The 55,703-nt window shown below is 67.2% G+C and carries 54 protein-coding genes and 1 riboswitch (1 of these 55 running past the window's edge); of the genes, 23 read left to right on the top strand and 31 right to left on the bottom strand.

Translation table 11 applies throughout. The annotated features are described in order from the left end of the window. On the bottom strand, positions 1-503 hold the 5' portion of the coding sequence (locus NJ1_RS09230) for an AraC family transcriptional regulator (RefSeq protein WP_067690357.1). Its footprint begins 295 nt before the window's first position; the window shows 503 of its 798 coding nt (coding positions 1-503); the start codon lies at positions 501-503; its stop codon lies beyond the left edge, outside the window. Positions 504-825: 322 nt separating this feature from the next. Between NJ1_RS09230 and NJ1_RS09225 the strand changes: the two genes are divergently transcribed. Then, positions 826-1,923, top strand: coding sequence for a fatty acid desaturase family protein (locus tag NJ1_RS09225; protein WP_067690354.1), 1,098 nt, complete (start codon positions 826-828; stop codon positions 1,921-1,923). 13 nt (positions 1,924-1,936) lie between these two features. Here NJ1_RS09225 and NJ1_RS09220 read toward each other — a convergent pair whose 3' ends face one another. Next, the gene (locus NJ1_RS09220) at positions 1,937-3,988 is read right to left on the bottom strand and encodes an AMP-binding protein (RefSeq protein WP_067690351.1); all 2,052 of its coding nucleotides are present in this window, start codon (positions 3,986-3,988) and stop codon (positions 1,937-1,939) included. A 235-nt stretch (positions 3,989-4,223) separates the two neighbouring features. Here NJ1_RS09220 and NJ1_RS09215 point away from each other — a divergent pair, with 235 nt between their 5' ends. After that, positions 4,224-5,279: an alpha/beta hydrolase gene (locus NJ1_RS09215; protein ID WP_245717297.1), complete on the top strand. Its 1,056-nt coding sequence runs from the start codon at positions 4,224-4,226 to the stop codon at positions 5,277-5,279. A 73-nt stretch (positions 5,280-5,352) separates the two neighbouring features. Here the strand turns inward: NJ1_RS09215 and NJ1_RS09210 are convergent, their stop codons facing one another. Beyond that, entirely contained in the window at positions 5,353-6,909 is a 1,557-nt protein-coding gene (locus NJ1_RS09210) for a glycosyltransferase family 39 protein (RefSeq protein WP_067690344.1), read from the bottom strand. Continuing rightward, positions 6,906-7,043 (bottom strand): hypothetical protein, encoded by a 138-nt coding sequence (locus NJ1_RS39690; protein WP_169813113.1) that lies wholly within the window; start codon positions 7,041-7,043, stop codon positions 6,906-6,908. Before NJ1_RS39690 ends, NJ1_RS09210 begins: the two co-directional genes overlap by 4 nt. 563 nt (positions 7,044-7,606) lie before the next feature. Between NJ1_RS39690 and NJ1_RS09205 the strand changes: the two genes are divergently transcribed. Beyond that, complete coding sequence (locus NJ1_RS09205; RefSeq protein WP_245717296.1) at positions 7,607-8,779, top strand: PucR family transcriptional regulator; 1,173 nt, start codon at positions 7,607-7,609, stop codon at positions 8,777-8,779. Positions 8,780-8,837: 58 nt separating this feature from the next. Here NJ1_RS09205 and NJ1_RS09200 read toward each other — a convergent pair whose 3' ends face one another. After that, positions 8,838-9,344 carry a YdcF family protein gene (locus NJ1_RS09200; protein ID WP_067690338.1) on the bottom strand — a complete coding sequence of 169 codons (507 nt, stop codon included), beginning with the start codon at positions 9,342-9,344 and terminating at the stop codon, positions 8,838-8,840. A gap of 390 nt (positions 9,345-9,734) precedes the next feature. Between NJ1_RS09200 and NJ1_RS09195 the strand changes: the two genes are divergently transcribed. Further along, positions 9,735-10,943, top strand: a complete 1,209-nt coding sequence (locus NJ1_RS09195; RefSeq protein WP_067690335.1) for an esterase/lipase family protein — start codon at positions 9,735-9,737, stop codon at positions 10,941-10,943. A gap of 171 nt (positions 10,944-11,114) precedes the next feature. Here NJ1_RS09195 and NJ1_RS09190 read toward each other — a convergent pair whose 3' ends face one another. Next, positions 11,115-11,792 (bottom strand): TetR/AcrR family transcriptional regulator, encoded by a 678-nt coding sequence (locus NJ1_RS09190; protein WP_067690332.1) that lies wholly within the window; start codon positions 11,790-11,792, stop codon positions 11,115-11,117. Positions 11,793-11,936: 144 nt separating this feature from the next. Between NJ1_RS09190 and NJ1_RS09185 the strand changes: the two genes are divergently transcribed. Beyond that, on the top strand, positions 11,937-13,331 hold the full coding sequence (locus NJ1_RS09185) for an ABC1 kinase family protein (RefSeq protein WP_067690878.1): 1,395 nt from the start codon (positions 11,937-11,939) through the stop codon (positions 13,329-13,331). 165 nt (positions 13,332-13,496) lie between these two features. Here the strand turns inward: NJ1_RS09185 and NJ1_RS09180 are convergent, their stop codons facing one another. After that, complete coding sequence (locus tag NJ1_RS09180; protein ID WP_067690329.1) at positions 13,497-13,829, bottom strand: hypothetical protein; 333 nt, start codon at positions 13,827-13,829, stop codon at positions 13,497-13,499. Positions 13,830-14,007: 178 nt separating this feature from the next. Here NJ1_RS09180 and NJ1_RS09175 point away from each other — a divergent pair, with 178 nt between their 5' ends. After that, positions 14,008-15,246, top strand: a complete 1,239-nt coding sequence (locus NJ1_RS09175) for a helix-turn-helix domain-containing protein (protein ID WP_067690326.1) — start codon at positions 14,008-14,010, stop codon at positions 15,244-15,246. 52 nt (positions 15,247-15,298) lie between these two features. Here NJ1_RS09175 and NJ1_RS09170 read toward each other — a convergent pair whose 3' ends face one another. Next, positions 15,299-15,865 carry a flavoprotein gene (locus NJ1_RS09170; RefSeq protein ID WP_067690323.1) on the bottom strand — a complete coding sequence of 189 codons (567 nt, stop codon included), beginning with the start codon at positions 15,863-15,865 and terminating at the stop codon, positions 15,299-15,301. A 140-nt stretch (positions 15,866-16,005) separates the two neighbouring features. Next, positions 16,006-17,043: an alpha/beta fold hydrolase gene (locus NJ1_RS09165; protein WP_067690320.1), complete on the bottom strand. Its 1,038-nt coding sequence runs from the start codon at positions 17,041-17,043 to the stop codon at positions 16,006-16,008. A gap of 145 nt (positions 17,044-17,188) precedes the next feature. Between NJ1_RS09165 and NJ1_RS09160 the strand changes: the two genes are divergently transcribed. The 4 genes from NJ1_RS09160 (at position 17,189) to NJ1_RS09145 (ending at position 20,907) form a co-directional block, all read left to right on the top strand. Continuing rightward, positions 17,189-17,818, top strand: a complete 630-nt coding sequence (locus tag NJ1_RS09160) for a class I SAM-dependent methyltransferase (protein ID WP_067690875.1) — start codon at positions 17,189-17,191, stop codon at positions 17,816-17,818. Positions 17,819-17,854: 36 nt separating this feature from the next. Next, a riboswitch (cobalamin riboswitch) is annotated at positions 17,855-18,001 on the top strand. A 43-nt stretch (positions 18,002-18,044) separates the two neighbouring features. Next, on the top strand, positions 18,045-19,130 hold the full coding sequence (locus NJ1_RS09155) for an ABC transporter substrate-binding protein (protein WP_157573857.1): 1,086 nt from the start codon (positions 18,045-18,047) through the stop codon (positions 19,128-19,130). Beyond that, complete coding sequence (locus NJ1_RS09150) at positions 19,127-20,149, top strand: FecCD family ABC transporter permease (protein ID WP_067690317.1); 1,023 nt, start codon at positions 19,127-19,129, stop codon at positions 20,147-20,149. Before NJ1_RS09155 ends, NJ1_RS09150 begins: the two co-directional genes overlap by 4 nt. Beyond that, on the top strand, positions 20,146-20,907 hold the full coding sequence (locus NJ1_RS09145; protein ID WP_067690314.1) for an ABC transporter ATP-binding protein: 762 nt from the start codon (positions 20,146-20,148) through the stop codon (positions 20,905-20,907). Before NJ1_RS09150 ends, NJ1_RS09145 begins: the two co-directional genes overlap by 4 nt. Before the next feature lie 6 nt (positions 20,908-20,913). On the opposite strand, the gene NJ1_RS09140 is transcribed toward NJ1_RS09145, so the two are convergent. The 5 genes from NJ1_RS09140 to NJ1_RS09120 form a co-directional block, all read right to left on the bottom strand. Further along, complete coding sequence (locus NJ1_RS09140) at positions 20,914-21,429, bottom strand: nuclear transport factor 2 family protein (protein ID WP_067690311.1); 516 nt, start codon at positions 21,427-21,429, stop codon at positions 20,914-20,916. Positions 21,430-21,606: 177 nt separating this feature from the next. Next, a complete protein-coding gene (locus NJ1_RS09135; protein WP_067690308.1) occupies positions 21,607-21,816 on the bottom strand; it encodes a hypothetical protein in 210 nt (69 codons plus the stop codon). Between the two features lie 249 nt (positions 21,817-22,065). Continuing rightward, complete coding sequence (locus tag NJ1_RS09130; RefSeq protein ID WP_067690306.1) at positions 22,066-22,350, bottom strand: hypothetical protein; 285 nt, start codon at positions 22,348-22,350, stop codon at positions 22,066-22,068. A gap of 190 nt (positions 22,351-22,540) precedes the next feature. Beyond that, a complete protein-coding gene (locus NJ1_RS09125; RefSeq protein WP_067690869.1) occupies positions 22,541-23,155 on the bottom strand; it encodes a TetR/AcrR family transcriptional regulator in 615 nt (204 codons plus the stop codon). Positions 23,156-23,240: 85 nt separating this feature from the next. Further along, the gene (locus tag NJ1_RS09120) at positions 23,241-24,647 is read right to left on the bottom strand and encodes a lipase family protein (protein WP_067690303.1); all 1,407 of its coding nucleotides are present in this window, start codon (positions 24,645-24,647) and stop codon (positions 23,241-23,243) included. A 260-nt stretch (positions 24,648-24,907) separates the two neighbouring features. Here NJ1_RS09120 and NJ1_RS09115 point away from each other — a divergent pair, with 260 nt between their 5' ends. After that, complete coding sequence (locus tag NJ1_RS09115; protein WP_067690300.1) at positions 24,908-26,014, top strand: NADH:flavin oxidoreductase; 1,107 nt, start codon at positions 24,908-24,910, stop codon at positions 26,012-26,014. A gap of 112 nt (positions 26,015-26,126) precedes the next feature. Further along, positions 26,127-26,525, top strand: a complete 399-nt coding sequence (locus NJ1_RS09110) for a cupredoxin domain-containing protein (protein ID WP_157573856.1) — start codon at positions 26,127-26,129, stop codon at positions 26,523-26,525. On the opposite strand, the gene NJ1_RS09105 is transcribed toward NJ1_RS09110, so the two are convergent. The 3 genes from NJ1_RS09105 to NJ1_RS09095 all read right to left on the bottom strand — a co-directional run bounded on the left by NJ1_RS09105 (position 26,509) and on the right by NJ1_RS09095 (position 30,033). Continuing rightward, complete coding sequence (locus NJ1_RS09105) at positions 26,509-28,002, bottom strand: SDR family oxidoreductase (RefSeq protein WP_067690294.1); 1,494 nt, start codon at positions 28,000-28,002, stop codon at positions 26,509-26,511. The two genes, NJ1_RS09110 and NJ1_RS09105, sit on opposite strands and share 17 nt — an antisense overlap. Positions 28,003-28,303: 301 nt before the next feature. Beyond that, on the bottom strand, positions 28,304-28,693 hold the full coding sequence (locus tag NJ1_RS09100; protein WP_067690291.1) for a hypothetical protein: 390 nt from the start codon (positions 28,691-28,693) through the stop codon (positions 28,304-28,306). A 137-nt stretch (positions 28,694-28,830) separates the two neighbouring features. Continuing rightward, a complete protein-coding gene (locus NJ1_RS09095) occupies positions 28,831-30,033 on the bottom strand; it encodes an AI-2E family transporter (protein WP_084477912.1) in 1,203 nt (400 codons plus the stop codon). Positions 30,034-30,342: 309 nt separating this feature from the next. Here NJ1_RS09095 and NJ1_RS37890 point away from each other — a divergent pair, with 309 nt between their 5' ends. The 3 genes from NJ1_RS37890 (at position 30,343) to NJ1_RS09080 (ending at position 38,478) form a co-directional block, all read left to right on the top strand. Further along, entirely contained in the window at positions 30,343-31,320 is a 978-nt protein-coding gene (locus NJ1_RS37890; protein ID WP_084477911.1) for an MEDS domain-containing protein, read from the top strand. A 223-nt stretch (positions 31,321-31,543) separates the two neighbouring features. Then, complete coding sequence (locus NJ1_RS09085; RefSeq protein ID WP_157573855.1) at positions 31,544-36,076, top strand: hybrid sensor histidine kinase/response regulator; 4,533 nt, start codon at positions 31,544-31,546, stop codon at positions 36,074-36,076. Further along, positions 36,073-38,478 (top strand): SpoIIE family protein phosphatase, encoded by a 2,406-nt coding sequence (locus NJ1_RS09080; protein WP_067690288.1) that lies wholly within the window; start codon positions 36,073-36,075, stop codon positions 38,476-38,478. Before NJ1_RS09085 ends, NJ1_RS09080 begins: the two co-directional genes overlap by 4 nt. 24 nt (positions 38,479-38,502) lie before the next feature. Here NJ1_RS09080 and NJ1_RS38870 read toward each other — a convergent pair whose 3' ends face one another. From NJ1_RS38870 to NJ1_RS40815, 4 genes are all read right to left on the bottom strand, one after another. Beyond that, positions 38,503-38,652 carry a hypothetical protein gene (locus NJ1_RS38870; protein ID WP_157573854.1) on the bottom strand — a complete coding sequence of 50 codons (150 nt, stop codon included), beginning with the start codon at positions 38,650-38,652 and terminating at the stop codon, positions 38,503-38,505. 67 nt (positions 38,653-38,719) lie between these two features. Next, positions 38,720-39,037 (bottom strand): transcriptional regulator, encoded by a 318-nt coding sequence (locus tag NJ1_RS09075; RefSeq protein WP_067690285.1) that lies wholly within the window; start codon positions 39,035-39,037, stop codon positions 38,720-38,722. Continuing rightward, positions 39,034-39,498 (bottom strand): hypothetical protein, encoded by a 465-nt coding sequence (locus tag NJ1_RS09070; RefSeq protein ID WP_067690283.1) that lies wholly within the window; start codon positions 39,496-39,498, stop codon positions 39,034-39,036. Before NJ1_RS09070 ends, NJ1_RS09075 begins: the two co-directional genes overlap by 4 nt. A 170-nt stretch (positions 39,499-39,668) precedes the next feature. Further along, entirely contained in the window at positions 39,669-39,800 is a 132-nt protein-coding gene (locus tag NJ1_RS40815; RefSeq protein WP_281202097.1) for a hypothetical protein, read from the bottom strand. 290 nt (positions 39,801-40,090) lie between these two features. On the opposite strand from NJ1_RS40815, the gene NJ1_RS09065 reads away from it, so the two are divergent. The 5 genes from NJ1_RS09065 (at position 40,091) to NJ1_RS09045 (ending at position 43,889) form a co-directional block, all read left to right on the top strand. Next, a complete protein-coding gene (locus tag NJ1_RS09065) occupies positions 40,091-40,912 on the top strand; it encodes an SDR family oxidoreductase (RefSeq protein ID WP_067690280.1) in 822 nt (273 codons plus the stop codon). A gap of 266 nt (positions 40,913-41,178) precedes the next feature. Then, positions 41,179-41,481, top strand: coding sequence for a three-helix bundle dimerization domain-containing protein (locus tag NJ1_RS09060; protein WP_067690278.1), 303 nt, complete (start codon positions 41,179-41,181; stop codon positions 41,479-41,481). A 64-nt stretch (positions 41,482-41,545) separates the two neighbouring features. Then, positions 41,546-42,727 (top strand): ion transporter, encoded by a 1,182-nt coding sequence (locus NJ1_RS09055; protein ID WP_339380956.1) that lies wholly within the window; start codon positions 41,546-41,548, stop codon positions 42,725-42,727. 140 nt (positions 42,728-42,867) lie between these two features. Next, on the top strand, positions 42,868-43,182 hold the full coding sequence (locus NJ1_RS09050; RefSeq protein WP_174557062.1) for a DNA topoisomerase IB-related protein: 315 nt from the start codon (positions 42,868-42,870) through the stop codon (positions 43,180-43,182). A gap of 20 nt (positions 43,183-43,202) precedes the next feature. Continuing rightward, positions 43,203-43,889: a phosphodiesterase gene (locus NJ1_RS09045; RefSeq protein ID WP_157573853.1), complete on the top strand. Its 687-nt coding sequence runs from the start codon at positions 43,203-43,205 to the stop codon at positions 43,887-43,889. Between the two features lie 7 nt (positions 43,890-43,896). Here NJ1_RS09045 and NJ1_RS09040 read toward each other — a convergent pair whose 3' ends face one another. The 4 genes from NJ1_RS09040 to NJ1_RS09025 all read right to left on the bottom strand — a co-directional run bounded on the left by NJ1_RS09040 (position 43,897) and on the right by NJ1_RS09025 (position 46,651). Continuing rightward, positions 43,897-44,835, bottom strand: a complete 939-nt coding sequence (locus NJ1_RS09040; RefSeq protein ID WP_067690265.1) for a metallophosphoesterase family protein — start codon at positions 44,833-44,835, stop codon at positions 43,897-43,899. Next, positions 44,832-45,317 carry a plastocyanin/azurin family copper-binding protein gene (locus NJ1_RS09035; RefSeq protein WP_422615747.1) on the bottom strand — a complete coding sequence of 162 codons (486 nt, stop codon included), beginning with the start codon at positions 45,315-45,317 and terminating at the stop codon, positions 44,832-44,834. Before NJ1_RS09035 ends, NJ1_RS09040 begins: the two co-directional genes overlap by 4 nt. Positions 45,318-45,398: 81 nt before the next feature. Continuing rightward, complete coding sequence (locus NJ1_RS09030; RefSeq protein WP_067690262.1) at positions 45,399-46,079, bottom strand: Rieske (2Fe-2S) protein; 681 nt, start codon at positions 46,077-46,079, stop codon at positions 45,399-45,401. After that, entirely contained in the window at positions 46,076-46,651 is a 576-nt protein-coding gene (locus NJ1_RS09025; protein WP_067690259.1) for an RNA polymerase sigma factor, read from the bottom strand. The genes NJ1_RS09030 and NJ1_RS09025 overlap by 4 nt, the downstream gene beginning before the upstream one ends. A gap of 193 nt (positions 46,652-46,844) precedes the next feature. Between NJ1_RS09025 and NJ1_RS09020 the strand changes: the two genes are divergently transcribed. Next, a complete protein-coding gene (locus NJ1_RS09020) occupies positions 46,845-47,306 on the top strand; it encodes a DUF2231 domain-containing protein (protein WP_067690256.1) in 462 nt (153 codons plus the stop codon). A gap of 61 nt (positions 47,307-47,367) precedes the next feature. Here the strand turns inward: NJ1_RS09020 and NJ1_RS09015 are convergent, their stop codons facing one another. The 3 genes from NJ1_RS09015 to NJ1_RS09005 all read right to left on the bottom strand — a co-directional run bounded on the left by NJ1_RS09015 (position 47,368) and on the right by NJ1_RS09005 (position 50,909). Then, entirely contained in the window at positions 47,368-48,900 is a 1,533-nt protein-coding gene (locus NJ1_RS09015; protein ID WP_067690253.1) for an AMP-binding protein, read from the bottom strand. Positions 48,901-48,972: 72 nt separating this feature from the next. Next, positions 48,973-50,100 carry a DUF5938 domain-containing protein gene (locus NJ1_RS09010; RefSeq protein WP_067690853.1) on the bottom strand — a complete coding sequence of 376 codons (1,128 nt, stop codon included), beginning with the start codon at positions 50,098-50,100 and terminating at the stop codon, positions 48,973-48,975. A gap of 5 nt (positions 50,101-50,105) precedes the next feature. Further along, on the bottom strand, positions 50,106-50,909 hold the full coding sequence (locus NJ1_RS09005; protein ID WP_067690250.1) for an SDR family NAD(P)-dependent oxidoreductase: 804 nt from the start codon (positions 50,907-50,909) through the stop codon (positions 50,106-50,108). 252 nt (positions 50,910-51,161) lie between these two features. On the opposite strand from NJ1_RS09005, the gene NJ1_RS09000 reads away from it, so the two are divergent. After that, complete coding sequence (locus NJ1_RS09000) at positions 51,162-51,800, top strand: TetR/AcrR family transcriptional regulator (RefSeq protein WP_067690247.1); 639 nt, start codon at positions 51,162-51,164, stop codon at positions 51,798-51,800. A 65-nt stretch (positions 51,801-51,865) separates the two neighbouring features. Here the strand turns inward: NJ1_RS09000 and NJ1_RS08995 are convergent, their stop codons facing one another. Both NJ1_RS08995 and NJ1_RS08990 read right to left on the bottom strand, forming a co-directional pair. Then, positions 51,866-53,170: a family 1 glycosylhydrolase gene (locus tag NJ1_RS08995; protein WP_067690244.1), complete on the bottom strand. Its 1,305-nt coding sequence runs from the start codon at positions 53,168-53,170 to the stop codon at positions 51,866-51,868. A gap of 79 nt (positions 53,171-53,249) precedes the next feature. Continuing rightward, entirely contained in the window at positions 53,250-53,642 is a 393-nt protein-coding gene (locus tag NJ1_RS08990; RefSeq protein WP_067690241.1) for an Rv0313 family protein, read from the bottom strand. A 299-nt stretch (positions 53,643-53,941) separates the two neighbouring features. On the opposite strand from NJ1_RS08990, the gene NJ1_RS08985 reads away from it, so the two are divergent. Continuing rightward, a complete protein-coding gene (locus NJ1_RS08985; RefSeq protein ID WP_067690238.1) occupies positions 53,942-54,733 on the top strand; it encodes an SAM-dependent methyltransferase in 792 nt (263 codons plus the stop codon). A 61-nt stretch (positions 54,734-54,794) separates the two neighbouring features. Here NJ1_RS08985 and NJ1_RS08980 read toward each other — a convergent pair. Continuing rightward, positions 54,795-55,703 (bottom strand): dihydroxy-acid dehydratase domain-containing protein (locus NJ1_RS08980; RefSeq protein ID WP_174557061.1); only part of this gene is annotated, 909 nt, incomplete at its 5' end.

Below are 55,703 nucleotides of genomic sequence, written 5' to 3'. Positions count from 1 at the left end.
AGGTCCTGCGCCAGGTGGCGCTGCACCTTCCGCACGAGCAGCGGTGGTGGTGCGGGGATGGCGCGACGGGTGTGGCGGATGAGGAGTTCGGTCAACACCAGTTCGAATTGTCCTTGTGTGGCAAGGGTTTCGAGTTCGAGACTGCGATGGAGCCGGATCAGCCGAGCGGCCAGCCCCGGATCATGCGGGGTCGGCACCGGGAACGAGGGACGGTAACCCGCGAGTTCCCGCAGTACCTCCGGCGGGATGTAGAACACCCGATAGTCCCACCCCTGGGCGGCTCCCGGCCGGCCCGCGTGCATGGTCTCGGCATCGAGCAGCAGCAGACTTCCGACCGGTGCGTGCTCGGTGGCGCCGCGATACCGCACCGCCTCCACCCCGCGCTCGACCACCGCGACGGCATATTCGCTGTGTGCGTGGGGCACGAAGGTGTGCGTCCGGAACGACGCGGTCACCAGCCGAATGTCGTTCGCCCCATGGCGATGTTCGACGATGTCCCGCATCGCTGCCACCTGCTCCCATCCGGTACCGCGCCCACGGCGGTGATCGTTCTCCGCACGGCGAGCCGTCGGCCGGGACCGGGCATTCCCACACGATACGCGGGAGACGGTCGACGAGTGACGGTGAGAGGGCTGCCTTATCACCCCGGAGTCCTATTCCCTGCCATACCAGGGGATTACACGGGGTGAGAATTCCGCGGATAGCTTCGGTGAATCGAACTGTCACGACGTCTCGGACGTACCGTGCGACGGCCGCTGGTTCCGATGCCCGATCGGCATCGACGACCCACGGGTGACATCACCGACTCGGCTCTCAGGAAGATCTATGACGACATCGGCTTTGGGCTCCCCGTCATCTCCACGGTCATCGCGGCGCGGCGGCGACGGCGGTGATTACGCGCGACTGTTGCGCCGGATCTCCGAGGCGGGACTGCTGGATCGGCGTCCCGTCTACTACGCGGTCCGGCTCAGCCTGGTCGGTGGTGCGTTCGCCGCGGGGTGGGCGGCGTTCGTCCTGGTCGGCGACTCCTGGTGGACGCTGCTGGTCGCCGCCTTCATGGCCGTGACGTTCGCACAGGTCGCGCTCGTCATGCACGATGTCGCGCACCGCCAGGTCTTCCGGTTGCGCAGGCCGACCGAGATCGTGGGCCGAGTGGTCGGCTCGGCCGGTATCGGGCTGGGGTACGGGTGGTGGCAGGACAAGCACACTCGCCATCACGCCAATCCGAACCACGAGGAACTCGATCCCGATGTGGCGCCGGACATTCTGGTCTGGTCGCAGCGGCAGGCGCGGGCCAGTCGCGGTCTGCCCCGGCTCATCGGGAGGGCGCAGGCGTTCCTGTTCTTCCCCCTGCTGCTGCTCGAGGGCGTGAACCTGCACATCGCCGGGGTGCGTGCGCTGAGCAATCGCGCGATCAAACACCGTGCGCTGGAGGGCGCACTGCTCGTCGGCCACTTCGCCGCCTATCTGGGCGCGGTGTTCGCGGTCCTGCCGGCCGACAAGGCGTTCGCGTTCCTCGCGGTCCACCAGGCGTTGTTCGGGCTGTACATGGGCTGCATCTTCGCCCCGAACCACAAGGGCATGCCGACCCTCACCGGCGACGACCGCCCCGACTTCCTGCGCCGGCAGGTGCTGACCTCACGCAACGTACGAGGTGGCGCGGTGATCGACCTGGCCCTCGGCGGACTCAACTATCAGATCGAACACCATCTGTTCCCGAGTATGCCGACCCCGAATCTGCGTCGCGCACAACCGATCGTCCGCGACTACTGCGCCGACATCGGCGTGCCGTACCACGAGACCGGACTGATCCGCTCGTATGGCGAAGCGCTGCGGCACATGCACCGCGTCGGTGCGCCCCTGCGCACCGGCGACCGCCACTCGCCCGCGGAACACGAGGATGTCGTGCATTCGACGCGGTGACTCGCGGATCGAGTCAGTGGGCCGGGGAGGCGGGGGTGAGCAGTCGTTTGAGGACCTTTCCGGTCTCGCCGCGCGGCAGGGTGGGGAGGAAGAATATGTCGCGGGGAACACTGAAGCGGCTCAGGCGATGGCGGATGTAGGTGCGGATCATGTGGGGGTCCAGATCCGAGCCCTCACGCTGAACGATGTAGGCGGCCAAGCGTTGTCCGAAATCGGGATCGGGGACGCCCACCACGGCGACCTCGCTGATCTGGGGGAGGTGGGAGAGTGCCTCCTCCACCGGACGGGGAAAGACGTTCTCGCCGCCGGAGATGATCATCTCGTCGTCCCGCCCCGCGATGAACAGACGGCCGGTGACATCGAGGTAGCCGAGGTCGCCGGTATCGAGCAGCCCGTGGGATTCATCGGGCGGCGGGCAGTTGACGTAACCGTCGAAGAGCATGTGGTTGCCTACGTAGATCCGACCGACCGCGCCGATGGCGACAGGGCGACGGGCCTTGTCCAGCACGGCGATTCGGGTCCCCAGCGGCGGGCGACCGGCGGTGGTGGGGGAGATGCGCAGGTCCTCGGGGGTGGCGATGGTCGCCCACGAGACCTCGGTGGAGCCATAGGTGTTGTACAGGACGTCACCGAAGGCGTCCATGAAACGCAGGACGGTGATACCTGCCAGTGGCGCACCACAACTGGCCACGATGCGCAGGCTCGAGGTGTCGTATCGGTTGCGCACCTCCAAGGGGAGATCGAGGATGCGCTGCACCATGGTGGGCACGACGATCAGGGTGCTCGCGCGATGCTCGGCGATCTGGCGCAGGCAGTCTTCGGCGTCGAATCGGCTCGACAGCACGACGGTCGCTCGCAGCGCCGTGCTCAGCTGCAGCGCCGCCAGTCCCCAGGTGTGGAACAGCGGGGCGGGGATGAGCATGGTTTCGTTCATGCGCAACGGGATTCTGGAGAGCAGGGCCGCGACGGTGGCGAAACCGCGCGGGTGCGGGCGGCGCGCGCCCTTCGGGGTGCCGCTGGTGCCGGAGGTGAGCACGATCAGACGTCCGCGACGGGAGGAAGCCCGGAAACTGTTGTGCTCCTGGGCGATCAGCGAGCCTGTCGTCATCTCCCCATCCGACGAATCGGTCCGATAGCGGTCGATGTCGGTGTGCAGGTGCTGCACCAGTGGCTCGAGCTCCTCATCGACGAACAGCGAGGTGAGCCGATGCCGCTGCACGATGTCCTCGATGACGCGACCGGACAGTCCGGCATTGAGCAGGAAGACATCGACGCCGAGTTTGCCCGCGGCGACCATGGTTTCGATCATCTCGGCGTGATTGCGCGCCAGCAGCCCTACCGCGTCGCCGGGACCGAGCCCGCGCGCGGCCATGGCGCCCGCCAGCGCGCGGCTGCGCTCGTGCATCTCCCGGAAGGTCCGGGAGCCGCGATCGTCCACCACGGCCACGCGGTCGGGAGCGTAGGCCGATGCCGCGGCGTAGCCGCCCGCCAGGTTGAATCCCCATTTCGCCAGGCCGCCGATCTGTTTCATGGCGCGCAACGGTCGAAGTGGTCGCACCACACCGGTCGAGACGATCTGCCCGGCCACGTGGGCGCGCTGTCGCAGTGGGCGATTCTCACCGTTGACCACGGTCGAGGTGCTCGCACCGGAGATCAGTTCGACCATCCGGCCGAGTCCGGCCTCGACCCAGGCGATCACGTCGGCGTTGGACAGCGTGGCGACGGCGGGATGAATGCGCCCGGCGGAGAGGAACGTGATGGTGAGGCGAGTCAGCTCGTCGAGCCTGCGCACCCGCACGCTCACCAGAGCTCCGGTTTCGGCGCAGCGCAATTGCAGTCCGCCGTGCCGATCGGCGCCGAACGACGCCCGGCGCGTGTGCACTCCCAGCTCGGGCGTGCCGATGCGGATCAGCCAGGTCGTGCCCTCGAGGAGGGTCTCCTGCTGTTCGCACGCCCCGACGCCGGGGAAGATCCTCGGAAAGAGTTGCGGATCGATGAGCAGACTCCGGATGACCTCCGGTGCGACCGGCAGATCGACTGTCGTCTCGAAGATTTCGGTGACCAATTTTTCCCGGCCGTTCTACGAAAAGTACCCAGTTTCGGGTCGGGACGGCCCTGTACCCGGGCAGGGAGGCGTCGTCGAACTCCGAAGATCGACGGTAGCAGCGCTTTCGGGCCGGTAGCGGGGATGCCGGGGAGTTTGTGGTGATTACCAGCGGGGGCATCGGAATTCTGAAGAGATGCACGAAAACTCGCGATCGGGACGCCGGGCGGCAATGCCGGGGCCTACGTTGCTCGCCATGATTCGCGCGTCGGTGCTGTTGCTCATCGCTCTGCTGCTCGGCACGAGCGGATCGGCGAGGGCCGACCCACCGGCCGGAACGACCACCCCCATCGCGGCACGAGCCATGGCCGCCGCCACGCCCGCATCCGACGGCGCGCATCTGGTGGCCGCCTCACCGGGGCCCGGACGCGTTCTCGACCTGACCGTTCACTCACCCGCCATGGCTCGCACCGTTCCGGTGGAAGTGCTTCCCGCGCAAGACAGTTCCCGCCCCGCGCCGACCCTCTACCTGCTCAACGGAGTGGACGGCGGCACCGACACGGGCCTGTGGAGCGATGGCAGCAATTGGCTGACCAAGACCGACGTCGAGCGATTCTTCGCGGACAAGCAGGTCACCGTCGTGATACCGATCGGCGGCGCGGGCAGCTTCTACGCGGACTGGCAGGCCGACGATCCGGTTCTGGGCAGGCAGCGCTGGACCACCTTCCTCACCCAGGAACTGCCGCCGATCATCGACTCCGCGTTCGGCGGCACCGGAGCCAACGCGCTGGCGGGACTGTCGATGGCCAGCTCGGCGGTGTTCCGCGTGGCGCTGAGCGCACCCGGCCTGTACCGCGCGATCGGTTCGTACAGCGGTTGCGTGCGCACCAGCGACACCGCGGGCCGGCTCATGGTGAACGCCATCGTGGCCTCGCGGCGGGGCAATCCGTCGAATCTGTGGGGCCCGCCCGAGAGTCCGGCCTGGGCCGCCAACGATCCCTTCCTGCGCGCGGACGAATTGCGTGGCACCGCGATCTACGTGTCCACCGGCACCGGTGAGCCGGGCCCGCTCGACACCCTGACCGGGCCCGGGGTGAACGGCAGCCCGGTGAAGCTGGTGGATCAGCTCGTCGTGGGCGGCATCCTGGACGCGATCACCGGCGCGTGCACGCGGCAACTGCGAGATCGTCTGCAGCAGTTGGATATTCCCGCGGTCTTCGATCTGCGTCCCACGGGCACCCACTCCTGGGGCTACTGGCAGCAGGATCTGCACAACTCCTGGCCGACCTTCGCCGCGGCTCTGGGTGAATGAGCCGCAGCTCCGGGTGAGTGAACCGCGGCTCCGGGCGAGTGAACCGCCGCCGTCGGCCCGTTCGTCGATGCCGTCAGCGGCTCGTACCGGAGACCATGCGCAAGGTCCGCATCGTGGGCCACGCCGCGGACCACGGTTCGAGCGGGTCTCGGCAGATCCACACGCTCACACCGCGATCCACGCCGGGGAAGCCGAGCGGCCGATCGATGCGTGCGAGCAGGGTGGTGTCCGCGAAGTCCGCGCCGAGTCCGGAACGGGGTTCGTCGATGCCGACGTACAGGACGGTGGTGGCGGAGTCCGGCGGCGCCGGGAAGTATCCGTAGCCGCGATTGGGGCTGTACACCGGCGGCAGGTCGTCGGATCCGATCACGTCGAGTCCCGCTGCCTGCCAGTAGTTCTGGGTGATGAGGACCAGGCCCGCGTATTGCTCAGGCGGTATCCCGCGATACGCGTCCTCGACGCCGTCCGCCAGCTCCTGCCAGCCCGAGGGGCCGAACAGTCTGGTACGCCAATCGATCTGCGCATACGCGTCGGTGGGCGTCAGTCGCCGCTGAGGCAGCGGAAGCGCGACCACGGCCACGACGGTGATCGCGACCGCCGACGCGATGAGAGCATGCCCGATCCCGCGCAACCCGCGCCCGAGTCCTCGCTGGGCCAGGTAGGTGGTGCCGGCGGCGAAGAGCCCCGGTAGCGCGCCGACCACGAAGTAGGGTCGCAGCCCGGCCAGGACGATCGCGAGCAGTCCGGCCAGAACGATCGGCACCAGAAAGCGATAGGGCCGCAGCCCTTCCCATCGCAGCCCGGCCCACATGCCGACCAGCAGCAGCGCCCCCAGCGGCCCGGTGACCAGAATGATCTGCCACGGCATGCCGATGATCCCGTCGCTGGTGGCGAGTTGTTCCTGGCGCACCACCGAACCCATGGTCAGTTGCGGCCAGCCGTGTGCGCGCTGCCACCACAGGGTCGGCACGGCCGAGGCCACCAGCAGCCCGGTGCCCAGCCACCATGCCGGTCGGCGCAGCATCTCGCGCGGCCCGAACAGCGCCACGCCCGCGGCCAGACCCATCCATGTCACCGGCATCAGCCATTTCACCTGTAGATCGAGGGCCGCGACAGCCCCGGCGAGGACCAGCAGCCGGTCCCGTCGCACCCGAACCCAGCGGATGAACAGCCAGCTCACCATCGCGGTGAGGGTCGCGTCGAGCGCATAGGTGGTGAGCAAGGCCGACTGCAGCACCGCCGCGGGGGTGGCCGCGTACGCCAGCGCGGCCAGTACCTGCGCATCGCTCCCGCCGCCGAACTCCCGGGCCAGGACCGCGCTCAATACGACGGCCGCGACGGTCGCGAGCACCGCCGGAAGTCGCAGCAGGACTGTGGAACCCGGATCAAGCAGGTCCGCCGCGGCGGCCAGCAGCGGCACCAGTGGGCCCTGATCGGCGTAGCCGAACGCGGGGCGACGGCCGGCCGCGATGAAATACAGCTCATCCCCGTTGAAGTCGTACCGCCCGAGCCGCACGGCCAGCAGCGTTCCCGACAGCAATGCCACGCAAGAGACGGCCAGACGAGCGAAAGCCGGTGCGCCGGTGAAGGTTCCGGACCGTGGTGGTCGGGCGGCGCGCTCGAGGGTCATCGTCGTGCCCGTGCTCGCGCGGTGGCGAGCGCGGGCGTGCCCGTGAGGGTCATGGTGATGGCTACGGCGGCGTACAGGGTCACGAATGCGGCGGCACAACGGCAGCCGATAGCGATGACAACGATATCCGGCATGTCTTTCCTCCCGAGGCGTAAGGCACCCGAGAACGCCGTTCATCCCGTGTGGACGGCGGCGGAATTGCCCGGTGATGCGCGATGGGAATGCCGCTGCGCGGTGCCGACTGCGGCCGATAGTAGTTACGCGACAATGGAATTCGATGAGCCGATCGCGGATGTCCGGGCAGTGCACAGGCTTCGGCGATTTCGTTTGTGACGCGCCACGCATCGCGCCGGGCGGCAACTTCCGGCACGCCGTCGTCCCACGGCGGGTGATCACGACCCGTGCCGCTCGGTGCCGACGTCGGGAGGTGCCCGGGTCTCCGGGGAAAGCTGAGCGTTGTTACCGAAAGTGGGCCGTCGAACCGATCAGGACAATCGCCCAACTGTGCCTCGGGTGCAGGTCAGGGCAATAATTGCCGATCATGCGGGATTCGAGTCTAAGGGGAGTAGAAGGTGAGCATCCGATCACTTTAGAGTTCGATCGCCACCGTTGATCTGCAGTAGATCACAACGGAAGGGAGCAGGCGATGACCACCGAAGGAGCACTTCGAACGGGCCTTACGGTATCGGGAAAACCGATGTCGAACCCGCTACAGGATGTGCGGACAGTATCCGAGCAGCTGGTGGGTCATTTCATCGACAATGTCGTTCCGTGTGGAACTCTGCCCGGAGAATTTCTTTCCGGAGATGTCACATCCGTCACCCGGGCCTGCCTGGAATTGGCGGTCGGCCTGCTCGACGGCAAGGATATTCCGGTCAAGATCGGCCGGCTCGCGGAAACCGCTGCCGGGTGGGCGCGGGAGGGCGTTCCTATCGACACGATCCTGCATTCGATCCACGAAGGCTTCAAATACGGATTGGACCTGGTCTCCGCGAACTCTTCGGCTCAGGACCACGTCAATATGATGGACGGCGTGAAACGGGTGGTGGAATTGCTGGACGCCATCAGCGTCACGGTCGCCCACGCCTATGTGCGCGAGCACAAGGCGGTGGTGGCCGAACACCACAATGCGGTGCACACGCTCACCTCCGCGCTGCTGGGTGGCTATTCCACCTCCACCATGGCCCGCGAATGCGGAATCGAGGTGGCCGTCGAGTATTCCGTTCTGGCCCTGGATATTCCGCGCCATGCCGATGAACTCCATCCCAAGCTCGACGGCGAGGTCGTCGCCCGGCGCAAACTCCGTCGCGTGCAGGCCGAATTGGCGACTCGCTGCGGCGGCGGTGCGCTGGCACTGCTGAGCGTGGACGGCGGCACCGTCCTGATTCCCACCACCGCGTGCTCGGAGGCCGACCTGGACGAGCTGCTCGACCAGCTCTCCGCGGCCGCTCACGTCCCGGTCACCGCCACGGTGGTCACCAGCACCCCCGATGACATCCCCGCGGCGGCGGACCGGGCCCACGAACTCCTCGACATGGTCCAGCGTCTGCAATGCGAGGCGCGCCTCTACCGTTTCGCCGATATGGCGCTGGAATACCAGCTCACCCGTCCCGGCCTCGGCCGGGAAACCCTCGGCGCGCTACTGGATCCGCTGGACGATCATCCCGAACTCCTGCAGACCCTGCGCTGCCACATCGGCAACAACCTCAACCGCCAGCGCACCGCGCATCTGATGCACATCCACACCAATACGGTCGACTACCGGATCAAGCGGGTTCGCCAACTCACCGGCTTCGACCCCGCCGCCAATTCCGGTCTCTGGCAACTGCGTTCGGCGCTGATCGCCCGGACCTTCACCGAACGCGGGTAGGCACACCTCTCTCGGTCGAGGGAGGTGCGCATCGCCATTGTTCGGATGCGCTGCGGGGCTAGGGTTTCGGGCTCAGGACTCGCAGCAGGTCGAACAGTTCGTCGGGGGTGTAGGTGCCGATGACCGATATTCCAGCCGCGACGAATGTGGCCAGCGCTCTGGGGAGATGGTCGGCCGAGGTGATCAGGACGGCGTCGTGACTGCCGATCTCGTCCATGACCTCGGCGGAGTATTCGGCGTTCTCGACGGTGGTTCGGGCCGCGGCCTCCAGATGGACTCGGTCGGGTGGGAGTCCCCGGGTGATCAGCCAGTCGGCCATGGCCCGAGCCTCGGTGACGCCGGCCTGGGGATTGCCCCCGGTGACGATGACCGGTGAGGCCGTCGACATCAGGGCTGCGGCATATCCCGCGTCGAGGCGCTCGACGAGTTCCGGGCGCATGCCGCCGTCGGGTTCCAGGCCGTAGCCGAGTATGACTATCGCGGTATCCGGACCGTGTGCGGGCGGCAGGTCGGCGTGAGCGGGCCGTGCCGCCGCCGTGACGACGCCCAGGGCGAGGAAGGCCATGGCGGCAGCCCTGCGAAGCGATGTGGAACGTGGGGGGAATGCGAACTCGCGCAACGGAACTCCAGAATGCCCATGCGATGTGCCCGGCGGGACCGCCGGGCACATTTCGATGATCTGTCCACCGAGCGTGAATATTCGAAATCGGTTGCGATATTGGGGAAATCACCAGAACGAATGCCCGTGATTGTGGTCATCGGCCGAATGACGAAAATGAATCGTGCTGTGTCGCTTCATGAATTCCTTCGACCGATTTGGTGAACCGCCCAGATCCCGTGGAACCCACTACTGGCCGCCATGTCCTCCGGCCTACTTTGGGCGAGGTTTCCACGCTGCTCGATCACTGCGCGGCAAGGGAACTCGAAGGAATTTCGTGCTGCAGGAAGGCATAACATGAAACGAAGTACCCGCCCCCGGGCGCTACGGTCGGCGATTCTGTCGGGGGTCTCGCTGCTGGCTGTCGGGTTCGCCGGAACGTCTGCCACCGCGGCCCCGGATCCGGCGCCCGCCGAACAGCAAGCGCCCACCGAACAGCAACTCGCCGACTACATCAGCGCGGGGCTGAAGGCAAAGCCGGTCGCCGATTCCGGATCCGCCTGCACCTCCGGCAGCGGCGCCGGATCGGGCAACGGGTCGGGTGATTGCCTCGGCGGGTCGGGTTCCAGTTCGGGATCGTCGGGTGGATATTCTTCCGACACAACGGTTTACGGTCCATCGATGACGTCCTGGCTGGCGGCCTTCGGCTACGGCCTCGCGCACCCCGACGCCAACCCACCCGGGGCGAACGACTGGAACTGCAAACCGACCGCCGAACATCCGCGTCCGGTGCTGCTGATCCACGGCACCTGGATGAACGCCTACAACGGCTACGCCTACATGGGCCAGCCGATCAAGGACGCGGGCTACTGCACCTTCACCTTCAACTACGGCCGCTCCAACCTGATCGAGGGCGGCGGCCTGGGGTCGGTGCTGCCCGGTGTGATGGGCACCGGCTACATCCAGGATTCGGCGAAACAACTGTCCGCCTTCGTCGATCGGGTCACGGCCGCGACCGGGGCGCCGAAGGTCGATATCGTCGCGCACTCCCAGGGCGGGGCGATGGCGAACTGGTACACCAAGTTCGAGGGCGGCGCGGGCAAGGTGCAGCACCTGATCACGTTCGGGGCCACCCATCACGGCACCTCGCTCGACGGCATCGGCGCGCTGGGGCGCGCGGTCAACAACGCGGGCATCGACGTGCTGGGTTTCGTCGAGATCTTCGTGGGCCACGCGGGAATTCAGCAGACCATCGGGTCGGATTTCGTGAACAAGCTCAACGCCGGCGGTGACACCGTCCCCGGTATCGACTACACCATCGTCGGCACCCGCTACGACGAGATCACCAACCCCTACGAGCTGACCTTCCTGAAGGCGGGCCCGGGCGCGCAGGTCGAGAACATCACGCTGCAGGACGGCTGCGACCAGGATCTGTCCGACCACCTGACGATGATGTACTCACCGCGTGCGCTGTCGATCGCGCTGCGTGCGCTGGACCCGGCGCACAGCGTGCCGTTGCAGTGCACCTTCAATCCTCCGCTCGTCGGCGGCGGCGGCGGGCTGTAACCGTCCACAGTCGTGTACCGCGCGTGTGGTCGCCACGCACCCCGGCCCCGCTCGGTACACATCGCAGGCAGTCACAGTGCCTCGTGCCGCTGGACCCGTGCTCGTCATCGCACGGTGATCCGCAGCCTGCGGGCGCGCCCACCGGGGATCCCTGCCCCGGTGGGCTTCGCGTCATTTCTGCACGGCCGAAGGTGCCGTGCCCGTGGTCAATTGTTCGACCTCGACCATGATCCAGGCGGCGATCATCTCGCCCGTCATCGTGACGATCTCGGTGCGCTCGTCGGCGTCCACCTCGAGGGCGGTGGCGCGCAGCACTCCGGCGAAACCGGTGTTCACGAGCACGAACGCCATCACGTCGTATTTGTGGTCGTTGCCGGGACCGAGGATCTGAATCAGCAGGACTTTGACCAGCATGCGCAGACGCGGCTCGAATTCCGGCAGACCGCTGTTGTAGAACTGCACGCCACCGACCAGCGCACGCACCAGTTTCGCGTTCGTGACCAGCTCTTGGGTGAACACCTCGAGCATTTCTATGACGACCCGAGCCTGCAGCAGGTTCGGTTGCGTCGACTGCTGTTGGGGAAGCGCCGAGAGCCACTGGGTGAAGCGCTGTTCGATGCGGTCGAGCAGGCGCTTGAGCAATTCGTCGACCATGACGGCACGATCGGCGAAGTACCGATAGACGGTGCCGATGCTCACCTCCGCCTCGGCGGCGATGCGATTGGTCGAGGTATCGGCGATTCCGCGTTCGCCGAACAAACGCGCGGCGGTGTCGAGAATGTGCTCTCTGGTCTCCCTCGATCGCTGCTGGATCGGACGCCGGCGCGGGCGAGCGTTCTTCGGCGGCATCACAACCCCCTTTCTTTTCTACGGTGATGATGAGTATTGCTCATTTTCAAAGCCGCGAAGATCGTTTCGAGATCCTGTAAGTTATTGCGCCACAAGCCTGGTGATCGCGCATTCGCGGTGTACGGGCCCATGGAGGTGCGCATGATGGCTGGCCGGGTCCCCACAGGGCGACTGACGCGGGGAACTCGCCTGGGCCGTCTGGCCGCCGGGCAAGCCGTCCGTGGCGTCGGCACCCGTGTCGCGATGATCGGACAACCCGAACAGGCCCGGCGGATTCTCGCCGAGCGGTCCGCCCTGCAGGCCGCCCAGCAGCTGGTGACGGTGCTGGGGGGAATGAAGGGCGGGGCGATGAAGATCGGGCAGATGCTCTCGGTCCTGGATGTCGATCTGGTCCCGGAGTCCCATCGCGAACTGTTCCGGGTCAAACTGGCCGAACTCCGTGACAGTGCTCCGCAGGTGTCGTTCGCCGCCATGCGCGCGGTCATCGAGGACGATCTCGGTCCGCTGTCGCGGATTTTCGCGGACTTCGAGGAGACGCCGGTGGCGGCGGCCTCGATCGGTCAGGTTTACCGGGCCCGGCTGCGCGACGGTCGCTCGGTCGCGGTGAAGGTGAAATATCCCGGGGTGGATCAGGCTGTGCAGGCGGATCTGCGCAATCTCGAATTCTTCAGCAAACTGTGGAAATCGGCGCTTCCCAGCGCGGCCGACGCGGATGTTCTCGGTGAGATCGCCCGCAATATCAGCGCCGAACTCGATTACCCGCGCGAAGCCCGCACGCAGCATCGCGTCGCCGCCCGCTATCGCGATCACCCGTTCATCACCGTGCCGGACAGCATCGACGAACTCTGCGGACAGAACGTACTGGTCACCGAATTCGTCGAGGGGCGTCCTTTCGAACACCTTCGCGGCCTGCCCGAGGCGGACCGAGCCCATTACGGTGAGATCATCTACCGCTTCTACATCACCTCGCTGTTCACCGACTACGAATTCTGCGGAGATCCCCATCCCGGCAATATCCTGCTGGCGCAGGACGGCCGGCTGGCCTTCGTCGATTTCGGGCTCTACCACCGCATGGACCCCGCCCACGTGGATTTCGAACGCACCGCCCTGCGGGCCGCCGCCGAACAGCGCGGCCAGGATGTCTACGAGCAGTGGGTGACGCGCGGCATCATCGATCCGGATGCGGACGTGACCCCGCAGGAGTGCCTGGAATACATCTGGGCCGCCACCGGATGGCACCTGCTCGACGAGGAGATCACCATCACGCCCGAACTCGCCACGGGCGCACTGGTGCTCGCGGTCAGCCCCCGCTCCGCCGAATTCAGAGGCCTGCGAAAACAGCTCCTACCCCCCGAACACATCTTCTCCCGCCGCGCCGACCTGTTCACCTTCACCGCCCTGGGCCAACTGCGCGCCACGAACAACTGGCACCGAATCGCCCGCGAATGGCTCTACGACGAGCCGCCCACCACCGAAATCGGTTGCGCCACAGCGAAATGGGCAGCCGCCCGCGCCGCACTCACCCAACCTCACCGGTGAGACCCGGCTCCCGCGCAGACATCGGTTCCACACTGCCGGGTTCCCCAGCGCTTCGCTCGAGGGGAAAACCATCATCACCGATCGGTTCGATGCCGCGCTCGCTGTGAAGGAAACCCAGCGGTCCGCCCTCGCGGCCGGGGTTGGGGCGCGGTGGTCGTGGGCGCGTCATCGTCGGTCGCGATTCGGGTCGGTGGCGCAGGTTCGTTCGTGTGTGTGCCCGGTGTCCACCGCGATCACCGTTACGGCTCGCATGATCATTTCGGGTACGTCATCGGCGTCGAAATGGCGGATGCTGGGCACCACGATCGCCTGGGCGCGAACCCGTGAGACGACGGTGTGCAAGCGCAGAGTGCGGCGGTCGGTCTCGGGACCGAACACCACTGTCTTGCACAGGTCGTAGCCCAATCGCGCGGCGAGACTTCGGATTGCGATCTCATCCGCGTTCTGGTGGATGCCGGACAGGTCATGCCTCAGATAGCCGATCGCCCGCTTCCTCATGATGGTCCAATCGTCTGTTGTCGATGTGAACGGCTCCATCGCCGTGGAGTCTCGACGGCGAGGACGTCGGCCGCGTCGGCCGACCTCATGAACTGTGACGGCAGTCACCTCGGAAACTGTCCCGCAGCGGGACAGTGGGTACGATCAGGCATCGAGGTCACTGTCAGAGGGAACCCACATGAGCGACAGCGAGGGTGAGGACGGCCGCTACGTCGGCCGGCGGGTACGCGTGATCCGTAAGCGGCGAGGCATCTCCCAACAGGTACTCGCAGACCTGGCCGGAATCTCGCGAGGTGCGGTCGCCAAATACGAAAACGGCGAGCGCCCAGTGGATTCGCGACGCATGCTGCTGGCGCTGGCGGCCGCGCTCGGTGTGAGCTCCGCCGATCTCACCGGCCACGAACAGGAAAAATTCGATATCGCCACGGCTGGATTCCATCGGGTCGTTCCCGAGATCGAAACCGTGCTGTGGTCTCGGGGCAACGTCACCGACGTCCGGACGCCACAGACGCTCGAGGGTCTGGTCGTTCTCATGCACACGGCGACCACACTTCGGGACGACTGCGATTACGCGGCACTCGGTCCGATGCTGGTGCCGATGCTCACCGACGGGTACCGGCATGTGCGTGATGCCGAAGGTACCGACCGGGCCGATCGAGCGTGGGACGTGTTCGGTTCCATCGCATACGGTGTGGCATCGGCCCTGCGAGCTCGCGGCTATCACGCACTGGCGTGGACCGCCGCGCAGGAAGCACAGCGGGCCGCCGTGCAGGTCGGGAAGCCGGCGCTGCTCGCGGCGGCGGCGTTCAGCCAGGGGCAGATCATGCTGGCTCGCCCGGGTGCTTTGCCTGCGGCGCTGGCGACGACGATGGACACCGCGGAGCGGATCGCGCCCGAGATCAGCACAATCGGCGAGATCGAAACCTACGGGATGCTGCATCTGCAGGCATCGATGGTGGCCGCGACCCTCGGCGGCGACTCCGAATCGCATCTGATCGAGGCAGCCGAACAGGCCGATCGGCTTACCTCGGTCGAAGGTGTGCGCTTGAATTCCGTTGCGCGCAACCAGAGTTTCGGCCGGGCGAATGTGACGCTGTGGCGCATGTCGGCGGCGATGGAGCGACACGAACCGGGGCAGGTCCTTGCCCTGGCTCCGCAACTCACCCCACAGGACCTGCCCAATAATGGTCGGCGGGCACAGTATTTCGTCGAAGTGGGTCGTGCACACGCGGCAAAGAAGATGTATCGCGAGTCGATGTACGCGCTACTGCGTGCCGAGCACACCGCTCCGCAGCACGTGCGCAACATGGTCATGGTGCAGGAACTGGTCGGCCATATGATGCGCACCGCCCAACGCGACCTGACCACCGGCGAGCTGGGCCGACTCGCCCAGCGGGTAGGCGTCGTGCCCGCCTGACCTCACATCCGCAGAGACCGGGCGGGACTCGGACACGCGGCGGCGAGCAGTGTCAGGCCGGATCCACTGTGCGCCAGGGATGTTCCGAGACCGCCCGCCACGCGGATTCCCAAGGGAACCGGGCGAGGTGGTTCGCTCCTGTTCCCGGGGCGTGTGGCTTGTTCACCTCGTCGCCGACGAGCATGGTGACGCCCCAGGTGGACAGTTTGTGGATCGCCTCCTGCAGGGCGGGGAAACCGAGTTGGGCTTGGTTGGAGTAGGGGACCGCGATGACGGGGATCTTCTTGCCGACCGCTTCCACCAGTAAGCCCAGGGGGAGGGTGTCGGAAATGCCCGCGGCCCATTTGGCCAGCGAATTGCCGGTGAGCGGGGCGACGATCATGGCGTCCGCGGGTGGCAGGACGTCGGGGGTGCCCGGGTCCTTGTACTCGCTTCGCACCGGATGGCCGGTGTGGGCGGCGAGGGCCTCGACATCGATGAAGCGCGTTCCATACGGCGATGCGATGACGCATACGTCCCAGCCGTCGGCGTGCGCGAGATCCACGAGCGTGCCGACGTCACGAGCGGCCGGGGATCCGGTCACGATGGCGTAGAGCACGGGTGCTCCTTGATCGTTCATGAGTTCATGGTGCCGATAGTTGGACCTGTTCGCTGCCCTCGGGTCGTGGGCACGCCGGGCATCGGGCGGTGCGCGCCCGAATGTGCGTTGGCGCGCAAACGATCTCGCGACTGCCCCTCGCTACTCGGCAGGTCGCCGAATCACTGTGCGCGGTCCGCGCGCATGGCGTCCGCGGCGGCGGCGCGGGACCGGACGCCGAGTTTGGTGCGGGCATTGGCCACATGGCGGTGGACGGTATGCGGGCTCAGGGTGAGGCGCTCACCGATCTGTATGTCGGTCAGGCCCTCCGCGACCAGGCGCAGGATCTCCCGCTCGCGGTCGGTCACCGCGTCGGGACCCGGTGGTACGGGACGGGATCGGATCGGGTGCCCGAGAGCGCGCAGGGTCGCGTCGGCAACGGCGCTCGCGTCACCGCGCCACGGGAAGTGGTCTTCGCCGTGCAGTTCGACGAAGGTCGATCGCCGGACGCGGCGAGCCACGTCGACGCCGAGGGGGAAGGGGACCGCTCGATCGTTCTTGCGATGCAGCACCGTTGTCGGAACGGTCACGGCCGCAAGGTATTCGGTGGCGTCCAGGTCGTAGGTCGCGGCCAGTGACCTCGCGGCTTGCTCGCCGGTCGCGGACAAGCGCTGGAACTGGGCGAATCGTTCGCGTTCGGCATTGGTCGCGCCGGGGACGAAGACATCCGCGAGCACCCGCGATCCGAGCCCCCAGTGCGTGGAGATGGCGTTCACCATGGCGCGGCGCGCACTCTCGGGCGCGATATCCGACCCCCGGGCGAACGCGCCGTAGAGCACGAGCCGATGCACCCGGTCGGGTAGCCGCGCCGCGAGTCCGGCGGCGACCGCGCCTCCCGAGGACGCGCCGAGGACCGCGACCCGCTCCACGCCGAGCCCGTCGAGGATGTCGGCGGTCACCGCGATCTCACCGTCCAGATCCAGCGCGGACCCGGCGGCGCCGGACATACCGCTGCCGGGCTGGTCGTACCGAATGACCGTGAACCGCTCCGCCAACCGCGACAGATACGCCCGGAACAGCGGATCTTCCCAGTTGAGGGTCAGATGGCCGCACCACCACCCGCCGATCAGCAGCGCGGGACCGCTGCCGACCATCGAATACGCGACGTCACCGCCGCCGGTCCTCACATGGCGGACGACCTGATCCTCGACGCGCAACATGGTGCCACCTCTCACGTGCCGTTCGTGACCTTTCCCCATGAGCAAATCGCACGGAGCACCGTTCGCGCATCACCCGTTCGGGCCATCGAACATGGCCGGAATCGGCCACGACGCGCCCGTGCCTCACGCGTCAGACTCGACGACCATGACCACCGTAACCTTCGGCGAACGCTTCTTCGCCAGCTGGTATCCGTCCTTCATGGCCCGCGTGGAGCGGGCCGGACAGGCCGACGTGCGCGGCGCCCAGCTTGCCCTCGCACACGGCCGCACCCTCGAAATCGGCGCCGGCAACGGCCTTTCCGTCCCGCACTATCCCGATGAACTGGACGAGCTTGTTCTCCTGGAACCGAATCCCGCACTGCGCGCGCGGCTGGCGGCGCGAACCGACACCCCCGCCGCCCCCGTCACGATCGTCGACGGCGACGCCCACCACCTCGACTTCCCCGACGCCAGCTTCGACACCGTCACCGCGTCCCTGGTGTTCTGCTCGGTGCGCGACCCGGCCCAGGCCCTGAGCGAGGTGCATCGCGTCCTGCGGCCCGGGGGAGTGTTCCTGTTCCACGAGCATGTTCGTGGCACCGGGGTCCGCGCCACCTTCCAGGACCTGCTCACCCCGATGCAACGTCGCCTCGCCGACGGCTGCCATGCCAACCGCGATTTCGAATCCCTGCTCGGCACCACCGATTTCCACATCGAGGACATCGAGCACACGCGCATGCCGACCTGGATGCCGACCATCGTGCCCCTGGTCGTCGGCACCGCACGCCGAGGATGAGTTCTCCCGTAGTCACCGCCCCCACCCGGGGACCGGTGATCGCCGTGCGTTCCGGCCTTCGTATCGTGTGATCCGCGAAGATTCGAGGAATCTGGTGAGAATCCAGAACGGTCGCGCCACTGTGAGCCTCGTCCGACCCCGGACGGTGTGAGTCAGACACTCGGACCCTCGCGCACCACCACACGATCGGGGACGCGCAATCCCCTCGAGGGTCCAGGAGAGTCCCATGGCCACGTCTGTTCCGCTGTCCGCCGCGAAAACGATACGATCGATTCGGGTGCTGTCGGCGCTGGGCTTGGTCACTTGCCTGGTCGCCGGGCTCGCCGCCTGCGGAAACTCGGCCGAGGACGCGAACGCCGCCGACGCGGGCGCATCGGATCGCCCGGGCCGCACCAGCTACCCCCTCACGCTCGACAACTGTGGCGTCGAGGTCACCTTCGATCGGGCGCCCACCCGGGCGGTCTCGCTGTATCAAGCCTCCACCGAGATCCTGCTGTCGCTGGGTCTGGCCGATCGCATGGTCGGCACCTCGACGTGGTTCGACCCGGTGCTGCCGAATCTCGCGGCCGACAATGCCAAGGTGCCCCGGCTGGCGGACAACGACCCGTCGCTGGAAGCGGTGCTCGGTACCCGGCCCGATATCGTGACCTCGGCCAGCGCGCACACCTTCACCCCCGCCGTCGTCGCCGAGCGCAGCCGCTTCGCCCAGCTGGGCATCGCGACCTACCAGTCCCCGTCGGTATGCACCGGCGCGCGGGTCGAGGGTGAAACCGTCACGCGCACAGCACCGCTGGAGGTCGACGCGCTGTTCCAGGAGATCACCGACCTGGCGCGGATCTTCGACGTCCAGGATCGCGGCGCGCAGCTGGTCGACCGGCTGCGAGGCCGGGTGCGGGCCGCGACCGCCGAGACGCCCGCCACGGGTTCCGCGCCGACCGTGGCCTTCTGGTTCTCGGGTATCAAGACCCCGTACCTGGCCGGATGCTGTTCTGCCCCGGGCATGTACGCCACACAGGTCGGCGCGCGCAATGTCTTCGCCGGTCAGCGTGAAGACTGGCCCGAGATCAGCTGGGAGGCGGTGGTCGCGAGTGACCCCGATGTCCTGGTGCTGGCCGACCTGAGCCGCAAGCGCATCGACGGAGACGCGCTCACCACGAAAATCCAGTTCCTGGAATCGAATCCGGCGACCAACCAGATGCGGGCGGTGCGCGACAAGCGCTATGTCGTCATGACCGGATCGGAACTCGATCCTGGCATCCGCGAGATCGACGCCATCGAGAAGCTGGCGACCGGACTGGCCTCGGCGCGTTGACGCGCTCACGCCGTGCGGTCGTGATCTGCCTGTGCAGCGCTGTGCTGCTGTGCTTTTCGATCGCTGTCACGATCTCGATCGGTCCGGCGAACCTGTCGCTGGGCGAGGTCTACAGCGTGATCGGGCAGCACCTGGGTCTCGGTCGATCCTCGGCCGGTCGCCTGGCCGACGGCATCGTGTGGCAGCTGCGCCTGCCTCGCGCCCTGCTGGCGGCGATCTGCGGTGCCGGGCTGTCGCTGTGCGGGGCGATCCTGCAATCGCTGCTGCGCAATCCGCTGGCGGATCCGTTCGTGCTCGGTGTGTCCTCCGGCGCCTCCACCGGTGCGGTATCGGTGGCGGTGCTCGGAGTGGGCGCCGGAGTGCTGTCGCTGTCGGGCGGCGCGTTCCTCGGCGCGGTGCTCTCGTTCGCGCTGATGCTCGCGCTGGCCTACGGCGCGGGCGGCACCCCGGATCGGGTGATCCTCGCCGGTGTGGCGTGTACGCAACTGTTCTCGGCGCTGACCTCGCTGATCGTCCTGTGGTCCGCGGATGCCGAGCAGACGCGCGGTGTGCTGTTCTGGCTGCTGGGTTCGCTTGCGGGCGCCACCTGGACCGATGTCGCGATCGGAGCGAGCGTGTTCGGCATCGGTTGCCTGATCTGCCTCTGGTACGCCTCGACATTGGACGCGTTCGCCTTCGGCCCCGACGCCGCCGCCACGCTCGGAGTCGCGGTCGGCCGCACCCGGATCCTGCTGCTACTGGTGACCGCCCTGATCACCGCGGCATTGGTGAGCGCGGCCGGAGCGATCGGATTCGTCGGCCTGGTGCTGCCGCACGTCGCGCGATTCCTGGTGGGGCCCAGGCATACCCGGCTGCTGCCGGTGACGGTCCTGATCGGCGCGGTCTTCATGGTCTGGGCCGATACCGTTGCGCGCAGCGCCTTCGGCGCCAGGGAGGTCCCGGTCGGAGTGGTCACCGCGCTGCTGGGCGTACCCGCGTTCGCCATTCTGCTGGCGCGCCGCCGGAAGCAGCCGGCATGACACTGCGCGCACTCGACCTCTCGTGGACGCGGTCCGGTCGGCTGGTGCTCGACGGTGTGACCCTGGATCCGAAACCCGGTGACACCGTCGGACTGCTGGGACCGAACGGTTCGGGAAAGTCCTCGCTGCTGCGGCTGATGGCCGGTCTCGACCGCCCGGACTCCGGACGGGTTCTTCTCGGCGACAACGACATTCACACGATCGCGCGCAGACGTCTCGCGCGCCGCATCGCGCTGGTCGGTCAGCACGCCGACACCGACCTCGACCTCACGGTCTTCGACGTGGTGAGCCTGGGTCGCATCCCCTACCGTGGGGTGTTCGGCGGTGACGCGGCCGCCGATTCCGCGGCGATCGGCCGGGCGCTGGACGCGGCGGGCCTGGCGCACAAGGCAACTCAGCGGTGGCACACGCTCTCCGGTGGCGAACGACAGCGATCGCTGATCGCCGGCGCGCTGGCGCAGGAGCCGCAGGAGCTGCTGCTGGACGAGCCGACCAATCATCTCGATATCGCGCATCAGCTCGAGATCTTGACGCTGGTTCGTACGCTGCCGGTTACCGCGGTGCTGGCGCTGCACGATCTGAATCTGGCGGCCATGTTCTGTGATGTGCTGGTGGTGCTGGATCAGGGGCGCGTGGTGGCGACCGGAGCGCCCGCGCAGGTGCTCACCGAGGAACTGATCGCCGAGGTCTATCACGTGCGCTGCCGGGTGGGGGTGACCGACGAGGGCACGACCTCGGTGCGGTTTTTGCGGGATTAGGCGGGTTCAGCCCATCGTCCCGGAGGCTTCGGGATCTGTGCGCGGGGCGTCGGCGGGATCGCGCGCGATCAAACCCCAGCGGCTCGAGGTCAGGCGCAGGCTCGGTAGGTCCGAGAGTGAGAGCACCACCTCGTAGGTGCGCTCGTACCCGGTGTGCGCGATCCGCCATTTGCCGTCGTCGCACAGCACGTACTCGTCGGTGTAGAAGGCCGCGCCCCGCAGCAGCATGTTGTGACCGGGGATCAGAACGGTATCGGCCAGGTACCAGGTGCCCTTCGCGCGCGGCCCGTCGATATCGATCTCGGGGTGGTCACAGCGGTGTTCGGTGATGACGTGCGGTCCCAGGGTGTTGCGCATGAAGGCCAGGAACGCGTCCCGGGACTCGAACTGCAGGTACTCGCTGTAGGTGGCGGTGGCCTCCGGGATCATGGTGTCGGCGAACTCCTCCCACGCCTTGGTGTCCAGGGCGCGCAGGTATCGGAACTTCAGCCGGCTGATCGCCGCGACGGCATCGGAGTCCATACCTCCAACAATCCCATCAGATCTCGGTATCCCACGGAATTTGCCACAGATATGTACCGGATCGCTATCAGTGGGCCTGCTCGCCGTGGCCGAGCTGTGGGAAAGGGCCGTACATCGTCACGGGCCTGGCACCGACTCGGCAGCGGGGCCGTGGCCCGACCAACTATCGCCCCGGTGTCAGTCCCACAGGCTCGAGCACGGGAACAGGGGTAGGTCGTTCGAGAGGTCGTCGTCGATGGTGGCCAGGATCGCCGATGGCCACTTCCGCAGTGCGGCAATGAAGTTGCGAGCCTGAGTCACCGTGGCGCGGAAGTCCAGGACGAGTGGGCCGGAGCAGATGCGCAGGTGACATTCGTCGTGCCGGCAAAGTGGGATGTGCTCGTCCATCGGGTCCTCGTTGTGTCGTGCGGTCGAGCTGGGTTCGGGACTGCCTCCGCTGGGTGCGGTAGCGCACGATTTGCTCGACTTGGCGTCTCAGACACTCTAGAGCACAATTGTGGCTCGCGCCACAGGTTGTAGATGTACGAAGGTTCGGAATGCGGGTGTTCGCTACCTATTGGCCAGGTCACGTCGGGTAAATCTTGGTAATTGTCTGGGACGGACAGTTGTCCGGTCTTCGGTAGCGGCGAACGGAGTTCAGCCTTCGGAGGTGCGGTCGGCCCGGTGTGACAACCGCTGGGAGAAGGTCTCCGCCCAGGCGGCCGAATCGGACTCGTCATCGGCCTCGGGGGTGCGGCGTTCGGCGGGCAGGCGTGGGAGGTTCTCGGTCCGCTTGCTGCCGCCGGGCCGGGCCTGCGAGGCGAAGATTCGCGCGCACCAGGACACGTAGGCTTCGACGCCCATGTTGGCGGCGTCGGCGGCCTCGCTCAGCGTGCGCCAGTCGTCCTCGCCCAGCGTCACCACGATGTCCTTGCTTGCCATCCGAATAACGCTAGTCCTGGTACGTCCGTCCCGTCGGGACGGGCTACTCGAAACCGTCCGTGTCCCTTATTCGCGGTGTCACCGATATTCACCGGCTCGGCCCAGGCGTCGGAATCGGGAGCGGCACAGCGATTTCGGACCAGGCGCGACCGGAAGGCGGTCGCGACCGCCGCGGCGAAGGGATCTCGGGTCAGGAGATCAGGCCGAGCAGGAACCTGGTGAGGACTTCGGTGACGTCGTTCAGCGGCGGGCGTGGGTCGGTGGTGCTCCATTGATGCACCAGTGCGATCAGAGCGCCGATGAATCCTGTTGCGGCAGCCGGATATCCGCCGGGCGGTTGGAAATCCGGGCCGACGAGCCTGCGCAGCTCCGTTTCGAAGAACTCCGCCCAGACCGTGCGCTGGTCGATGCGGTGCTGCTCCACATGGGGGCTGACGCCGATGATCTCGACGAACGAGATCGCCGCGCGGCGCGGGTCGCTGCCCAGTGATCGCGCGTACGCGGTGACCGCGACGGCCACGCGGGTGGCGGCCGGGGCGTCGGCGTGTTCGCGCAGCGCCGAGGCCACCGCGTCGCGGGCGTCGGTCTGGATCATGTCGTAGACGGCGAGCAGCAGTTCCTCGCGATTGGAGAAATGCTCGTAGTACTGCGCCCGTGCCAAGCCCGCGGACTTGCAGACGACGGTGATCGAGCTCGAGGCGTACCCGGAGGTGCCGAATACCTCCACGCCCGCGTCGAGAAACTGCTGACGCCGCTGGACCCGCCGGTCGGGCACGGCTTGGCCGGCATAGGTTCTCGTCGCCATGGCCTCACAGTATCGGGCACGATCCGCGCGACCGCCGGGCCGTCGGGCCGAACCGGTCATCTCGCGAGACCCCGGCGACGCGCGATTATTTCACGCCGAGCGGTTTTCCGAACAGGCCCGCGACGGTCTCTCCCACTATCGACACCCATTCGGACCAGGTCCGCTGATCCAGCGTCATGGACCCGACGTCGTTCAGGGTGCAGCCGTTCGATGCCGGGACCCCGGCGAACCGGTCGCGCATCCACAGCATGACGCTGGGCAGGGCGATCGCCTCCAGGCTGAGGTGTTCGCTCAGGTTGTCCCGGGTGTAGGTGATTCGGGCGTCGGGATCCTGGCAATAGGTGCCGTAGAGGGCATTGACCGGCCCGACCGGGACGAGCCAGTCCATATTCGCCTGATAGAGGTAGACCGGCATGGTCGGGGTGGATTTGCCCATGCGGGTGCGGTCGAGCACGTAGCGGGCCTCCGGCGCGTCCATCGGATCACCGGGGGTGTCGAGCAGGCCCTTGATGTTCATGAACGGCAGCGTCAAGGCCTGATAGGTGACGCACATGCGGTCCTTCGCGGCCAGCAGCCCCTGGGCGAGGGGAGTGCCGACCCGGTGCAGGAAGGCGTCGAACTCGGGTTCCTCGTGAGCGAGACCGATGATGCCGGCCAGGATCAGGCCCGAGGCCGCGTTGTTGTTCGCCAGATTCACCAGGGCGCCGAGATCGGCGTCGGTGCCGCCGGAGGCCGCGCCCACGATGTTCAATTCGGGGGCGTAGGTGCGCGCGAGCTCGGCCGCGTGCATGGTCGGGACCGAACCACCCGAATAGCCCATCATGCCGACTTTCGTTGCGGCGCCGTCCAATCCGAGCTGATCGAAGTTCTCCGCGGCACGGATGCCGTCGAGGGTGATCCGCCCGGCCAGTGGTCCGTGCGCGAAGGCCGCGTTGGGGCCCTGATGGTCGGGAATCACCACGGCCCAGCCCTGTTGGAGGGCGACCTGCGTTTCCATGAACGAGATCGACGCGACGGCCTGGCCGCTGAGCAGCCCCGGAATCGACCACTGCTGAACGGAATACGAGGACGCGCAGTACTGGCCGGTGGAATCCTCGGCCATCTGGAACGAGAGCAGGTTGCGCGCACCGCGCGGCACTTGATCGCGGGGTTTGAGCACGGTCGCCACGGCGGCGATGGGCTGGTCGTAGCTGTCGTCGGATCGGTAGGACACCTGCCAGGCGTCCACGTTGACCGGAATGGCCGAGAAGGTCGCGACGCGCACTTCGCGGGCGGCGATGATCTCGCCGGGTTGTCGGGCCGCGATCACCTCGGCCGGTGGCCGGTAGAAGGCGTCGAATTCCGGGAGTTGGGGCGTGCTCAGGAACGGCGCGGCCGGTTGGACGGGGCCCGAGAACGATTCGGCCGCGGCCGGAACAGCGGTGGCCACCGCCGCCGCGCCGAGTAGGAGACTCCCCGCGAGTGCGGACCACCGCGTGCGTGCATCGACCATTGTTCCCGTTCCCTCCCGAATCTTAGACGTCCATGTCTAATGTGGCAGAAGTTACATTCCCGCGCGTTCGAACGCAAGCAGCGCCCGGGTGGGCGCGTCCGCGGAACAGCTCGATTGCGTTGCGGGGGAACGACTGTGGCCGACCGGCGGCCTAGGTGGCGATACCGCGCGGTGTGCCGGAACCGGTGGAATGACCGCCGCCGCCGTGCGGTTGTCATTGCGGGTATTCGGCATCACGTCGCAGGACGGAAGGAACGCGCATGTCACAGGGAGCGGTCGGCGACCCCTCGATCCAGCTCGATGAGCTCTTCACCGAGTTCCAGGCGGGAGGATTGCGGGTACGGAACAGGTTCGCGATGGCTCCCATGACCCGGGTGAAATCGCCCGACGGAGTTCCGAACGCGGAGAACGCCGAGTATTACCGGGCGCATGCCGCCGGTGGCGCGGGGCTGATCATCACCGAGGGCACGTACGTGCGTGGACCGGCCGCCGGACCGCTGCCGAAGGTGCCGCGCTTCTACGGTGCGCAATCGGCGCAGGGCTGGCGGGCGGTGGTCGATGCGGTCCATGCCGAAGGCTCGGCCATCGTGCCGCAGCTGTGGCATACCGGCGTGGATCGCGGCGAGAGCCCGCGCTTCGAGCCGGACGCGCTGTCGGTGAGCCCGTCGGGTGTCGACCACACCGGAAAGCGGGTGGGCCGGGCGTTGACGAACGACGACCTGGACGCGCTTCTCGCCTCGTATGTGGAATCGGCGATCCTGGCCCGGGAGTCGGGCTTCGACGGCCTGGAATTGCACGGCGCGCACGGCTATCTGCTCGACCAATTCTTCTGGGCCACAACCAATCACCGCGACGACAGCCACGGCGGCACACTCCGCGCCCGCGCCGCCTTCCCCGCGCGCGTGGTCGCGGCGGTGCGGGAGGCGGTCGGTCCCGACTTCCCGATCATCTACCGCTACTCGCAGTGGAAGGGCGTCGACTACACCGCCCGCATCGCCGAGACCCCCGGTGAACTCGAAGAGCTGCTGATCCCGCTGGTCGAGGCCGGAGTGGACATCTTCCACACCTCGACGCGCCGGCACTGGGAGCCCGAATTCACCGATCACGCGGAGGATCTCGGCCTGGCGGGCTGGACCAAGAAGATCACCGGACTGCCCGTGATCACCGTGGGGTCGGTGGGCGTGGACAGCGTCTTCCAGGGCGGGCAGATCGACGAGACCCAGTCCCAGCGCTTCCGGGTGCTGCGCGAGCAATTCGAACGCGGTGAGTTCGACCTCGTCGCTGTCGGACGTGCGCTGCTGGCCGATCCGGAATGGGTGAACAAGGTCCGCGATGGCCGACTCGCGGACATCGTGCCCTTCCGGTAGGAACCGCGCAGGTCAGCTCCGGCCACCCGGCCTCGCCCGCGCGCGGGGTTCGCCACGGACCCGGCGGTATCGTCATGGCAACGTTCTGTCGACCGGCACGGAAGGATCGACCATGAGGGGCATTCGGCCTGGTGTGCTCGGAGCTTTACCTGCGACGATGCCGGCGGTGCTGGTGCTGGCGGTGATCGGTGCGGTGCCCGCGGCCGCGGATCCGATACCGAACGTGCAGCTCGGGTTTCACAACGGCTACTGCTCCACGACCGAGGTCAGCGTGCCGGCGAACACTCCGTTCACTGTCGATATCGATACCACCTGGCAGTTCAACGACCGGTCCGAGTTCCGGATCCCCTCGTTGCAGATCCGGGTGTTCCTGCCGAGCACGTACTTCAATCCGCATGCTCGGGTGGAGGTCGGACCGCAGCCGGCGGGGGACGTGCCGTTCGAGCTCATGACCCAGTGGGTGTCGGGTAGTGCGGGCAAGGGGTGCTGGGGAACTATTCGGGTTCTGTGATCTCGGTGATCTCGGTTTCGTCCTTCGCGCGTTCGGCGCTTTCGGTGATGTTGCGGACCATGCCGCCGAACACGACGCCGTGGAAGGGCGCGATCGATTTCCAATACAGCTGCCCGGCCAGGCCGTGCGGGATGAAGATCGCGCGTTGCCGGTAGAGGGTGCCGCCCTCCTCGTCGCGGCCCACTCCGAGTTCGAGCCAGGCCAGGCCGGGGAGTTTCATCTCCGCGCGCAGGCGCAAAACCTTTGGGCGGTCGATGTATTCGACTCGCCACCAGTCCAGTGCCTCACCGACTCGCAGGCGGCGGGGATCGCGTCGGCCCCGCCGCAGTCCGACGCCGCCCACCAGCCGATCGGCCCAGCCGCGCACCGACCACGCCAGCGGGAACGAATACCAGCCCCGCTCTCCGCCGATCGATTCGATGACATCCCACAGGGCGGCGGGATCGGCGGAGGTCGGGTGCTCGCGGGAGTCCTCGTAGATCGTGCCGCCGGACCAGTCCGGGTCGGTCGGCAGGGGGTCCGACGGCGCGGTCGGGGTGCGAGCATCGGACCATCGGGTGGGCACGTCGGCCCGGCGGATGCGGGCCAGGGCAAGTTCCAGGGACCGTTCGTAGGGGGTACGACCCTGTTCGGGGTCGGGGATATAGCCGCGGATGTCTTCCTCGTGGCAGACGACCTCGTGAATCAGCGATTCGATCAACGGCACCGCGATGCTGCGCGGGACCGGGGTGACGAGGTTGACCCACTGTGCCGACAACCACGGCGTCAACACGGGTACGGCGACCACGACGCGACGCGGCAGCCCGGCCACGATCGCGTAGCGGCGCATCATCTCCCGATAGGTCAGCACTTCCGGGCCGCCGATGTCGAAGCTGCGACTGACATCCGCGGGCAGCTCGGCCGCGTGCACCAGATAGTGCAGCACATCGCGGACCGCGATCGGCTGGACGCGGTTGTGCACCCACTGCGGGGTGATCATGGCCGGGAGGCGCTCGGTCAGGTAGCGCAGCATCTCGAAACTCGCCGATCCGGAGCCGATGATCACCGCGGCCTGCAGGACGGCCGTGGGCACGCCCGAGTCCAGCAGGATCCGGCCCACCTCGGCCCGAGATGCCAAGTGCGCGGACAGATGTGGGCTGTCGGGCACGATCCCGCCGAGGTAGATGATGCGCCCGATTCCGGCCTCGCGGGCGGCGCGGGCCACGTTCCGCGCGGCGGTCGCGTCGACCACCGGGAAGTCCGCGCGGTTCAGCGAATGCACGAGGTAGTACAGCCCCTCCTGCCCCTGCAGCGCGCGCCGGACACTGTCCTCGTCGGTGACATCGCCCCGCATCACCTCCACGGACTCGGCCCAGGGAACATCGGCCAACTTCTCGGGGCTGCGCACGACCACCCGCACCTCGTGACCCGCCGCGAGCAGCTCGGGCACCAATCGCCCGCCGATGTAACCCGTCGCTCCGAACACCACGAAACGCATCCCGCCGCCTCCCAATCGGTTGTGCCGAACCTCGTGCGCCGCGGTCAGCTCGCGCTCTCGTGACGCTCCACACCGACCGAATCAGCCAGTTCATCACAAGAGCGAGCCGATTCCGGGTGTTCGGTCGTCCGAACGGCGTCATTCGAGCGCAGTACCGCACTGCGGGTGGGCACTACCCGATTCCGCGCAGCCGTAACACGCCGCGACCGTCCGCAAGCGCACAGCTGTCGCTCGGTCATCGACTCCGAGGTCCGGCCGTGGGAGGACGGCCGGCGTGCGGGAATCGTCGAGGGCCGGGCGGTTATGCCGACATCGCGCGGGGGAGCAGGACCGAGCGGCCCAGGGCCAGGAGCGCCTGGAGGTTTCGGGGGTCCTGGAGGTCGAGGTAGGTGGGGCGGGTGCGGCGCCAGCGCAGGCGGCTGGGCTGGTCGTGGGTGGCGGCGATCCGGCCGCCGGTGGTGACCACGGTGGTGCAGTCGGGACCGCAGCCTCGCCTGGTTCCGCGGCAGCCCTGCACGCTCCAGCCGACCAGCGACACCGAGTGCGCGCGACCGGAGGCATCGGGCGCGAAGTGTTCGGCGGGCCGGATTCCGGCACGGACGAGGTCGGCGATGAACGCCGCGATCTCGGCGCGGTTCCGGTCGTGACCGCGGTCGGCGTGCGAGTGTGACGAAGCGAGTTCGATTGGCATGTCGGCCCTTTCAGTGAGGCACCTCACAAAGGGGTGTTGAGTGGGGAATTGCCCATCGCGGCAGCGGTGAAACACCTCGACGAAAACCGTTGTCCGGTATCCATCTCCCGGTGTGGACTTCGGTCCGCGGTTACCGTTCAGCGCTCATCGAGCGAGGGCAGCACGGTTTCACGGATGATCAGCAGCGCCGCGGCGCAGACCGGAATCGCCAGGAGCGCACCGACGATGCCCAGCAGCGCACCACCGAGCAGGACCGACACCACCGTCAGGACCGCCGGAACCTCCACGGTCCGGCCGATGATCCGGGGTACGAGCAGATAGTCCTCGACCAGCCGCAGCACGATGAAGAACACGACGGTCGCGATCGTGACCGGCACCGAGACCGTGAGCGCCACCAACGCGACGATCACGCCCGCGAGCGTGGACCCGACGACCGGGATCAGATCCAGGATGGCGACCAGCACGGCGAGCAGCAGTGGGTACGGAACCTTGAACGCCTCGAGCCAGATGAACGACACGACCGCCGTGATCAGCGAGATGAGCAGGTTGCCGAGGATGTAACCGCCGACCTTGGCGAAGATCTCGTCGCCGATCAGAATCGCCCGGGGGCGGCGCGAACTGGGGAACAGTCGATAGATCGTCGCGCGGACCTGCGTGAAATTCGCCATGAAATAGGCCGTGAGCACGATGACTATCACGGTGCTGCTCAGCACGCTGAATACGGTCCGCCCGGCGTCCACGACACCGTCCACGAGCCCGGAGGAGTTGGCCCCGAGCGACTCTTTGAGCTTGTCCTGCAGGTGGAATCGCGCATCGAGGTTCGCGATCACCGGGTAGCGGTCGGACAGATGGCTGACGTAATCGGGCGCATTGTGGACCAGCGCTCCGCCCTGAGTGGCCAGCGGCGGGATGGCGGCGGCGAGAAACCCGGCGAACAATCCGAAGGCGATCAGGAATACGGCCGTGACCGCGGCCCAGCGCGGAAACCGGTGCCGGGCCAGCCACGACACCGCCGGTTCCATGCCGATGGCCAGGAACAGCGCGACGACGATCAGGACGAGGACTTCGCTTGCGGCAAGCACCATCTGGATCGAGCCGTAGGTGACCGCGACGCCGGCGGCCCCGGTCATGCCGATCATGAAGGGCGAGCGCCAGTTGAAGCGGCGGCCGGGTTTGCCGAGCGGGTGGTCTTGTGTACTGGCCCGGGCCGCATCGGCTTCGGCGCGCACGAGGGCTTCGCCTTCCTCGCCGGTGTGCGGCTGCGCGATGTCGTCGTTGTGTCCGGCGTCGGCCGCACGCACGGCTTCGTCGCTGGGAGTCGGGTCCGTCGAGTCGGACATGTGTGCAGACCTCCCTGGTTGTTCAGCTCAGGGGAACTACCCGAGCCGTACGGTCTGAAACGGCGTTGTCGCACTACGGTGAAAGCGCTTGTGAGCACCTCGGACGCCCTCGTTCGCGGTCATCTCGCCCGGGTGGGATCCGATTTGTGCCACCGGCCGCATAGCCAGTGGCTTGCTGGGTATGCCCTGAAAGACAGGCACCGGTCGGTGACGCCGCACCCAGGAGGGTCGGACTGCGAGTTCGGATGGCAGGGCGGCGATCGTTCGGAAAGGAAATAGGGTCGTTCCGGAGGGGAGTAAGGTCGTCGCATGAGTGTGGTTGCGCTCGAGGATGATCCACGCGAGCACATCGTGAACATCTACGATGCCGAGCACGAGATGCTCGAGAGTGCCCAGGAGTTCTTGGCCGAGGGGCTGCGGGCCGGGGTGGCGGTGGTCGTGATCGCGTCCGCGTCACACCGAGAACTGTTCGCGCAGCGGCTGGTCGAGTCCGGTCTGGATCTACCGTCGTTGCAGGCGAGCGGGTGCTATCGCGCGCTGGAGGTGACCGAGGCGGTGGCGGGGATGGTCGTCGACGGCCACGTGAACGCCGAGCGCGTCGCCGAGGTCGTCGGCGAGACGATCACCCCGGCGGGCGCGGAGAATCGGCCGGTGCGCGTGTACGGCGAAGTGACGGCCCACCTCTGGGCCGAACACGACGCCGCCACCGCGATCGAGTTCGAGACCCTGTGGGACGCACTGTCCCGCAGCGAGCAGCTCTCGCTCTACTGCGCCTATCCGCGGCACCTGATCGCCGATCCCGAAGGCCTGGTGTCACTGCAACGGGTGTGCGCCTGCCACTCTCGGGTCGTGGCTCTCGGCCAGGGTTCGAAAGACAGTGCGGCACAACCGGAAGACGAAGACGCGCGAGTCGAGGTCTTCCTTCCGGTGCCGTCCTCCGCGACCGGAGTGCGCCGGGTGGTCACCGATCAACTCCGGCGCTGGCGTCAGCGCCCGGAGATCATCGACGATGCCGCGCTGGTCGTGACCGAACTGGCCGCCAACGCCGTGGTGCACGCGCGCACCGCGTTCCGGGTGACGATCACCCGTGCGGGAAACGCGATTCGGATCGCGTTCGAAGACCTCAGTCCGGAGCTACCGGTCCTGGACCCGCATCGCGGCAAGGCGCTCGGCGGCCGGGGGATGATCCTGGTGGCGGCTCTGAGCCGTCGATGGGGAACAGAGCCGGGCCCGGTCGGCAAATGCGTCTGGAGTGAACTCCCGTACGAGCCCCAGGGCGCTTTCTGACCGTATCGAGCCGGTCGATCGCAGACCGCTCAGAACGTTCCGCACCGGTCTGTTCACCTGTGCGCCAATGGATTCACGGATGGCCTCCGCGGACCGTAGAGTCATGCGCAAGACGAGTGCGCGGCAGCCGAAAAGGTCTCCTCGAGCAGGGATTGTGCGGATCGCGACACGTCCGATCGGATGGTCCTTCTGTCCGTTTCCATCGACCAGAACGAGGCTAGCTATGAAGGACGCGGCAGGATCGGCCCGATCCACGGCGAAGGAGGCCGCGGCGGCTCCGGATCAGGTGGAGTTGCGCCAACTGCTGGCCGGTCTCACCGCGGTGCGTGACGGTGATTTCGGCACGCGCCTGCCGACCGACACCGACGGGCTGCTCGGTGAGATCGCGACGGTCTTCAACGGCATGGTGGATCAGCTGTCGCTGTTCACCTCCGAGGTCACCCGCGTCGCGCGCGAGGTCGGCACCGACGGACGCCTCGGCGGTCAAGCCGAGGTGCCGGGTGTCTCGGGCACCTGGAAGGACCTCACCGATTCGGTGAACGCCATGGCCGGCAACCTGACCAGCCAGGTGCGCGATATCGCGCAGGTCGCCACCGCCGTCGCCCAGGGCGACCTGTCGCAGAAGATCGACGTCGATGCCCGCGGTGAGATCCTGGAACTGAAGAACACCGTCAACACGATGGTCGATCAGCTCTCCTCGTTCGCGGACGAGGTCACCCGCGTCGCGCGCGAGGTGGGCTCGGAAGGCCAGCTGGGCGGGCAGGCCGAGGTGCCCGGCGTCGGCGGCGTGTGGCGCGATCTCACCGATTCGGTGAACTTCATGGCAGGCAACCTCACCGCGCAGGTGCGCAATATCGCGCAGGTGACCACCGCGGTCGCGCGCGGTGATCTGAGCCAGAAGATCACCGTCGGCGCGCGCGGGGAGATCCTCGAACTCAAGAACACCATCAACACGATGGTCGGACAGCTCTCGTCCTTCGCCGACGAGGTCACGCGCGTCTCGCGCGAGGTCGGCACCGAGGGCATCCTCGGCGGCCAGGCGGATGTGAAGGGCGTCTCGGGCACCTGGCGCGACCTGACCGACTCGGTGAACTTCATGGCCGGAAACCTCACTGCCCAGGTGCGGTCGATCGCGCAGGTCGCCACCGCGGTCGCGGGCGGTGATCTGACGCAGAAGATCCGGGTCGACGCGCGCGGGGAGATCTTCGAGCTCAAGAGCACGATCAACACGATGGTCGATCAGCTCTCGGCGTTCGCGGACGAGGTCACCCGCGTTGCCCGCGAGGTCGGCACCGACGGACGACTCGGCGGCCAGGCCGACGTGAAGGGTGTGTCCGGCACCTGGAAGGACCTCACCGAGTCGGTCAACGTCATGGCCGACAATCTGACCGCCCAGGTGCGCTCGATCGCGCAGGTGACCACCGCGGTCGCGGGCGGTGATCTGACGCAGAAGATCCGGGTCGACGCGCGCGGGGAGATCCTCGAGCTCAAGGAGACCATCAATACGATGGTCGACCAGTTGTCCTCCTTCGCGGACGAGGTCACGCGGGTGGCCCGCGAGGTCGGCACCGAGGGCAATCTCGGTGGTCAGGCCACCGTGCGCGGCGCGTCGGGCACCTGGAAGGACCTGACCGACAACGTCAACGTGATGGCCTCGAACCTGACCAGTCAGGTGCGTTCGATCGCGCAGGTAGCCACCGCGGTCGCGCGCGGTGACCTCAGCCAGAAGATCACCGTCGAGGCCAAGGGCGAGGTCGCCGCCTTGGCCGGGGTGATCAATACGATGGTCGACACGCTCTCGGCGTTCGCGGACGAGGTCACGCGTGTGGCCCGCGAGGTCGGCACCGAGGGCATGCTCGGCGGTCAGGCACGGGTGCCGAACGTGGCCGGCACCTGGAAAGACCTGACCGACAACGTCAATTCGATGGCCAACAACCTGACCAATCAGGTGCGCAATATCGCCCAGGTGACCACCGCGGTCGCGCAGGGCGATCTGACGCGCAAGATCGACGTGGACGCCCGCGGTGAGATCCTCGAGCTCAAGACCACGATCAACACGATGGTCGATCAGCTCTCCGCGTTCGCCGCGGAGGTCACGCGTGTGGCCCGCGAGGTCGGCTCGCAGGGCCGCCTCGGTGGCCAAGCAGAGGTCGAGGGCGTGTCGGGCACGTGGAAACGCTTGACCGAGAACGTGAACGAGCTCGCGGGCAACCTGACCCGCCAGGTGCGGGCCATCGCCGAGGTCACCAGCGCGGTCGCCGAGGGTGATCTGACCCGCTCGATCACCGTCGAGGCCTCCGGCGAGGTCGCCGAACTCAAGGACAACATCAACTCGATGGTGGAGTCGCTGCGCGAGACCACCGAGGCCAATCAGGATCAGGACTGGCTCAAGACCAACCTCGCCCGGATCTCGGGGCTGATGCAGGGCCAGCGCGATCTCAACGTGGTCGCCGAGCTGATCATGGACGAGCTCGCGCCGCTGGTGTCGGCGCAATTCGGCGCCTTCTACCTGGCCGACGAGGCCGCCGAGCGCCCGGAGCTGAGATTGATCGGTTCCTACGGCAGCCCCGAGGAGCCCGGCAGCGCAACACGTTTCGTGTTCGGCCAGTCCCTGGTCGGTCAGGCCGCGCGCAGTCGCCGCACCATCGCCGTCGAGGACGTGCCCGGGGATTACGTCACCATTTCCTCCGGCCTCGGGCAGACCGCGCCGACCAGTCTGCTGGTGCTGCCGATCGGAGTGGAGGACCAGGTGCTCGGGGTGATCGAGCTGGCCTCGCTGCACCGCTTCACCCGCATTCATCGCGATTTCCTCGATCAGCTGATGGAGACGGTCGGCGTCAACGTCAACACCATCATCGCCAACGCGCGCACCGACGATCTGCTCGTCGAATCACAGCGTCTGACAACGGAATTGCAGGTGCGCTCGGCGGAACTGCAAGTGCGCCAAGAGGAATTGCAACGCAACAACGCCGAGATGGAGGACAAGGCCGCGCTGCTGGCCATGCAGAACCGCGATATCGAGGCCAAGAACCTCGAGATCGAGCAGGCGCGACAGGAACTCGAGACCCGCGCTCAGCAGCTCGCGCTCGCCTCGAAGTACAAGTCGGAGTTCCTGGCCAATATGAGCCACGAGCTGCGCACGCCCCTGAACAGTCTGCTGATCCTGGCTCAGTTGCTGGCGCAGAACCCGACTCGGAATCTCACCCCCAAGCAGGTCGAGTACGCGGGCATCATCCATTCGGCGGGTTCGGATCTGCTGCAGCTGATCAACGACATCCTCGATCTGTCCAAGGTCGAGGCGGGCAAGATGGATATCTCGCCCGAGCGGGTGCCGCTGCGCAAGCTGCTGGACTACGTCGAGTCGACCTTCCGGCCGATGACCACGCAGAAGAGTCTCGGATTCCGCGTCACCACCGCGCCCGGCCTGCCGCTCGATGTGCTCACCGACGATTCGCGTCTGCGGCAGGTGCTGGGCAACCTGGTGTCCAATGCGGTGAAGTTCACCGAAAACGGTTCCGTCGAGCTGAGTATCGATACGGCGCACACCGGCGAGCTGCCCACCGCCATGCGCAGGCACGGCTCGGCGCTCGCGTTCCGGGTGGTGGACACCGGGATCGGCATCGCCGAGCATCAGCTCGAATCGATCTTCGGTGCCTTCCAGCAGGCCGACGGCACGACCAGCCGCAAGTACGGCGGCACCGGTCTGGGATTGTCGATCAGCCGCGAGATCGCCTACCTGCTCGGTGGTGCGATCATCGCGGAAAGCGCACTCGGACAAGGTAGTACGTTCACGCTGTATCTCCCGATCGCGCGCCCGGACTTCCAGGATTTGGCACATCTCGAGCTCGAAGCCGTGGAGCAGGCCGATCGCCCGGAACTGGCGGCGCTCACCGCGGCTCCGGCGTCGCAGCGCCGATTGCTGGTGGTGGAGGAACGCGCGCAGGGACTGCTGTCGCTGGTCGCGCAGAGCGCGGTGGCCGATCTCGCGGACAGCAACGACCCGCGTGGGCCGGTCCAGGTCGTCGGCGCGACGGGTGTCGCCGAGGCGACCGTGGCCCTGGCCGCCGAGGCCTTCCACTGCGTGGTGCTCGAGCTGGATATTCCCGACAATGCGGCGCTGACCTTCCTGGAAACGATGCACCGGGACCCGGCGCTGCGCGGTGTGCCGGTGCTGGCGCACAACCGCCGGCTCGATGCGGAGCAGGAGCGTCAACTTCAGCAGCGGATCGACCGGCAGCCACTCGAATTGCTCTCGAGCCTGGACGAACTGCGTGAACGCATCGCACTGCACATCACCGCGCAAGCGCCGGGTGATGTGGTGCCGCTGGTGCGCCACGAGGAGGGGCCCGTCCTCGCACCACCGCCCCCGCTCGGCGAACTCGCCGGTCGCACCGTTCTGATAGTCGACGACGATGCGCGAAACCTGTTCGCCCTCAGTAGCATTCTCGAACTGCACGGAATGCGGATCCTGCACGCGGAGAACGGCCGCGAGGGGATCGACAAGCTCCTGGCGCACACCGAGACGGACCTGATCCTGATGGACGTGATGATGCCGGAGATGGACGGCTACACCGCGACCGCGACCATCCGCGAGATGCCGCACTATCGGGATCTGCCGATCATCGCCGTGACCGCCAAGGCCATGCTGGGAGATCGGGACAAGAGTCTGGCCTCGGGCGCCAACGACTACGTCACCAAACCGGTGGATGCGGAGGAACTGCTGACCCGCATCCGGCACTGGCTGGGCGTGCGATGACGGATGCGGACGCCCGGAGCGCCGGAGCCGAGACGCCGTCCCCCGATCGGTCCGATGCCTACCCCATCGTCACCCGCCTCGCGGCGACCGTGGAACGCCTGCGCACCGAAATTCTTCAGGCCCACGCCACCGCCGACGGCCGCGCCCTGATCGAGATGGCCAAGGGCGTGTTGATCGAACGGTTGCGATGTGGGCCCGCGCAGGCGGCGCAGCAACTCGAAAGTCTTTCTCGTCAAGCCGGAATCAGCCCGCTCGAACTGGCCGCGGACCTGGTCGATCAGGCCGCCCAGGACCGGGTCAGCACGGCGATCGGGCAGTTCCTGCAGCGCACGGCCGCACCGGATCACACGAGCGTGGCCGTGCGCCTGCGCACCGCGGAGAGCGGGCTGCTCGCGGCGGGCGGCGATACCCAGCGGGTGGCGGATTCGATTCTCGAACATGCCGTCGCGCCGTTGGGGGTCACGGCGATCGCGATCTGGGTCGCGAGCAACGACGCGTCGCTGACCCTGGTGGGTTTCGCCGGTATCGATCGGTACGAGGCCGAACTGTGGCACTACGTCCCCCCGGGGCTGGCCACACCGGCGCGGCGGGCGCTGGTGGAGCGCACCACGGTGTGGATCGAGGATCTGGAGTCCTCGCCGCTGCCCTCGATCGGCGGACGGCAGGGCGCCCGCGCGGCGATTCCGGTGGGGGTCGGCGGCAAGCTCCTGGGTGTCCTGGAAGTGTGCTGGCCGAATCCGCTCGCGCAGCAGCCGATGCGGGTGCGCCGGCAGCTGGAGGCGCTGGCCGAGTTGTGCGCGCATACGCTCGAATCCGATCTGGCGGCCGTGCGGCCTTCGGACCGGGCCGACGTCATCGATCTGGTGCGCCTCGCCGACGGGATGTTCGATCCGGCACTGGTGCTGCTCCCGCATCTCGATGCCCACGGTGCGCTGGCCGACTTCCGGATCCACCACGTCAACTCGTGTTTCGTCGATCCGATCGGCCGCCCTCGCGGTCTGCTCAACGGGACGCTGCTGCTCGAGTCCTATCCGATGGTCGCGTCCGAGGGGCGGCTCTTCGAGCGCATCGAGCACGCGTTCGCCACCGGCGAGACGTACCGCACCGATCGACTCACCCTCACCGAGTTGATCGATCGGGTTCCGCTGAGTATCGCGGTGGCACTGAGCATCACCCGATACGGTGACGCGGTGTTGATGGTGTGGCGCCTGGAGGACCATTCGGCCCGCCTCGCCTCGCTCCTGCAGCACGCGCAGCGCCTCGGCCGGGTCGGCGGCTTCGAGGAGATCGTGGTCACCGGTGAAATCACGTGGAGCGAGGAGCTTTTCGCGCTCTACGGCCTGGTTCCGGGCGATGATCCGGTTCCGCTCACCCAGCTACCCGATCGCGTCCACGACGCGGACAGTGAAGCCGCGGAACGGTTCCTGCGCACGGTGCTGCACTATCACCGCCCCGCATCGGCGGCGTTCCGCCTGCTCCGGTCGGACGGCGTGACCCGGCACGTGCGGGTGATCGCCGAGCCGGTCCTGGACTCCTCGGACTACCTGTACGCGGTACGCGGTGCCTACCAGGATATTTCGGCGCAGCACTGGACCGAGATCGCCCTGTCGGCCACCCGCGATCAGCTCACGCACACCGAGGAGCACGCCGCCGAGCAGAGCCGCCTCGCGCGTCAGCTCCAGCAGGCGATCATGCCCGACGCGCAGCCGGCCATCGACACCTTCGGGCTGCGCATGGCCGTGCGGTACCAGCCCGCCGAACAGGATCACATGGTCGGCGGCGACTGGTACGACACGCTCGTGCTGCCGTCGAAGAACATCCTGGTGTCGGTCGGCGACATGGCCGGGCACGGTATCGCCGCGGCGACCGGTATGGTCGTGCTGCGCAACGCTTTACGCGGTCTGGCCGCGACCGGAGCCGGGCCGGGTCAAATGCTGACCTGGCTGAATCTGGTCGCCCGGCATCTGACCGACCGCATCCTGGCCACCGCGGTCTGCGGCCTCTACGATCCCCGCACGCGCATCCTGCGCTGGGCCCGCGCGGGCCACCTGCCGCCGGTGCAGATCCGTGCCGGAGAGGCGTGGAACCTCGACGAACTCGACGGTGTGATGCTCGGTGTCATGACCGACGCGACCTACGAGGAGAGCGAGGTCCAGCTCGAGCCGGGCGACACCCTGCTGTTCTACACGGACGGTCTGGTCGAGCGCCGCGACCAGGATCTGGACCTGTGCGTGAAGCGGCTCCTGGCCCTGTCGGCCGGATTCCGCGGCAGCCTGGACGATCGGCTCGACGGTCTGTTGTACGGCAGTGACGCCGATACCGACGATGACACGTGCGTGGTGGGCATCGAGGTCGGCCCGAGCTCGCGAGCTCCGCGTGCGAGCGCCGAACCTTCCAGGTGAGAGGACCGGCGCATTCTCGCGCGGTCAGCTTCCGCTCCAGCCTCCCGTGTACGCGCCACCCAGCAGGCGACGCCGACGGCGGCGTTTGGCCTCCTGGTCCGGCTGGGGCTGCGTGGTCGCGGGCTGCTCGGCCGGGGGTTCGGGGTCTCGCTTGGTCTTGCGGAAGAGTCCCATGTCGTGCTTCCTTTCTCGGTGGACAGTGGTGTGCGGCGGATCACGTTGTGCCGCAAGGGGTGTCGATTCACGACCGGGTGGCCGGGTCCACGGGTGTCGCGGCTGCGACGATGTCCTGCAGGGCGGCGACATGGCCGGTGAAGGCATCACGCCCACGCTCGGTCAGCCGGGCGCGAACCTTGCGGCGGTTGCCGTCCAGCCGGCGATCGGTGAGGACATAGCCGGCGTCCTCGAGGGTGGCGAGCTGTTTCGACAGAGCCGAATCCGACAGGCCCACGCGATCTTTGAGGAATGCGAACTCGGCCCAGTCGGCGGCCGCGAGCGTCGCGACCAACGACAGGCGGGTGCTCGGGTGGATGAGTTCGTCGAACCGGGCCTTCGTCACGCGTGGACCCAACGCCGAAGAACGCGAAGGATTTCCGGACCGCCGAAGCCGATGATCGACGCCACCAGCACGGCCGCCCAGATTCCGGGACTGCGGTCGCCGTCCGCGTCCAGGGCCATCGCCACGCCGATGGTCAGCACGACGAGTGCGAGCAGCATGCCCACCACCACGATCGGGGTCCGGCGTCCGGCCACGGCCGCGCTCACCCGAACCTGATCGGTGCGGTGACGCCCGTCCAGTAGCCGAGAGGCGACGAAGGAGTGCCCAGCGCCGAAGATCAGCGTCGCGGCGATGACGAGCCACTGCGGCCCGAGGTCACCGATCACGCCGAGAATCACCCATCCGGCGGCCATGCCCCACCAATACGCGCGAGGTAGCCCGACTTCCTCGGCCACTCGCCGACGGGCCTGCTCGACCGCGTCCAGTGCCGCTCGTGCCTGGTCCGGAGCAACGTTGTCCATGGTGTCCTCACTTTCCTGCTCGGAAAGTAAGACTCCACTTTCCTGATGGGAAAGTCAAGGGCCGGACGACATCGAGACCCGCAAGGGGGGGTGGAGGATGCGTCGAACTGCTGGTGGAAGAGGACCGCGACCCCGCTCGGTCCGGTGCGGATCGAGCGGGGTCACGTGGCTCAGTCGAGGTCCACGATCCGGTAGTACTCGGTCGGAACGTCTTCCGGAGAAAGCCGGTCGGGACGAAGGACGGCGCCCTCGGTAGCGTCGATCTTGTCTGCTGACGGCTCGGTGTTGGCCGGTTCGGACATCGAACACCTTTCTCGCTCTTCGTGATGCGCTCAGAACCCATTCGGTCTGCACGCCCAGGGTAGAGAAGACCGGCGCGGTTTCACCGCCTTCTCGGCCGCAACACTCGGACAAGGTCGAAGAGACCGGTCGTGGCGGCTGATCCCGATCAGGTGCGGAGCGAGTCCTTGGATGCTTCCGCTCCGGTGTGGTCCAGTGCGGCGGCAGTGAGTATTCCCACTGGTCAGTGCCACCCCATTGGTGTTGTGCCCGAAGCACACTGGAGGAATCGGAGCCGAGCGGGAGGAACGGAATGACGATACTGGTGACGGGTGCGACGGGGAATATCGGGCGCAAGGTGGTCGACCGGTTGCTGGGAATGGGGGCCGGTCGGGTGCGGGCGTTGACGAACGATCCGGTGCGGGCCGCGCTTCCGGACGGGGTGGAGGTGGCGTCCGGGTACCTACGGAAGCTCGACGGTCTCGCGGCGGCGTTCGAGGGTGTGGATCGGATGTATCTGGCTCCGGCTCCGGACACCGTGGTCGATGTGCTCGCGCTGGCGCGTGCGGCGGGGGTCGAGCGGGTGGTGGATCTGTCCGGAGAGCCGCAGGGGTGGTGGGGGAGAGTCGCCGAATCCGTGGAGGCGTGTGGGCTGGGGTGGACGCATCTGTGGCCGGGTGACTTCATGGAGAACTCGATGATGTGGGCGCGGCAGATCCGTGTGAACGGCGCGGTGCGCGAACCGTATCCGAGGATCGCCAGCGCGCCGATCGCGATGGACGACATCGCCGCCGTGGCCGCGACGGCATTGCTCTCGGAGGAGCACCTCGGCACGTCGCTCAGCCTCGCCGGACCGGAGATCTTGACGCGTGCCGAACTCGTGCGGCTGCTCGGTGTCGCGCTCGGGCGTGAGATCCCGTTCATCGAGGTGTCGGATGCCGAGGCCGTGGAGGCTCTGCGTCCGGCGATGGGCGACAGGGCGGCATGGTACGTCGAGAACGTACTCGGCGGGATGGTCGAACAGCCGGTCGCGCCAACGGGTTCGGTGCCGGAGATCCTCGGCCGACCGGCGGTGTCGTTCGCTCGATGGGCGGCCGATCATGTGGCGGATTTCGCGGAACCCGCTACGGGATAGCGGTGCGTGCGGCGTGCCGGGAACGCTGCTTTTGCAAGTGCAATTTCATTCGCCGCTTGCATTCGTCGTCGCCGAGGACCTGTGGTGCCGTACCCCGGACAAACTGTGCCAGAAAGAGATTCGATGCGGAAACCACCGACGATTACCGTAAGACTCGAGAGGTGATTTCGGGAGTCGCGTCGGGCTCCCGGAGCGTAGTCCATGTGGCCGGGCATCCGCGTAGGGCGGGGTGCCGGCGCAACTGTATACGGAGGCGAGATCAGGCCATGACGGCATCCGAGGAGGAGCGCCAGATCAGTGAGCTCGTGGCGCGGCTGGCAGGGAAGTTCGCGGGACTCACCGAGCGAGTCGTCGGGGAGGAAGTGCGCGGTATTCATCGCGAGTTCGAGGACCACCGAGTTCGGGAGTTCATCCCGCTGCTGGTGGAGCGGATCGCCGAACGGCAGCTGAGCAGGCGCGTGGCGTACCGCTCCGCTGTCGCCATCGGCGGCCCGACGCACTTGGTGAGTACTCGTCGCGAGCGGGTGCTGTCGGTGAGACCGGACGCTTCGGCGCCACAGGCATCCTGACGCACGATCGCGCGCCCCGGTCCGAAGGACGAAAGTTCTTCGGACCGGGGCTTTTTCATGCCCGATGCTGGTTTTCCGCCCGGTTCGCAGGGTTGCCGGCGAGTATCCACACGGGTGTCGGGGCCGATGGCGCGGCATCGTAGAATCCGGCCGATACGCAGATAGTCTCGCTCCGCTCGATAAGCCAGTGTCGATGATCGCATGGTGCCGAATCAGGAGGATTTCTGTTTTGCAGCGCGAACGTGTACGAAACCTGGTGGACTCACCCAGATTTCAGAAATTCATCATCGCAATAATTCTTCTCAACGCTCTGTCGCTCGGTGCGGAAACGTCCGACTCGCTGATGTCGGCAGCGGGCGGAGTGATCTCCTTCGTGGACACCGCGGCATTGATGATCTTCGTCGTCGAAATGTTGCTGAAGCTGTACGCCTATCGGCTCGCCTACTTCCGAGACCCGTGGAACTGCTTCGATTTCGCGGTCGTCGGCGTGGCGCTGCTGCCCTCCTCCGGCGGCCTGTCGGTGCTGCGCGCGTTCCGTATTCTGCGGGCGCTGCGGCTCGTATCGGCCACGCCGAGCATGCGCAAGGTGGTCACGAATCTGCTCGCGGCAATGCCGGGTATGGGATCGATCCTCGGTCTGCTGGCCCTGGTGCTGTACGTGGCGGCGGTCATGGCGACCAAGCTGTTCGGCGCGGTGACCCCGGAGTACTTCGGCAGTCTCGGCACGTCCATGTGGACGCTGTTCCAGATCATGACCGGCGAGGCGTGGCCGGATATCGCACGCACGGTGATGCAGGAGAAGCCGTTCGCCTGGGTCTTCTTCCTCGGCTACATCCTGCTGTCCACCTTCGTCGTGCTGAATCTGTTCCTGGCCGTCATGGTCACCGCGGCCGATGACGTGCGCGAGGACGAGAACCGCGAGCGCCACGAACAGGAGGCCGCCGACGAAACGGCCTCCTACACAGCGATTCTCGGCGAGCTGACGTCCCTGCGCGCGGAGGTTCGCTCATTGCGTCCCACCACGGACGCACAGGCACCCGCCGGGCTGGGGGTGGGAACCGCGGTCATCCGTATCCCGAACTCCCGTGTGCACCCCGGTCGCCAACTCGACGACGCCGAGATCGCTCACGCCGTCCAGCGCTACCGCGACGGCGAGCCGATCGGCCGAATCGCCGAGACCCTCGGCGCCTCCCACGCATCGGTCCGTTCCAGCCTGCAACGCAGGGGTATCCGCCGCAGTCGTTGAGGTCCGGTGCATCGAGCGGGAGCCCACGTTTCCCCACCGATGTGCGGGGTACCACCCGCACGTCGGCATCCGGCCGGAGTCCGACGGGATCCTCCGGTGTGGATACGCCGCACGATCCCGTTCCGGGCGAAGGGAATCGAATGCGACTACGGCACAGCACTCCCAACAGCGGTGGATTCCAGCGATTCAAACGGGGGCGCGGGTTCAGCTACACGACCTCGACGGGTGAGCGGATCATCGACAAGCAGGTGCTCAAACGTATTCGGGGACTGGTGATTCCGCCCGCCTGGGAGAAGGTGTGGATCTGTCCCTATCCGAACGGTCACATCCAGGCCGTCGGGGTCGATGCGGCCGGCCGCCTCCAGTACGTCTATCACGAGCAATGGCGGAGTGTGGATTCGCACGGCGCCCGATTCGATCCGGATGTCGAGGGTAGTGCCTCCAGCGAGAGATGAAAATCCTGTAGGAGGTCATCGTGGGCTTGCTCGACAGTAGTGTTTCCGGAATCTTCGAGGTGGCGGCGCGGCTGCGGCACGGACGGGTGTTCCACCCGGACGGGCTGGTGCTGACCGGTGAGCTCCGCGCGGTCGACGCGCAGTACGAGCGGATACTCGGGGATGCCAAACGCGATGTGGTGGTGCGGATCTCGAAGGGGGTCGGCCTGCCGGGAAGCCTGCCGGACGTCCTGGGGCTCGCGATCCGGGTGCAGGACCGTGAGGGTCTGCCGTGGGATCTGGCGCTGGCCACCTCCGGGACGGGTGCACTGGGACAATTGCTGATTCTGCCCGCTCTGGGATGGGAAACGGCGCACTACGGCAGCATCATGCCCTACAGCTTCGATGACGGACCGGCGCTCTGGTTGGCGGCGAAACCCGAAGCCCCGCAGCCGGAATCGGCGGATGTCGCCGATTTCGGCGATGCGGTGCACGAGCGCCCGACCGGGTTCGTGCTGACGGCGAAACCCCTGTCCGGACCCGAGCGGACGCTGGCGCACCTGACCCTCACCGAACAGGCCGATGCCGAGGCCCCGAGCTATTTCGACCCGGTGCGCAATCTGCCGTCGAGCGTGGCGCTGCTGCCGGGGGCTCTGGCGGCGGTTCGCCGCTGGGCCTATCGCGGCAGCCGTGAGGGGCGCGACAGCTCGGTCCCGGTGCGGGTCTGAGGGATCCTCAGCGCAGCGGCTGCTCCTTGATCGCGAGTTGCCGCTGCCCGCGCTGATAGGACACCTCCCGAATACCCAGTGCCGCATGGAGTTTGCCCGCGGGCAGGGTGAGCGGCGCGGGCACGGGGGCGCCGCCGGGCGCGGGCAGCGGATAGGCCGTGGTGGTGCCGCTGTAGAAGGTGATATTGCCTTCGGTCTTGGTGAACAGCTGATGCACATGGCCGTTCAGGCAGGTCACCGAGGAGAAGCGGCGCAGGTAGCTCAGCGCCTCGGTGGCATCGTCCGTGCCCCAGCCCCATTGGGGATACATGGCGAACAGCGGGATGTGGCTGAACACGATGATCGGTGTGTCACTGGACAATCCGGCGACATCCTTGCGGACGAACTCCAGCTGATCCTGACCCAGGTGGCCCAGGGCTTGCAGATTCAGGGTGTTGACCAACCCGATCACATGCACGCCGGCGATGTCGAAGCTGTACCAGCCGTCGCCGCGGGTGCCCCTGCCGAATGCCGAGCGGTAACGCTGTCCGGCATCGTCGCTCGAATCATGTTCTCCCGGAACGGTGAACACGTGCGGGGTGCGCAGCCCGCCCATCATCTGCTTGACCTGATCGAACTGTTCCGGGGTGGCCAGGTGGGTCAGGTCGCCGGTGTGAATGACGAAGTCCGGGGTGTATCCGAGCGAGTTCACCTGGTCGACGGCCTCGGTGAAAGTGCCGGTGACGTCGGTGTTCGCCGCGCCGGTGAATCCGATGTGGCTGTCGCTGATCTGAGCGAATCGCAGGGTGGGGCGCTCCGGCGCGGCCGATGCGGTACCCGCCACGTGCGAGAGCACCTCACCGCCTGCCACCGCGAATCCCACCGCCGCGCCGAACCAGGCGCTGTGCCGCATGAGCTGCCGGCGCGTCATGGCCTGCGGATCGCGCGGGTCCATGTCCCCGCTCATGCCGTCACCACCACGGTGCCGTGCATGAACGGGTGGATGGAGCACACGTAGGTGAAGCTGCCCGCCGTGGTGAAGGTGAATGTGTAGGTCGCGCCCGTGCCCAGGTTCGGTGAGGTGAACCCACCGGCGGCCGGGGAGACGTTGTGCGGCTCCTCGTCACGATTGGTCCAGGTCACCGTGGTTCCGGCTGTGACGGTCAGGGTGGCCGGGGCGAAGGCGAAGTTGGTGATGATGACGTCGTTCGGGCCGGTCGGGACGGACGCGGCGGTGCTCGCCGGGGCGGTCATGCCGGTCATCCCGGGCATGTCGGGCATGTCGGGCATGGATGTTCCGCCCGGGACCATGCCGGGTGTGTCGGTGCCGGACGCGAAGACGATGGTGGGTGTGGCATTGTCCGGCGCGTCACCGCCACTGCCGCACGCGCTCACCGACAGCAGTGCTGCCGCGGCGGCGGCGCATGCCGTCGCGCGCGAGATGTGAATGGGTCTCATGTGTACGGGCCTCCATCCGGGGGATGTGTCCGGCCGCCGCTGCGGCCGGTCATCTCTAGATAGGGGCACGGGTTACACGGGTGGTGCGAAAACCTCTATGGCGCCGTTGTTTTCACGGACCCGCAGGGTGGGCAGGGGTGCGGGGGAGATGGGCAGCTGATGTGTCAGCACGACGCCGCTGACGGAGAAGGACGTCGAATGGCACGGGCAGCGCAGCCGATCCGCGGGCGCGTCCAGCCACAATTTGCAGCCCTGGTGGGTGCACACGCCCGACACGGCCGTGGGAATGCCCTTGTCCCGCCGCACGAATCCGCTCACCGTACCGAGATCGAAGGCGATGGTGACGCCCTCGGGAAGGTCGGCACTGGTCGCGATCGCCTGCCACGAACCGTCGTTGGGTGTCAAAGTCGATTGTGCCGCAGGGTTTTCGGGCTGGGTATCGGTAGTGATGGTCCGATCCACGGCGATCGCGACGGTCGCCGCTGCCGCCGCGGTGGCGGTTCCGATCAGGACGGTGCGGCGCCCGGCGCCCCGGGTGTGCGGCTCGTCCGCGTCCTCGGACATGCTCGCGGCGAGTCGCTGGTGCAGCCCGCTGAGGAAGTCCTCGCTGGGCGCGTCACTGCCGAGCCTGGCGGCCCGCAGATCGATGGCCGCACGCATCTCCTCGGCATCGGCCTCGTCCGGCCGGAACGCCCGAGGCCGGCGGCCCGCCAGCAGTTCCTCGACGAAGTGCCGGGTCTCCCGCTCGCTCACCGCGCACCTCCCTCGCTCAGCTTCGCCGCCATCTGCAGCGCCCGGTGCTGCAGGACCTTCGCATTGGCCACGCTGACCCCGAGGTCCTGCGCCGAATCCCGCACGGACATGCCCTGCAGGAAGCGCAGTTCCAGTATTCGCCGATAATTGCCGGGCAGCTGGTCGAGCACCGCGCGCGCCCGCAGTTCGGCTCGCCCGTCGGTGGTCTCCTCCGGTGGGTCGTCCGCGAAATCGTCGTCGATGACGGTGATCTCACGGCCCATGCGGGTGCGCCAGTGTCCGGCGAGCACGGTGCGCGCGGTCGCGCGCAGATATGCGCGCACCTCCGGCACGGTGGCCGAGATCCGCAGCGGTTTGAGCGCCACGGTGAACACCTCGGCCGTCAGATCCTCGGCGTCGGGCCGGTTGCCGACCTTCCCGAACATCAGCGCGTACACCCAGGTGACATTGTCCCGATAGAGCGCTTCCCATCCGGAATACCCGTCACCGGACACCAGCCGCAGCTCTCGGCTCGGGCCCGAGCTTCCACCCTCGTCCGCGCGCGAGCGATCGGACGCTGTCCGATGCACCATGAATCGACGCTCCCCGACTCCACCAACGACGTGTCTTCACGTCTCCCAGTAGATAGCGGACCGGGTTACACCGCGACCGTTTTCGGCATCGCCGGGCGGTGAGCTGCGCGAACGCGCACGCCTCGGGACCGAACCCGGAGGCGGGCTCGTTCGTGCATTGAACATCAACCGGATCGTCGAATCGAGGAGTCGAATGTCGACACTCAGCGGATTGCCCGCACACATACTGCTGGTGCACGCCATCGTCGTGCTCGTGCCACTGACCGCGGTGCTGCTCATCGCGTGCGCGGTGTGGCCGCTCGCGCGCCGGCGGTGGGTCTGGCCGGCCGTCGGACTCACGGTCCTGGTCGTGGCACTGACGCCGTTGACCGTGAACGCGGGTGAGTGGTTGCAGCACCGGCTGGGCTCCTCACCGGCCATCGATCACCACGCCGACCTCGGCGAGCAGATGCTGTACTTCGTGGCTCCGCTGCTGGTTCCGGCCGTGCTGCTGGCGGTGGCGCAGGTGCGCGAGACCCGGGGGACGCCGTTCGGCCGGGCGGTGGTGGTGCTGATCGCGGTCATCGCGCTGGCGGCCGGGGCCGCGGCGGTGTTCCAGACCTATCGCGTCGGGGACGCGGGAGCCCATGCGGTGTGGGACGGCACCACCGCGTGAGGACCGACCTCGTACGAGCGTGCGTGCCGGTGCGCTCTGCCTCGATGGCCTTCGAGGGCGTTCACTGTTGCAGCAGAATGGGTTTGATCTCGGTCTTGAGAACCTTTCCCAGCTTGGATCGGGGTAGATCAGGCCAGATCTCCACCTGTTTCGGGGTTTTCACCCCGCCGATGAGCTCGTGCACGAAGGCGCGGATCTCCGGCCCGGTGACGGTCCGACCGGGGTGCAGTTCCAGCACGGCGGTGACGCGCTCGCCCCATTTCGGGTCGGGCAGGCCCAGGACCGCGCAGTCGCGGACGGCGGGGTGGGTCATCAGCGCCTGCTCCACTTCGGCGGAGTAGACGTTGAAGCCACCGGTGATGATCATGTCCTTGGCTCGGTCGACGATGAAGAGGTAGTTGTCCGCGTCGAGGTAGCCGATATCGCCGGTGCGATGCCAGCCGCCGCGGGACGCGTCGGCCGTGGCCGCGGGGTTCTTGTAGTAACCGGCCATGACCAAGGGTCCGCGCACGACGATCTCACCGCGTTCGCCCGTGCCGAGCGGTGTCCCGTCGTCGTCCGTGATCGCCACGTGCACAAGGGGAGTGGGGCGACCCGCCGAGGACAGGCGTTCGCGCGCCACGGTGCCGTCGGGGCGGAAATGGTCCCGGGGCGCGAGGGTCGAGATCATCATCGGCGCTTCGGTCTGGCCGAACAGCTGGCCCATGACCGGGCCGATGCGGTCGATCGCCTGCTCGAGCCGGGTGACCGACATCGGCGCCGCCCCGTACCACAGGCATTGCAGGGAGCCGAGATTCGTCGAGGGCAGGTCCGGATGATCGAGCAGCATGTAGATCAGGGTCGGGGGCAGGAAGGTGTGAGTGATCCGCCGCTGTTCGACGAGCCGCAGCATGTGCGGGATCTCGGGTGCGCGCATGACGACGATCTCGCCGCCGAGCGCGAGGATCGGAAAACAGAGCACACCCGCCGCGTGGGTCAGCGGAGCGAACGCCAGGTAGCGGGGGTGGCCCTCGAACGGGTAGCTCATCAGGGTGAGCGCGGTCATCGTCTCGATATTGTGGCCGGTCAGCTGCACGCCCTTGGGGCGACCGGTGGTGCCGCCGGTGCCCACGATCATGACGATGTCGTCGAGCGGTTCGGCCTGCCACGGTTCGGCGGGCGTATCGCCGAGCCACTCCTGGAACGGCACCGCGCCGGGGAGCTGCCCGTCGAGGCAGATCACGGTGGTGAGAGCCGGTAGGTCGGGCAGGATCTTCGCGACCAGATCGGCGAATCCCGCCTGCACGATCAGACAGGAGCAGTCGAAAAGCGCGAGTAGGTCGCGGTTTTCGGCGGCTTCGTTGCGCGGATTGACCGGACACCAGACCGCCCCCGCCCGTGCGATGCCGAAGACGCAGGAGAAGGCGACGGGATCGTTGCCGGACAAGATCGCGACCTTGTCGCCGGGGTTCACTCCCGAGTTCGCCAGCGCCGCGGCGATCCGCCACGACAGTTGCTGTACGGCAAGGTAACTCAGTGTGTCACCGCCGGAGGACAAGCACGGTGACAGCGGGCCGAGGGAGGCGCCCTTGTCGAGAAAATCGGTCAGGCGCACGGCGTCATCCTCATATCGAAACCTCACGAGCGGGGTGGACCGGGCCCCCGGCCTGCGGGGGCCCGGGGGTGATCAGCGGTAGACGGTGACGACGGGCTCCATGACGAGCCCGAAACTGCGCAGCACACCGAGCAATTCGCGATGCCCGAACGCCTGACAGCCCGAGGCGAAACCCACGCGGCGCGGAGCCTGCTGCAGCAGCGAGAATGCCGCGTACGCCTGCAGCACGCCGGTCTGCTTGTAGTTGCAGTTGCCGTGGATCACGCAGTGCGCGCGCCCGAGCGGCCCCGAGGCGTGGACCGAATCGAGCGAGGTATTGATCCGGGGGTTCTCCCGGGGCGGCATCTCGCTGCGCACCGACTCCGCCGTATCGTGCAGCAGCTTGTACTTGTCCGCGTCCGAGAGGCCCTCGACCTGCGCGAGCACCGATTGCACGATCAGCGGAACACCCTGCATCAGTTGGCGATCGAAGACCCCGCCGAGTGCTTTCACGTTCGCGACGCGCGGGTCCTTGCGGAACCACACCGGATGGGAGGTGCCGCCCCACGGCAGGGCCAGGCCGGTCTCGTGCTGGCCCGGAACGGTGACGTCGTAGAGCCCCGCGTCCGCGGGCCACTCGACGTAGCGGTTCTGTTCCAGATAGAAGGCATCGGAGAGTGCGGCGTTGACCAGGATTGTCTTGGTCGAGGCGACGGTCGGGAAACCCTTCCAGAACACCAGGATGTCCAGGGTGTCCAGACCCGGTGTCTCGAGGCAGATATTGGCCGCGATCTCGCCGGTGGTGTACATGTGCGCGAGGCCGGGGCTCAGCACCGATCCGCGTTCGGCCATTGCCGCGCTGTACTTTTCGTCGCACTCGATCAGCCAGTCCTGCTCGCCGGTGGTGTCGAGATAGTGCGTGCCGGCGCGGATGCACGCCTGGACCACCTCGTGGCCGTATTCGGAGAACGGGCCGACGGTGTTGAGGACAACCTGTGCGCCGGTGAACAATTCGGTCAGCGACTCGACCTCGTGGGCGACCTCGACGACCTCGTGCTCGATGGTGTCGATGCCGGGTATGCGGTCTATCGCCTCCTGGGTGCGGACCTTGTCGCGCCCGGCCGCGACGAACGGGATGTTGTACTCGCGCAGGTACTCGCAGATCAATCGCCCCGTGTAGCCGGAGGCGCCGTATACGACAACGGGTTTCGTGGTTGCCATGGTGATCACATTCCCATTCCGCCGTCGACCGGCAGTCCCGCGCCGGTGATGAATCCCGCCGCGTCGGAAGCGAGGAAGACCACCGCGGCGGCGATCTCCTCGCCGGTGGCGAGCCGCCCGAGCGGGGTCTGCCCGACCACCGCGCCCACGGCCTCGTCGGTGTCCGGGAACAGCCCGAGTTCCACCACGTCGTTCGCCAGGGCCAGGCCCATGCGGTTGCCGACCAGGCCGGGGTAGACGCAGTTGACACGCACGCCGTAGCCGAGTTTGCCCGATTCCATGGCCGCGACCCGGGTCAGGCGGTCCACGCCGGATTTGGTCGCCGAGTACATGGCGATACCGGGGAACGCGATGGTGGCCGCGACCGAGGAGATATTGACGATGGTCCCGCCGGTGCCCGCGGGGCCGCCGGGGCGCATGGCGCGGAAGGCATGTTTGATGCCCAGAGCCGGGCCGAGCAGGTTGATGTCGAGCATGGCCCGAACCCGGTCCTGGCTGATGTCGGTCAGCAGTTCGGTGATCTCGACCCCCGCGTTGTTGACCAGGAGGTCGAATCCGCCGAGTTCGGCGATGGTGACCGCGACCGCCGATTCCCACCCGGCGTCCTCGGTGACATCGAGTGCGACGAAAGCCGCGCGTGCTCCGGATCGTTCGATCGCATCGGCGGTCGCGCGCCCGGCCTCCTCGTCGATATCCGCGATCACCACGCCCGCCCCCGCCTGGGCCAGCGCGGCCGCCATCTGTGCTCCCAGGCCCTGCGCACCCCCTGTCACCAGTGCGTTTCTTCCGGTCAGGTCATGCACACCCATGGGTGATCTCCTCTGAGAAATGAACCGCGGCGAGCTGAATCGCGGCGGTCGGGCCGCCGTTCGCGCCGATCGGCGAATCGTTGTGATGCAGCTCATAGCCTAGCGATTACTTGACAGTCGTCAAGACTTTTCTTGACGACTGTCAAGATTTCTGGACAGTCGTCAAGGGTGAACGGGCCGAGCGCCTCGCGGCGGGCTAGACTCGGCGGGAACTCGCACCACGCGGGTCATGACCCCGACAGGAACAGCGCCGTGGCCGAAGTGACGGAGCGCAACCAGGGCAAGGTTTCGCGACGGCAGGTGGACAAGTACGCCGAGCGTCGTGCGCAGCTGGCGTCCTCCACATTGCAGACGCTCGCCGAGCTCGGTTATGCCCGAACGAGTCTGCGTGAGATCGCGCAGAACTCCGAGTTCTCGCACGGCGTTCTGCACTACTACTTCCGCGACAAGGTCGACCTGCTCACCGAGTCCGTGCGCCAGTACGAGGCCGCGTGTGTCACTCGCTACGACGAGGTGGTCGAGACCGCCACCACCGCCGAGGGGCTGCGCGGGGGCTTCGCCGAGGCGATGACCACGACCCTGTGCGCGGACGCCCTCATGCATCGGCTCTGGTACGACCTGCGCAATCAGAGCCTGTTCGAGGAGACCTTCCGCGCCGACGTGCTCGAGATCGACGAACGCCGCGAGCAGATGATCTGGCGAGTCGTCACCACCTACGCCGAGCTGTGCGGACTCCCGCCCGCCATCAGCTCCTCGATGGCCTACACCGCCTTCGACGGTCTCTTCCTGCAGGCCCTCATGCACCACCTGGCAGGCCGCGACGACGCCGTCGCCGAACTGGACGCGAACGTGCGCGCCACCCTGACTCGCGCGGTGCTCCCGACCGCCTGACCGAAAGGTGCTCGCGGAGTGGGGATTCGGGCCTGCCCGCGCGAGCTCGCATCGAGTGGCGCGGGTCAGCGGCCCGGGGCGCTGACGGGGTTGAAGCAGCTGGAGGGGAGGTCCTGGATGGAGCAGAGGGCGGGGGCGCGGGTGGGGAGGTAACCGCCGGGCACGCCGCCGGAGCCGATGATGTCGCGGTAGGCGCCGACGGCGTCGGTGGGGCGTCGGTAGAGGCCGGGGTCGGTGGTGACATCGACCGTGTACAGGCCGAAACGTGGTGAGTAGCTGCCCCATTCGTAGTTGTCGGTGATGCTCCAGTAGTTGTAGCCGATCACGTTCATGCCGTCGGCCTTGGCGCGCTGGATCCAGTAGGCGGTGTCGCGGAGGTCGTCGACGCGGGTCATGCCGTCGGTGGTGGGGGAGCCGTTGTCCAGGGGCATGCCGTTCTCCACGATGTAGAGGGGGCGGCCCGGGAACTTGCCCGCGTATTTGCGCAGCGCGTAGTAGATGCCTTCGGGCTCGAGGATGAGGCTCGAGGGTTGATTGGTCAGCAGCGCGGCCAGATTCGGCGGTTTGCTCAGCGATCCGCCGTAGTAGTAGTCGATTCCGATGTAGTCCAGCTTGTCCGCGATCCGGTCGACGAAGGACGCGTCGGCCTGATCCTGGCCGATCGCGGAGAAGGCGATATTGCTGGTGACCATCGCGCCGCCCTGGCGGGCGTGGATGTGGTCGTAGATGGCGCGGTGCGCGGCGACCATGCGATCGAGCATCGCCCCGGTATCGCCCGCGCCGATTCCGCCGATCCGTTGTTCCTGTCCCACATAGGCGAGCGGCTCGTTGAAGGTGACCCACATCGGATCGGCGGAGGCGTAGCGATCCACCACCGCACGGGCGTTGTTCAGCCAGTCATCGACCATGCCCGGATTGCGCCAGCCGCCGCGATCGACCTCCCAGCCCGGAAACACCCAGTGGTCCAGGGTGATCATCGGCCGCATTCCGGCCGCGCGAATCCGCGCGATCATGCTGTCGTAGAACGAGAAATCCCATTCGCCCGGATTGGGTTGTACCCGTGCCCATTCCACGCTGACCCGGAAAACACCCACGCCGAGGTTCGCCGCGTTCTGGATGTCCTCATCGTATCGATGCAGGAAGTCGACGGAATTGCGGTAGTTCTCCGCCCGCCCGGAGCCGGCGTAGCGGCTCCAATTGCTGTCCGGGGCAAAGCCTTCACTCTGATATCCGGAGCCGGACACACCCCAGAGGAAATTGCCACCCACCGGCGGTGGCCCGGGATCGGCGGTGGCGGTGTTGGGCGTGGTGATCGCGCACCACGCGGTCAGAACGGTACAAGCCAGCGTGAACAGCACACGGTGTCCCATCACAACGAGAGTACCGACCGGACAAACACTTTCGGGGCGGTCCGGCGAACACCGGGCGTTCTCGCTGATCAGATGAGTGTCACTCGGGCGCGGGGGTATCCAGCACGCTCGCGGGGACGCCGTAGGGCAGGAAGCGCACGCGCCGGCTCCCGTCGGTGTTGTCGCGGTGTGCGCGCAGGGCTTCGAGCTCGTTCGGGAAGACCTGATCGACCCTCGCCCCGCCGTCCTCGTCGAGGGTGTAGATCACCCAGACTCCGCTGCCGGTCTCCCCGGTGGTCTCGCGTTCGGGCTTGGCGGCGCGGGGACGTTCGGGCTGCACGAACTGGCCGAACAAGGCCGCCAGCGGGTTCGCGCTGGAGCGATCGATGTACTCACCGGCCTTGGCGAGCAGATCGCGCACATCGATTCCCGCCTCCCGCATCGCACGCTCGAGATCTTCCGGATCGAAGCCGAAGGGGCCGTTTGTTGCCATCGCAGGTTCTCCTGAATACGAATTCGCCGATACGACGCCGACAAGATGTCGATACGACGCCCACAACCTCAGTGTCCTCGCACGACCCGATCTTCGCCAGGTGCGCCGAAACGGACAGCGTGTGAGCGTCCGCGGTGCTCGGCACCGGCCGGATTCACTGTGGTCAGCGAGATTTCGTACACTGTGCAGGCGCGTCCGTCGAGGGCTTGCGAGTGAAACCCCGCGGTCTGGGGGATGTACGTACTAGCCTGGGCGGACAGGGTTTCGGTCGGTCAGTCGAAATGAAGCGGTGAGATCGGATGGACGGAGCTATACCACTGGACCAGCCACACACCTCGCGCATCTACGACTACTTCCTCGGGGGCAAGGACAATTACGAGGTCGACCGGGTCGCCGCCGAGGAAATCCTGGTGGCGTGGCCGGATATTCGTACCGCGGCGCGGGTGAATCGGCAGTTCATGCATCGCAGTACCCGATTCATGGCCGAGGCCGGGATCCGCCAGTTCCTCGATATCGGCACCGGAATTCCCACCGAGCCCAATCTGCATCAGATAGCGCAGGAGGCCACACCGGATGCCCACGTGGTCTATGTCGACAACGATCCGCTGGTGTTGGCGCATGCCCGTGCGCTGATGACGGGCGGCGCACTGGGGGCGACGACCTACATCCACGGTGACGTCACCGATCCGAAGGGCATTCTCAGCGATCCGGAGCTGACCGGGATCATCGATCTGAGCCGGCCGGTCGGTGTGAGCATGATCGCGCTGCTGCATTTCGTCGAGGCCGATATCGCCGAGATCGTGGCGACGTTCCTGGACGCGCTCGCGCCCGGCTCCTACCTCGCAATCTGTACCATCACAGCCGATTTCGCCCCCGAGCAGGTGGTCGCCGCGCAGGACGTCTATCGCGTCCGACGGCTTCCGGCTCAGGTCCGCACCCGCGACGAGGTCGCCTCGTGGTTCACGCGGCTGGACCTCGTCGAGCCGGGCGTGGTGCCGCCGCACCGCTGGGGTTTGATCGAGACCACCGAGATCTCACCCGCCTACGACGCGAAGGTGTCGTGCTACTGCGCCGTGGGCCGCAAGCCCTGAGCGGACGTGGATTTCGTGCCCTGAGCGGACGCGCCCGTCACGCCGCGCGCGGCCAAGACCGTCACGCCGGGAGCTTCGTGGCGTCGCGGACCGCGCCTTTGTCCGCCGAGGTGGCGAGCAGCGCGTAGGTGCGCAGGGCGAGGGACACCTCGCGTCGGCGCGTGGCGGGCCGATAGCCGTGCGCCGCCTCCAACGCGGTGCGGCGCGTGTCGAGTTCGGCATCCTCGACGTGCAGGGTCAGTGTCCGGGTGGGGATGTCGATGGTGACCGTGTCGCCGTCGCGCACCAGGGCGATCGGGCCACCGGCCGCGGCCTCGGGGGAGATGTGGCCGATGGAGCAGCCCGAGGAGCCGCCGGAGAATCGGCCGTCGGTGATCAGGGCGCACTTGTCCGCCAGGCCGAGACCCTTCAGATACGAAGTGGGATAGAGCATTTCCTGCATTCCCGGTCCGCCGCGCGGGCCCTCGTACCGGATGACCAGCACATCGCCGGGCGAGATCCGCCCGGACAGGATGAACTCGACCGCCTCCTCCTGCGATTCGACCACCACGGCGGGGCCGGTGAAGGTGTGCATGTGCTCGGCGACACCGGCGGACTTCACGACCGCGCCGTCGGGAGAGAGATTGCCGCGCAGCACCGCGAGGCCGCCCTCGTGCGAATGCGCGTGCGCCACATCGTGAATGCAGCCCTCGGCGGCGTCGAGGTCGAGTTCGTGCCAGCGTTCGGACTGGGAGAACGCCGTGGCCGACCGCTTCCCGCCGGGTGCTGCGTGGAACAGGTCCAGGGCCTGGTCGGTTGCCTTGCCGCCGCGCACGTCCCAGTCGGCCAGCCAGGCATCGAGTGAGTCCGAGTGCACCGCGTGCACATCGCGGTGCAGCAGTCCGGCGCGGTACAGCTCACCGAGGATGGCGGGAACGCCGCCCGCTCGATGCACGTCCTCGATCAGATAGGGGCCGTTCGGGGCGACCTT

Source organism: Nocardia jejuensis NBRC 103114, assembly GCF_001613145.1.
Lineage (GTDB): Bacteria > Actinomycetota > Actinomycetes > Mycobacteriales > Mycobacteriaceae > Nocardia > Nocardia jejuensis.
This window is presented reverse-complemented; position numbering and strand designations above follow the sequence as displayed.

What these genes read in the sequence shown, in the direction of transcription:
- NJ1_RS09115 (WP_067690300.1), top strand. Translation starts at nt 24,908, where the DNA reads ATGTCACAGGGAGCGGTCGGCGACCCCTCGATCCAGCTCGATGAGCTC.
- NJ1_RS09065 (WP_067690280.1), top strand. Translation starts at nt 40,091, where the DNA reads ATGACGATACTGGTGACGGGTGCGACGGGGAATATCGGGCGCAAGGTG.
- NJ1_RS09215 (WP_245717297.1), top strand. Translation starts at nt 4,224, where the DNA reads ATGATTCGCGCGTCGGTGCTGTTGCTCATCGCTCTGCTGCTCGGCACG.
- NJ1_RS09160 (WP_067690875.1), top strand. Translation starts at nt 17,189, where the DNA reads ATGACCACCGTAACCTTCGGCGAACGCTTCTTCGCCAGCTGGTATCCG.
- NJ1_RS09195 (WP_067690335.1), top strand. Translation starts at nt 9,735, where the DNA reads ATGAAACGAAGTACCCGCCCCCGGGCGCTACGGTCGGCGATTCTGTCG.
- NJ1_RS09205 (WP_245717296.1), top strand. Translation starts at nt 7,607, where the DNA reads ATGTCGAACCCGCTACAGGATGTGCGGACAGTATCCGAGCAGCTGGTG.
- NJ1_RS09175 (WP_067690326.1), top strand. Translation starts at nt 14,008, where the DNA reads ATGAGCGACAGCGAGGGTGAGGACGGCCGCTACGTCGGCCGGCGGGTA.
- NJ1_RS09170 (WP_067690323.1), bottom strand. Translation starts at nt 15,865, where the DNA reads ATGAACGATCAAGGAGCACCCGTGCTCTACGCCATCGTGACCGGATCC.
- NJ1_RS09095 (WP_084477912.1), bottom strand. Translation starts at nt 30,033, where the DNA reads ATGTCCGACTCGACGGACCCGACTCCCAGCGACGAAGCCGTGCGTGCG.
- NJ1_RS09085 (WP_157573855.1), top strand. Translation starts at nt 31,544, where the DNA reads ATGAAGGACGCGGCAGGATCGGCCCGATCCACGGCGAAGGAGGCCGCG.
- NJ1_RS09005 (WP_067690250.1), bottom strand. Translation starts at nt 50,909, where the DNA reads ATGGGTGTGCATGACCTGACCGGAAGAAACGCACTGGTGACAGGGGGT.
- NJ1_RS09110 (WP_157573856.1), top strand. Translation starts at nt 26,127, where the DNA reads ATGAGGGGCATTCGGCCTGGTGTGCTCGGAGCTTTACCTGCGACGATG.
- NJ1_RS39690 (WP_169813113.1), bottom strand. Translation starts at nt 7,043, where the DNA reads ATGCCGGATATCGTTGTCATCGCTATCGGCTGCCGTTGTGCCGCCGCA.
- NJ1_RS09040 (WP_067690265.1), bottom strand. Translation starts at nt 44,835, where the DNA reads ATGAGCGGGGACATGGACCCGCGCGATCCGCAGGCCATGACGCGCCGG.
- NJ1_RS09180 (WP_067690329.1), bottom strand. Translation starts at nt 13,829, where the DNA reads ATGAGGAAGCGGGCGATCGGCTATCTGAGGCATGACCTGTCCGGCATC.
- NJ1_RS09155 (WP_157573857.1), top strand. Translation starts at nt 18,045, where the DNA reads ATGGCCACGTCTGTTCCGCTGTCCGCCGCGAAAACGATACGATCGATT.
- NJ1_RS09010 (WP_067690853.1), bottom strand. Translation starts at nt 50,100, where the DNA reads ATGGCAACCACGAAACCCGTTGTCGTATACGGCGCCTCCGGCTACACG.
- NJ1_RS08990 (WP_067690241.1), bottom strand. Translation starts at nt 53,642, where the DNA reads ATGGCAACAAACGGCCCCTTCGGCTTCGATCCGGAAGATCTCGAGCGT.
- NJ1_RS09140 (WP_067690311.1), bottom strand. Translation starts at nt 21,429, where the DNA reads ATGGACTCCGATGCCGTCGCGGCGATCAGCCGGCTGAAGTTCCGATAC.
- NJ1_RS09100 (WP_067690291.1), bottom strand. Translation starts at nt 28,693, where the DNA reads ATGCCAATCGAACTCGCTTCGTCACACTCGCACGCCGACCGCGGTCAC.
- NJ1_RS09210 (WP_067690344.1), bottom strand. Translation starts at nt 6,909, where the DNA reads ATGACCCTCGAGCGCGCCGCCCGACCACCACGGTCCGGAACCTTCACC.
- NJ1_RS09055 (WP_339380956.1), top strand. Translation starts at nt 41,546, where the DNA reads ATGCTGGTTTTCCGCCCGGTTCGCAGGGTTGCCGGCGAGTATCCACAC.
- NJ1_RS09025 (WP_067690259.1), bottom strand. Translation starts at nt 46,651, where the DNA reads ATGGTGCATCGGACAGCGTCCGATCGCTCGCGCGCGGACGAGGGTGGA.
- NJ1_RS09145 (WP_067690314.1), top strand. Translation starts at nt 20,146, where the DNA reads ATGACACTGCGCGCACTCGACCTCTCGTGGACGCGGTCCGGTCGGCTG.
- NJ1_RS09125 (WP_067690869.1), bottom strand. Translation starts at nt 23,155, where the DNA reads ATGGCGACGAGAACCTATGCCGGCCAAGCCGTGCCCGACCGGCGGGTC.
- NJ1_RS09070 (WP_067690283.1), bottom strand. Translation starts at nt 39,498, where the DNA reads ATGGACAACGTTGCTCCGGACCAGGCACGAGCGGCACTGGACGCGGTC.
- NJ1_RS09200 (WP_067690338.1), bottom strand. Translation starts at nt 9,344, where the DNA reads ATGGCCTTCCTCGCCCTGGGCGTCGTCACGGCGGCGGCACGGCCCGCT.
- NJ1_RS37890 (WP_084477911.1), top strand. Translation starts at nt 30,343, where the DNA reads ATGAGTGTGGTTGCGCTCGAGGATGATCCACGCGAGCACATCGTGAAC.
- NJ1_RS09120 (WP_067690303.1), bottom strand. Translation starts at nt 24,647, where the DNA reads ATGGTCGATGCACGCACGCGGTGGTCCGCACTCGCGGGGAGTCTCCTA.
- NJ1_RS09080 (WP_067690288.1), top strand. Translation starts at nt 36,073, where the DNA reads ATGACGGATGCGGACGCCCGGAGCGCCGGAGCCGAGACGCCGTCCCCC.
- NJ1_RS09020 (WP_067690256.1), top strand. Translation starts at nt 46,845, where the DNA reads ATGTCGACACTCAGCGGATTGCCCGCACACATACTGCTGGTGCACGCC.
- NJ1_RS08985 (WP_067690238.1), top strand. Translation starts at nt 53,942, where the DNA reads ATGGACGGAGCTATACCACTGGACCAGCCACACACCTCGCGCATCTAC.
- NJ1_RS38870 (WP_157573854.1), bottom strand. Translation starts at nt 38,652, where the DNA reads ATGGGACTCTTCCGCAAGACCAAGCGAGACCCCGAACCCCCGGCCGAG.
- NJ1_RS09225 (WP_067690354.1), top strand. Translation starts at nt 826, where the DNA reads ATGACGACATCGGCTTTGGGCTCCCCGTCATCTCCACGGTCATCGCGG.
- NJ1_RS08995 (WP_067690244.1), bottom strand. Translation starts at nt 53,170, where the DNA reads ATGGGACACCGTGTGCTGTTCACGCTGGCTTGTACCGTTCTGACCGCG.
- NJ1_RS09050 (WP_174557062.1), top strand. Translation starts at nt 42,868, where the DNA reads ATGCGACTACGGCACAGCACTCCCAACAGCGGTGGATTCCAGCGATTC.
- NJ1_RS09130 (WP_067690306.1), bottom strand. Translation starts at nt 22,350, where the DNA reads ATGGCAAGCAAGGACATCGTGGTGACGCTGGGCGAGGACGACTGGCGC.
- NJ1_RS09135 (WP_067690308.1), bottom strand. Translation starts at nt 21,816, where the DNA reads ATGGACGAGCACATCCCACTTTGCCGGCACGACGAATGTCACCTGCGC.
- NJ1_RS09060 (WP_067690278.1), top strand. Translation starts at nt 41,179, where the DNA reads ATGACGGCATCCGAGGAGGAGCGCCAGATCAGTGAGCTCGTGGCGCGG.
- NJ1_RS09105 (WP_067690294.1), bottom strand. Translation starts at nt 28,002, where the DNA reads ATGCGTTTCGTGGTGTTCGGAGCGACGGGTTACATCGGCGGGCGATTG.
- NJ1_RS09185 (WP_067690878.1), top strand. Translation starts at nt 11,937, where the DNA reads ATGGCTGGCCGGGTCCCCACAGGGCGACTGACGCGGGGAACTCGCCTG.
- NJ1_RS09190 (WP_067690332.1), bottom strand. Translation starts at nt 11,792, where the DNA reads ATGCCGCCGAAGAACGCTCGCCCGCGCCGGCGTCCGATCCAGCAGCGA.
- NJ1_RS40815 (WP_281202097.1), bottom strand. Translation starts at nt 39,800, where the DNA reads ATGTCCGAACCGGCCAACACCGAGCCGTCAGCAGACAAGATCGACGCT.
- NJ1_RS09165 (WP_067690320.1), bottom strand. Translation starts at nt 17,043, where the DNA reads ATGTTGCGCGTCGAGGATCAGGTCGTCCGCCATGTGAGGACCGGCGGC.